This window comes from Gordonia alkaliphila (genome assembly GCF_039542465.1).
Taxonomy (GTDB): Bacteria; Actinomycetota; Actinomycetes; order Mycobacteriales; family Mycobacteriaceae; genus Gordonia; species Gordonia alkaliphila.
Map to the genome: position 1 here is coordinate 1 of NZ_BAABIE010000014.1, position 57,671 is coordinate 57,671.

Sequence of the window (57,671 nt, forward strand, 5' to 3'; positions counted from 1 at the left end):
GGTCGAGGACCTCGCAGAAAATGTGGGTCCGGTCATCGGCGCCGACGGCCGCACCGGTGATCGTCACGCCCAACTCGACGGTTCGGCAGATCGTGTCGGCAACATCGGAAGTAAGCTCAGCCATGGGTCCTGTGGTGTGCGTCGGGGTTGTTGAGGAACTTCCATGATCACACCCAGGGCCCACCTACATCTTGTGGTCGCCCGCGCTCGTCCCGAACCTCACCTACGCACTCTTAGATCCGAAGAGCCGGTTCGCCTGCTACCGGATCCCGAAGCCAACACTGCGACATCGCCAGTGAAACAGCTTCTTGCGTCGGAGCGCGCGCTGATTCGTTCGCTGCAGCACTCGGGACTGCCGACCCGCAACAAGGCCGAGATGACGTACTGGACGGGTCATCGCGCAGTCGACGACATCTTCCCACCTGTAGACGCGACAGCAGAAGATTGGCTCAACGACCCCGTCGGCATAAACCAGCGCGGGAAGAAGATCCCGCGCATGCACACCGCAGATCTATCCGCTGGCAACGAGGCGATGTCCAAGCTCGCAGAACGCGCGGGCGAGCGACTTCAGCAGATGCTGGCGATCCAACGCGCCTATCTGGATCGGTGTCTCCCACTGCCGTCGCAAACCGAATATGAGTGGTGGGTGGTCAGCTCCCCGCTCACGACGCCTTCTCATGGAACGCTGACGAACCTGTCCGTGGGATGGACCGAATGCCTGCGAATCAACACCACCTTCTCCGGGTTCATCCAGGTGAACGGTGTCGAACTCTTCGGAGAAGACTTCGGTTCTTCCGGGGACTTCGATGACGCAGACGCGATTCGGTTCATGCGACAGCACCCCGGCGCCTACGTTGACAACGCGCCGTACTCCGACGGTGGCGCCTTCAACCTGAACATCTATGCCCCGTCGCTGGAGGTTCTGGCCGACTTGCTCGACGACACAGCGGTGACACGAGCTGCAGCGACGGCCGCTCTCAACTACATGCGGGTGCGGAAGGTCGGGGCGATCAAGAACTCACACAATCCAGTTCTTGCCGCCCTCCTCCTGGATTCCGGAACCGCTACGCAGTAGCCCGCCGCCCGGCCGACCCGCTGAGCGGCCGAGGAGGCACAGCTTGGTCGACAGAGCGTCGTGTTGTGGTTGCCTGAGCACCACAACTCGACACTCTGTGGGCGGCTGGGTCAGAACCGGGCTGGCAGGACGCCTGCGGACGGCTGATCCCCGTCCTATCGTGGGAATATGACCTCCCACGACGGCACGCAGCCCGACATCAAGCCCCGCAGCCGGGACGTGACCGACGGATTGGAGAAGACCGCGGCGCGCGGCATGCTGCGCGCGGTCGGGATGGGCGACGACGACTGGGTGAAACCGCAGATCGGGATCGGATCGTCGTGGAACGAGATCACACCCTGCAACCTGTCGCTCGATCGCCTGGCCAAGGCCGCGAAGGAAGGCGTCCACGAGGCCGGCGGGTTCCCGCTGGAGTTCGGCACCATCTCCGTCTCCGACGGCATCTCGATGGGCCACGAGGGCATGCACTTCTCGCTGGTCTCCCGCGAGGTGATCGCCGACAGCGTGGAAACGGTGATGAGCGCCGAACGACTCGACGGCTCGGTCCTCCTCGCCGGCTGCGACAAGTCCCTGCCCGGCATGCTCATGGCCGCGGCCCGCCTGAATCTGGCGTCGGTGTTCCTCTATGCAGGGTCGACGCTGCCGGGGTACGCAACGCTGTCCGACGGCGAAGAACGCCAGGTCACCATCATCGACGCGTTCGAGGCGGTCGGCGCGTGCGCGCGCGGACTGATGAGCCGCGAGGACGTCGACACCATCGAACGCTCCATCTGCCCGGGCGAGGGCGCATGCGGCGGCATGTACACCGCCAACACCATGGCCAGTGCCGCCGAAGCGATCGGCATGTCCCTGCCGGGCAGTGCGGCGCCGCCGGCGCCGGATCGTCGTCGCGACCGCTTCGCCCGCGAGTCCGGGGCGGCCGTCGTCGAACTCCTGCGCCGCGGCATCACGGCCCGCGACATCATGACCAAGGAGGCGTTCGAAAACGCGATCGCCGTGGTCATGGCCTTCGGCGGCTCCACCAACGCGGTCCTGCACCTGCTGGCGATCGCCCACGAGGCCGAGGTGGACCTGTCCCTCGCCGACTTCGCCCGCGTCGGCGCCCGCGTCCCGCACCTCGCCGACCTCAAGCCGTTCGGCGCGCACGTGATGACCGACGTCGACCGCATCGGCGGCGTCCCGGTGGTGATGAAGGCCCTGCTCGACGCGGGCCTGCTGCACGGCGACTGCCTCACCGTGACCGGTCGGACGGTGGCCGAGAACCTCGCGCACATCAGCCCGCCGGATCCGGACGGCAAGGTGCTGCGCGCCCTGGACCAGCCGATTCACCCGACTGGCGGCATCACGATCCTGCACGGCACGCTCGCGCCGGAGGGCGCGGTGGTCAAGTCGGCAGGCTTCGACACCGACGTCTTCGAGGGCGTGGCCCGCGTCTTCGACCGCGAACGCGCCGCCATGGACGCCCTCGAGGACGGCACCATCACCGCCGGCGACGTGGTGGTGATCCGTTACGAAGGTCCCAAGGGCGGCCCGGGCATGCGGGAGATGCTCGCCATCACCGGCGCCATCAAGGGCGCGGGCCTGGGCAAGGACGTCCTGCTGCTGACCGACGGCCGGTTCTCCGGCGGCACCACCGGCCTGTGCGTGGGCCACGTGGCGCCGGAAGCGGTCGACGCCGGACCCATCTCGGTGGTCCGCGACGGCGACCGCATCCGTCTCGACGTGGCCTCCGGCACCCTGGACCTGCTCGTCGACCCCGACGAACTGGCCGCCCGCGCGAAGGACTTCACCCCGCTCCCGCCGCGCTACACCCGCGGCGTCCTGGCCAAGTACGCCAAGCTCGTCACCTCGGCCTCCCGCGGCGCGATCTGCGAGTAACCCCGGCCCGCGCGGAGCGGCCCGACGCCGAACATTAGGGTCGGCATCATGACCGACGACAGGATCAGCGTCACCGGGTTCGCCCGCGGCGGCACCGACACGCTCTTTCGTTTCCAGGGCGACGACGTGGACGCGCAGCGCAGCACCTTCACCTGCCTCGGCGGCCCCTGGCTACGCGACGAGGACGCCGGCGTGGTGCGCGCCGGCCTCGCCCCCGCGCTCGACGAGGCCACTGGCTCGATCGTCGGCACCGGCGCCGAGCACGGTCGGTGGCCGGTGAGCCTGAGCCTCCGCCTGGACTTCCTCGGCGACCCGCCCGTCGACGGCACACCCGTCACGGTGACCGGCGCCCTCGTCACCACCGACGCGCAGGGCGCCATCACCCGCGGCGAGGCCCATACCGCCGACGGCACGGTGATCGCCCTGGTCACGCACCGCTCGCACCTGGTGAACGTCGACCACGGCACGCTGCCGCAGCAGGCGGTCCCCGACGTCCCGTCCGCCGACATCACGGTCCGGACCGCCCTCGGTTTCACGGAGAACAAGCCCGGGCAGCTGACCATGGCTCTCAACCCATACGCCACCAACGGCATGGGCAACGTCCACGGCGGCGTCCTCACCGTCGGCTCCGAACTGGCCGCGCATTCGCTCTTCCAGTCGGGCTGGCGCACCCGCAGCATCGACATCTCCTTCGTCCGCCCGCGCGTCGGCACCACCCCGACCACCTTCACCGCCGAGCTGGCCTACCTGGGCCGCTCCCTCGGCGTCGCGCACGTGGCCGCCCACGGCCCCGACGGCAAGGTGTGTTCCATGGCGACGGTCACCGCACAACCGGCCTGACCCCTTAAGGATTGCCTCAAGATCGGCCGTCGGAGAGCGACAACCTCCCGGCCGTCACGCACTATGGAGACATGAACTCCGTGCCCGGCGTCAGCGCGCCTGCCGACGGGCTCCCCGCCGATCGCCCGCGCGCGGGGCTGCACGCCCTGGTGGTGGAGGACGAACCGGACCTCGCCGCCATCGTCGGCGACTACCTGCGCCGCGCCGGCTTCGACGTGACCGTCCTGCACGACGGCACGCAGGCGGTCGCGTCGGCCCAGCAGCACGCGCCCGACGTCGTCGTTCTGGATCTGGGGCTGCCCGGGCTGGATGGCATCGAAGTGTGCCGACAGCTGCGCACCTTCTCCGACGCCTACATCGTGATGCTCACCGCGCGCGCCGCCGAGGTCGACATGCTCATCGGTCTCTCGGTGGGCGCCGACGACTACATCCTCAAACCGTTCAGCCCGCGCGTGCTGATCGCGCGGATCGACGCCATGCTCCGCCGCCCACGCCAGGCCGACGCCGAACCGGAACCGGACGCGCCGCCGCGCCGCGTCCGTGAACTCGGCCCGGTGATCGTCGACCTCGACGCCCGCCAGGTGTGGGTCGGCGGCAACCACGTCCACCTCACGCGCACCGAGTTCGACATCCTCGCCGCGCTGATCCGCCGCCCCGGCGTCGTGGTGACCCGCGAGCACCTGATGAACACAGTCTGGGACTCGGACTGGGTCGGCGACACGCACGTGGTCGACGTCCACATCGGGAGCCTGCGCCGCAAACTCGACGACCGCGGCGACGACCGGCTCATCGAAACCGTCCGCGGCGTCGGCTATCGGATCGACACCCCGACCCCGTCGAGCGCGCGCTGATGGCGGGTTCGACGGTGCACTCCCGGTTCGACAGCCGCGTCGGCCTCGGCGCGCGCATCCTGATCGCGATGGCGGTGGTGATCGCCGCGAGCGCGCTGACCATCGTCGTGGTCTCGATGTTGGTGGCGCCCACGCTCTTTCACGATCACCTCGGCCAGGCGGGTCTGCCGAACGACTCCGAGCAGGCCATGCATGTCGAGGAGGCGTTCAACTCGGCCATCGCGGTGACCATCGTCGCGGTGGTCACCACCTCGGCGGTGCTCGCGCTGTCCGCGGCCTGGATCATCACCCGCCGCATCGACCGGTCCATCACCGCCGTGGCCACCGCGGCCGCGCGCATCGGCGACGGCCGGACCGGTGAACGACTCCCGGCAGGCGGCCTCGGCCCCGAGTTCGGCAAGCTCACCGACACCTTCAACAGCGTCCTCGGCCGCCTCGAAACGGTCGACGAAACCCGCCGCCAACTGCTCTCCGACCTGGCCCACGAGATCCGGACCCCGCTGGCCTCGGTCGACGCCAACATCGAGGCCATCGAGGACGGCGTACGACAGCCCGACGCCACCACCTACGCGGCGATCCGCTCGGCCACCGCCCGCCTGGCCCGGCTCGCCGACGACCTCGACGCCGTCTCCGCCGCAGTGGAGGTCGCGGTGCATATCGACCCCGATCCGATCGCCGCCGCAGCCCTGATCGACGAGGCCGCCGCCCGCGTCCGCGACCGCTTCACCGCCGCCGACGTGCACCTCGCGGTCCGCTGCAGCACCCCGACGCCCCTCTCCGTCGACGCCGCGCGCATCGGGCAGGCCCTGGACAATCTGCTGGTCAACGCACTGCGGCACACCCCGGCCGGCGGCACCGTGGTGCTGGCCGGCGACGTGGTCGACGACACGCTGGAGCTCCGCGTGACCGACGACGGCGAGGGCATCGCGGCCGATCATCTGCCGCACATCTTCGACCGCTTCTACCGCGGCGATCCGGCTCGCTCCCGCGCGTCCGGCGGCACCGGTATCGGCCTCACCATCGTGCGCGGCATCGCGCAGGCCCACGGCGGCCACGTCCGCGCAGCCAGCGACGGCACCGGCCTCGGCAGCACCTTCGTCCTCACCCTCCCTCTGACCTGACCGCACACCACCGACGAGAGGAACCCTCCCGCCATGTCCCCCATCCCGCGCTCACCGAAACGTCTGCTGGCGACCCTCGTCGCCGCGGTCGCCCTGACCGTGGCGCTCGTCGGCTGCGGCAGCTCCGACACCGACACCGCCGCGCCGTCGTCCGCACCGAGTACCGAGACCTTCCTGGCCGAACACGGACTCGCCGGTCTGGACGCACAGGAGATCATCGACAAGCTCGACGCGACCCCGGTCACGGAGCGCCCCACCGACCTGATGGCGTCGGTCCGGCCCACCGCACTCGTGCTGTCCGACGGAGGGCAGGAAGTGACGCTTCCGCTGCCCGCCGACACCTTCTACGTCTCCTTCGCCCCGTACGTGACGCAGACGCACGAGTGCCACTTCCACAGCCTCACCACCTGCCTCGGCGAGCTCCGCAGCACCCCCATCACCGTGAAGGCGATCGACGACCGCACGGGCACCGTGCTCGTCGACCGGCAGCAGCAGACCTTCGACAACGGCTTCGCCGGCCTGTGGCTGCCCAAGAACATCGACGCCACGCTCACCGTCTCCGGCGAGGGCCGCACCGCCAGCCAGGCGATCAGCACCCGCGGACTCGACGACGCCACCTGCCTCACCACACTGCACCTGGTGTCGGCGTGAGCGCTCAGCGCTGGAAGCGGTAGCCCATGCCCGGCTCGGTGATGAGGTGGCGGGGCGCGGCCGGGTCGTCCTCGAGCTTGCGGCGCAGGCTCGCGAGATACACGCGCAGATAGTTGGTCTGCTGCACATAGCCCGGGCCCCACACCGCGGACAGGATCTCCCGCTGCCCCACCAGCCGCCCCTCGTTCCGGACCAGCAGTTCGAGGATGCCCCACTCGGTGGGCGTCAACCGGACCGGCGCTCCGGCGCGGATCACCTGCTTGCCCGCGAGGTCGATGCTCAGCGCCCCCGCTTCCACCACCGGGGTCTCCGCCGCGGTGACCGTCGTGCCCCGGCGGATCGCGGCGCGCAGCCGGGCCACGAACTCCTCCATCCCGAACGGCTTGGTCACGTAGTCATCGGCGCCGGCGTCGAGCGCCTGCACCTTGTCCGAGGAGTCGGTGCGCGCCGACAGCACGATCACCGGCACCTCGGTCCAGCCGCGCAGCCCGGCCAGCACTTCGAAGCCGTCGATGTCCGGGAGACCCAGATCCAGCACCACGACGTCGGGCATCGTGCGCGCCACCTGCGTCAACGCGGCCGCGCCGGTGTCGGCCGTGGTCACCTCGAAACCGCGGGCGCGCAGGTTGATGCGCAGCGCGCGCAGCAGCTGCGGTTCGTCGTCGACCACGAGCACCCGGCCCCGGTCCACGTGCGGTTCGGTCATGTCCCCTCCCCTCCCGTCGGTGCAATACTCGGCGGCTCCACCGGCAGGTCGATCACCATGGTGGTCCCGCCGCCGGGCGTCTGCCGCGCTTCCACCGTGCCGCCGAGCGCCGACACGAAACCGCTGGCCACCGCGAGCCCGAGACCCACCCCGGTGGCGCCGCCGCGCTGATCGCCGTACTGGTGGAACGGCGCGAAGATCCGGGTGCGCTCCTCCGCCGGAATGCCGGGCCCGCGATCGATCACCTGCAGCAGGCAGCGCGCCTCCCCGTCGGCGCGGACCGCGGGCGTCGTCACCACGTCGACCGGACCGGTGCCGTGCCGGTACGCGTTGTCGACGAGGTTGGCCAGCGCCCGCTCCAGCAGGCCCGCGTCGGTGCACGCCCACGACGACGCGAACTCGACGGCACCGACCCGCTCGGGCCGGCCGACGACTGCCAGCACCCGGTGCACCACCTCGGGCAGATACGTACGACGCAGCACCGGCCGGACCACCCCGGCAGCCAGCCGCGACGAGTCGAGCAGGTTCCCCACCAGCGCGGTCAACTGGTCGATGGACTCCTCGGTGGTGGCCAACAGCTCGGCAGTGTCCTCGGCGTCGAAGAACAGGTCCGGGCTGCGCAGGCTGCTCACCGCGGCTTTCGCCGACGCCAGCGGGGTCCGCAGATCGTGGCTCACCGCGGCCAGCAGCGCCTGCCGCAACTCGTCGGTGCGCGCCAGCTCGTCGGCTTCAGCGGCCTCGGCGGCGAGGCGGTCGCGCTCGAGTGCCGCGGCCACCTGACTGGCCACCGCCGACAGCACGCGCCGGTCCGGCACCGCCACCTTTGGCCCGCGCAACAGCAGCGCGTACCCGCCGCCGGACGACTCGCACACCGTCGTCGCCTCCCCCAGCGCCGCGGGCGGATCGTCGCCCACCGCTGCCCGCAGTTCCGGGGCGGCCCCGCCCAGCCGCACCACCGACACCGCGTCCTGCTGATAGGTCTCGCGGACGCGCGCCAACAGGTCGGGTGCGCCGGCGCCGTCGAGCACCGCGCTGGAAAACATCGAGAGCAGTTCCGCGTCCCGGCCCGCCAGCCGCGCTTCCCGACGCCGCACCGCGGCCGAGTCGACCAGGACCGCGACCGCGATCGCCGCCACCGCCATGCCGACGATGGTCACCACGCTGTCCGGGTCGGTGATGGCCAGGGTGTACCGCGGCGTGGTGTAGAAGAAGTTGAGCAGCAGCCCGGACGCCACCGCCGACAGCACGGCCGGTCCCACACCGCCGAGCAGCGCGACCGCAAGAATGCCGACGAGGAACATCGACGACTCGCCGGCCACCGAGAGAAACCGGTCCACCGGGGCGATCAGGGCGGTGACCAGCGCGGGAATCGCCAGCGCCAACACCCAGGTGAGCGGCCGATGCAGGCGGGTCGCCCGAATGTCGAGCGCCCGACGCGTGGACGCCTCCGGATGGTTGACCATGTGCACGTCGATCCGGCCGCTGTCGCCGACCACCGCCGCGCCGACGCCTTCGTCGAGCACCCGTCGCCACCGCGGCCGCCGCGATGTGCCCAGCACCAGCTGGGTCGCGTTCACCGCCCGCGCGAATTCCAGCAGCGTGGCGGGCACGTCGTCGCCGACCACGGTGCTCAGCGACGCACCGCAGTCCGCGGCCAGCTGCCCCAAACCCGCCAGATCCGCGGACGTGTCGGCGAGACCGTCCCCGCGGGCCACCCGCACCACCAGCAACTCGGCGCTCGACCGCGACGCGATCCGCCGCGCACGCCGGATCAGCGCGCCCGACTCGGGCCCGCCGGTCACCGCCACCACGACCCGCTCGCGCGCCTCCCAGGTCTCGGTGATCGCGTTAGCCGCGCGATAGTCGGCGAGCTTCTCGTCCACCCGATCGGCCAGCCACAACAGCGCCAACTCCCGCAGCGCGGTGAGGTTGCCCTGCCGGAAGAAGTTGGCGAGCGCCCCCTCGGCGCGGTCGGTGCCGTACACGCGGCCCTCGGCGAGTCGACGACGCAGCGCACTCGGCTCGATGTCGACCAGTTCGATCTGATCGGCGCGACGCACCACGTCGTCGGGCACCGTCTCCTGCTGCGGCACCCCGGTGATCTGGGCGACCACGTCGTTCAGACTCTCCAGGTGCTGGATGTTGACCGTCGACAGGACGTCGATCCCGGCCGCGCACAGCTCCTCGATGTCCTGCCAACGTTTCCCGTGGCGCATGCCGGGGGCGTTGGTGTGCGCCAGTTCGTCGACGAGCACCACCTGCGGGCGGCGCGCCAGCACGGCGTCGAGGTCCATCTCCTCGAGCACCACGTCGCGGTGCGGATAGGCCCGGCGGTGGACGATCTCGAGGCCCTCGGTCATCGCTTCGGTGGCCGAGCGCCCGTGCGATTCGACGATGCCGATCACCACGTCCACGCCGTCGGCCAGCAGGTTCTGCGCGTGATCGAGCATCTCGAAGGTCTTGCCCACCCCCGGGGCACAGCCGAGGAACACCTCGAACTGTCCGCGCGCCGGCGCCGGCGCCTCCATCCCGTCGATCCTATCGGCCACGCGGCTCCGACTGAGCGGAGCACGCGGGGGCCCGGTGCCCCAGGTCGAGGTTCACCTGCAGCACGTTTACGCGCGGGACACCGAGGACGCCGAGCTGGCGCCCCGCGGTGTTGCGGTCGACGATCGCGCGCACCTGCTCGACGGTCATGCCGTTGGTGCGGGCCAACCGCGGGATCTGCAGGGCCGCATAGGCCGGCGAGATGTTCGGATCCAGGCCCGAACCCGAACCGGTGACCGCATCGGCAGGCACGGCCGCGGGGTCGACGCCTTCGCGTGCCGCGATCGTCGCACGTCGTTCGTTCACCAGATCGCGCAGCTGTGGACTGTTGGGTCCCAGGTTCGACGCCCCGGACACCGCCGGATCACCGGAGGGACGGCCGTGCAGGAACGGATCCGGTTGCCCGGCAGCAGGTTCCAGGTCGACGCCGATCAGCGCCGAGCCCACCGGGCAGCCGGCGGCGTCGTAGACCACCGCGCCGTCGGCCGATTCGGCGACCGTGCGCGACATCCCCCACACGAGCACCGGATAACCGATGCCGAGGACCGCGGTGAACGCGAGCAGGATCGTCGCACCCACCAATAGTTGGCGGCCGAAACCGCGCAGCAGAGTCTTCATGGACTCACCCCATTCCGGGTAGGAGACGGACGACGAGGTCGATCAGCGCGATCCCCACGAACGGGGCGATCACCCCGCCGACACCGAAGATCAGGAGATTGCGCCCCAACAGTCGGGACGCGGATCCGGCCCGGTACTTGACGCCGCGCAGGGACAGCGGGATCAGCGCGACGATGATCAGCGCGTTGAAGATCACCGCGGAGAGGATCGCCGACTGCGCCGAGTGCAGGTGCATCACGTTGAGCGTCTCGAGTTGCGGGTAGGTCGCCGCGAACATGGCGGGCAGGATCGCGAAGTACTTCGCCACGTCGTTGGCCAGCGAGAACGTGGTCAGCGCGCCGCGGGTGATGAGCAGCTGTTTGCCGATCGCCACCACCTCGATGAGCTTGGTGGGGTCGGAGTCGAGGTCCACCATGTTCCCGGCCTCCTTGGCCGCCGAGGTCCCGGTGTTCATGGCGACGCCGACGTCGGCCTGCGCCAGGGCCGGCGCGTCGTTGGTGCCGTCGCCGGTCATCGCCACCAGCCGACCCCGTGCCTGCTCGGCGCGGATGAGCTCCAACTTGTCCTCGGGGGTGGCCTGCGCGACGAAGTCGTCGACGCCCGCGGTGGCGGCGATCGAGCGTGCGGTGCGCGGGTTGTCGCCGGTGATCATCACCGTGCGGATTCCCATGGCGCGCAGCTCGGCGAACCGCTCCCGCATGCCGGGCTTCACCACGTCCGACAGCTCGATCACACCGAGCACGCTGGGCGGCTGCCCCTCGCGCGCCAGGCCCACCACCAGCGGCGTGCCGCCGGCGTCGGCGATCTGCGTGACCGTCGTCGTCACGGCCGGGTCGACGACGCCGCCCAGCCCGGCCACCCAGCGCTCCACCGCGTCGGCCGCGCCCTTACGCAGCTGCCGGGAATCGTCGCCGGTCAGGTCCATCCCGCTCATGCGGGTGGTCGCGGTGAACGGCACGATCGCGTACCGCGGATCCGCCCCCGAGCGCGCCGCGGTCACCTCGTCGTCGTCGAGGGCGACCACCTCGAAGCGGTCGACGCACAGGTCCAGAATGCTGCGCCCCTCCGGGGTGTCATCGGCCAGGCTGCACCGATAGGCGACGTCGGCCAGCTCGGCGAGCGACACCTGCGGCGCCGGATGCAGATCGGTGGCCCGGCGATTGCCGAACGTGATGGTGCCGGTCTTGTCCATCAGGAGGGTGTCGATGTCGCCGGCGGCCTCCACCGCACGACCGCTCATCGCCAGCACATTGCGCTGCACCAGCCGGTCCATGCCGGCGATCCCGATAGCCGACAGCAGCGCGCCGATGGTGGTAGGGATCAGGCAGACGAGCAACGCGATGAGCTTGATGGGATCGGCCACCGAGTCGGCGGCGGCGAGCATCGCGCCGGTGGCGACCACCGCGAGCAGGAACATCAGGGTGAGCGCGGTCAGCAGGATCTGCAGGGCCACCTCGTTCGGCGTCTTCTTCCGTTCCGAGCCCTCCACCAGCGCGATCATCCGGTCCACGAAGGTCTGTCCGGGCGCCGTCGTGATCTGCACGACGATCCGGTCCGACAGCACCACGGTGCCGCCGGTGACCGCCGACCGGTCGCCGCCGGACTCGCGGACCACCGGCGCGGATTCACCGGTGATGGCCGATTCGTCGACGGTGGCGATGCCTTCGATCACGTCGCCGTCGCCGGCGATCACTTCCCCGGCCTCCACCACGATGCGGTCGCCGACGGTGAGCTGCGCGCCGCTGATCTCCTCGATGGTCCCGTCGTCGGACAGCCGGCGGGCGACGGTGTCCCGTTTGACCTTGCGCAGGCTGTCGGCCTGCGCCCGGCCGCGACCTTCGGCGACGGCCTCGGCCAGTCCGGCGAAGAGAACGGTGAACCAGAGCCACGCCACCACCAGCCAGGCGAAGCCGGACGGCTGCCAGATCGCCAGCAGGGTCGACAGCACTGCGCCGAGATAGACGACGAGCATCACCGGGTTGCGGGCCTGCGCGCGCGGGGTGAGTTTCCGGGCCGCCTGCGGGAGCGCGGCGATGAGCATCTTCGGGTCGAAGTCGCCACGGGTCGCGAGTTCGGGCGCTTCCGACGCGGTGGTGTCGGACGAGGTCTCCATGGGTGTGGTTCTTTCGGAAGTGCTGGTCATAGAAGGGCCTCCGCGATGGGTCCCAGCGCGAGCGCGGGGAGGAAGGTGAGTCCGGCGATCAGCAGGGTGGTGCCCAACAGCAGCGCGCCGAACAGGGGTCCGGAGGTGGGCAGCACGCCGGCGTCCGACGGGGCCGGCGCCTGCAGGAGCTGCGGCGCCCGAGAGTCCAGTGGCTCGTCGGCCACCGACGACACCAAGGCCTCGGCCTCGACCTCGGCCACCGGATCGTCGTCGCGCGGTTTCTGGCGTGCGAACATCCCGGCCAGGGCCAGCACCAGCACGATCGGCAGAAACCTACCGAAGTACATGACGAGGCCGAGGGACACCTGGAACCAGTCGCTGGTCACGATCAGGCCACCGAAGGCGCTGCCGTTGTTGTTGGCGGTCGACGCGTAGGCATAGAGCACCTCGGTGAAGCCGTGCACCGCGACGGGGCTGCCCGGCGGTCCGTCCTCGGTGAAGTGCCCGGTGCTCGCTCCGGTGGCGAGGGTCAGCGAGGTGCCGGCCAGGACCAGCGTCGGCATCACTAGTACGGACAGAACGGCGACGGTGATCTCCCGCCGACCGACCTTCTTACCCAGGATCTCCGGGGTGCGCCCCACCAGGAGGCCGCCGAGGAAGACGGTGATCGTCGCCAGAATCAGGATTCCGTAGAGGCCCGAGCCGACGCCGCCCGGTGCGACCTCGCCGAGGAGCATGTTCCACAGCACCGCGCCGCCGGCGCCCGGGGACAGGCTGTCGTGCGCGGCGTTGACCGCACCGGTGGAGGTGCCGGTGGTGCTGACCGCGAACAACGAGGTGCCCGGTACCCCGAAGCGGAGTTCGGTGCCCTCCGTGTTCGCACCCGCGGCCACCGCGGCGATGCCGCTGGTCCGGGTCTGCAGGAACCAGACGGCTGCCAGCAGTCCGGCCCACAGGGTCGCCATCACGGCGAGCAAGGTGAGGCCCTGGCGGCGGTCGCCGACCATCGTGCCGTAGGCACGGGTGAGGCAGACCGGGATCAGCAGGATCGCGAAGACCTGCACCACGTTGGTCAGCGGGGTCGGGTTGGAGAAGGGGTGCGCCGAGTTGGCGCCGAAGGTGCCGCCGCCGTTGGTGCCGAGGACCTTGATGGCCTCCTGGCTGGCGAACGGGCCCAGCGGGCTCGCCTGCGACCGGCCGTCGAGCAGCGTGTAACCGACGCCGGTATGCCACGACTGCACCGCACCCTGCAGCAGGAGGATCCCGGCGATCAGGATCGCCACCGGCAGCAGCACGCGCAGCGTGCCGCGCACCAGGTCCACCCAGAAGTTGCCGAGCAGGCCGTTGCCGTTCCGCGCGATCAAGCCGCGGATCAGCGCGACGGCCACCGCCAGTCCGACCGCGGCGGACAGGAAGTTCTGCACCGCGAAGCCCAGCATCTGAGTCAGGGTGCTGACCGTGGTCTCCGGCGAGAACGACTGCCAGTTGGTGTTGGTGACGAACGAGATCGCCGTGTTGAAGGCCATCGCCGGCGTCACGCCGGGCTTGCTGTCGTTCCAGGGGAGCACACCCTGCAGTCGTTGCAGGGCGTAGAGCAGCACGATCGCGGCGAAGGAGAAGCCCAGGACGCTGGTCGCGTAGGCGCGCCACGTCTGCCCGGCGTCGGGGTCGATGCGCGCGAGGCGATACAGACCGCGTTCGGGGGCGAGGTGGCGGCGGGAGCGGAAGACCGCGGCGAGGTAGTCGCCGAAGGGTACGTAGACGAGCGCGAGCACCGCGAGCAGCGCGCCCAGTTGAAGGAGTCCGGCGGTGGTCTCTGTCATGTCAGAACCGATCCGGCGCGATGAGCGCGATCAACAGGTATCCGGCGGTCGCCGCGGCGATCACTACGAGAAGCACGGTCACCGTGCCTGCGAGCGTCATCGCCGCGACCATCCGTCGAGTCCGCGGACGGCCATCAGGCCGCAGCCTGTCGCCGCGATCGCGAGCACGATCATCACAATGTCGGCCATGCCGGCACACCTCCCAGGGGTGGGTCGCGGCCGCACCCTGCGGCCGCGAATCCCACGCTCGTCCTCCGAGAGCGGGGCGCGCCAGAGTCCTTAACGGAATCCATACGCGGACGGGTCAGCTTTTGACGCGGTCCTGTCGTGGCCGCGGTCGGGCCGGGCGGGAGGTGCTTCGACGAGCTCAGCCGGTCGGGAAGTGGCTTCGACGAGCTGCAGCCAGCGTGACTCAGCTGTCGACGATGAGGCCGCGGTGGAGGGCCACCATGCGGTCGGCCCAGTCGTCGGTGATCGTGCCGGTGCGGCCGTACTCGGCCAGGAGCGCGCCGATGATCGAGTCGACCACGGTCCCGGCCTCACCGTGCAAGTGCAGCGAGCCGTCGGCCACCCCGGCCTCCAACTCCTCGGCCAGCGCCCGCCAGTGCTCCTGCAACACCGCGCGGAGGGTGGCGGTGAAGGCGGGGTCGGCGTTGTCGAGCACGGCGCCGGATCCGCCGAAGCCGATCCCGTCCAGCACCATGGCCGCGGCATGCTCCACCACCCAGCGCAGTCGACCCTCCCCGGAGATGTCGTGCTCATCGGGGCCCGGCGGATCAGCCAGTTCGCGCAATGCGTCGGTCAGCAGTTCGTGGCGATCGGCGAAGCGCCGATAGATCGTCGTCCGGGCCACCCCGGCCTCGGTGGCCACGCGTTCCACGGTGACCGCGGACGGCCCCTTGGTGCGCAACAACTCGCGCGCGGCGTCGGCGATCTTCGACGCACTGCTGGGACGCACGGTCGCCATGGGACCTCCTGCAGGTGCGGCGGAATAGAACTCAGGGATTCGACGCTACACCCACCGTATCGCTACGCTACATGTAGCGTTTCAATCCTCTGGAGGTTCTTTCTCATGGCTTCGACCACGCCGGTCACTCGTCAGCGCGCCGACAAGGTGATGCCCCTGTTCATCGGTTACGTCCTGATGTTGGCGCAGTTCATCCTGCTCGCCCTCTTCATCGCCGGACCCGTGTTCGGCTGGTTCAGCGGTGGCGAACTCGCCGCGATGATCGCCGCGTGGGCCGTGCTGCTGGTGCTCTCCCTGTGGGCGATGGCCCACCAGGCGACGGTCAACCGCTACAACGAGGCCCAGGGCTCGCACCCGAGCCCGCACCTGCTGGTGCCGACCGAAACCCCGGCCCGGATCAGCGCCTACCACGAGCTGTACCGCCCGAGCGCCGCGGCAGCGGCCGTCACCGCCGAGAACGACAGCCCGCTGCAGGCCGAGCGCGCCGCCGCCTGACCGGTCTCCGACCTCATCGGTAAAACAACGGCGTCCTGAGCGTCACCAATGCATATATGCCATCGGTGACCGCCAGGACGCCGTTGTTTTACCGTTCGAACTGGTGAGCGCGGCCGAGGCCGTGGCCGACCTGGCCTCCGAGGGCGACGTCTCCATCGACGCGGCCACCGTCGACCTCCGGCGCAAAGGCGGCAGTTCCCCACGTCCGCGGCAGTCCGCCCCAAAGGCGGCTGCCCCGGCTGCCTCCTCTGGTGCCGACTGTCGCCTTTGTGGTCGGCTGCCGCCTTTGTGCCGACGGGGTCAGGGTGCCCGTGAGGTGCGGGTAGCCCTTGTGTCGGTTGAGGATCGACACCGGAGCGGTCGCGTCCGCCGCTACTGGAGCGACGTCAGCAGGCCCCGCATCGTCTCGATCTCTGCGTTCTGCGTAGTGATCACCTGCTGCGCGAGCGCCTTCGCGTCCGGGTTCACGCCGTCCTTCAGCTCATCGTTCGCCATGTCGACGGCGCCCTCGTGGTGCTCGATCATCCCTTCGAGGAACAGCCGCGAGGCCTCGACACCGGTCGCGTCCTTCAGTGCCTGCATCTGATCGGCGCTCAGCATGCCGTCCATCTCGCTCATGTCGTGATCCCCGCTCATGTCGTGGGTACCCATGTCGTGGTCGCCGGCGGAGTCATCGGACACCCCCCACTCCTTGAGCCAGCCCTGCATGGTCTCGATCTCCGGGCCCTGCGCGGCCTTGATCTGGCGAGCCAGTTCGGTCACGCGCGGGTCGATGTCGGTCTTGGCCAGCATGATGTCCGACATCTCGACGGCCTGCTCGTGGTGCGGAATCATCATCTCGGCGAACATCTTGTCCGCATCGTTGACCTGTGAGTTCTGCGCCGAGCCGGTGGTGGCGGCCGACGACGCCGCGCCGCCGTGATGCTGACCGTCGGCGGTGGAGTCGTCGGACGAGCAGCCGGCCAGCAGCAGCACTGCGGCGACAACGGCGGTGGAGGCGGCGGCAACGGAATAGCGGCGAATGTTCATGAGTCCTGTTCCTCGACTTTCGACAACTTTGGTGCGGATCGATTTCCGCGTACTCCTCCACCCTGCCCGCCCGAGGCGCACATTGCCCGCGCAGTTCCTCTGGATTACCTCAAGATCCCGCCGATCACCGCGAAACCTCCCGGTTCGGGCGGCGATGATCGGCCGCCGACGGCACAGGTTAGCCTCGAAGAATGGACACCTTCGACGACGTCGCGCGTCGCCTCGCTGCCTACGGCGCCATCACCCGGATGACCGGATCCGACCACATCGTGGTGTTCGACGACACCGGCCTCGCCCTGGACGACGGCGACGAGTACCTGCACCTTCCGCTCGATGGCACGACTCTCGACGAGGTGCCCCCGGCGTGGCGCAGCGACGATGCCGCCGATCGCCGCGCGACCCGCTGGATCGAGGACTACCTCGAAGACACCTTCCAGACCCTCGTCATCCGCCGGCACTACATCGACGACCTGGTGCGCGACCCGTTCTCCCCGGTATTCCTCGACCATCTCGCCGACCGTTTCCCGAACGTCGACCTTCCGGAGATCCAGGCCTACCTGGCCGAGATCCGGCAGTGGCTGGCCGGGCGGCCCCGTGCGACCGCGACCGCACCCACCGCCGAGACGTTCACCATCGAGGTGGGCGCGCTCGCCCTCACCGGCGACCGGTGGCCTGCGTCGACCGGCGACGGCACGCACGCGCCGATCCTGATGCTGCACGGCGGCGGCCAGACGCGGCATTCGTGGAACCGCGCCGCCGCGGGCCTCGCCGCGCTCGGGCACGACGTCTACACCATGGACCTGCGCGGACACGGCGACAGCGCGTGGCCCGAGGACGCCGACTACGCCGTGGGTGCGTTCACCGAAGACCTCCTCGGGACACTCGACGCGCTGGAGATCAAGCCGGTGATCGTGGGCGCCTCCCTCGGCGGCATCACCGGCCTGAACACCGTCGGCCGCCACCTCGACGTCGCCGCCGGTCTGGTGCTGGTCGACATCGTCGTCGACGTCGAGCCCGCGGGCATCGACCGCATCAAGGAGTTCATGGGCGCCCATATCGACGGGTTCGACACCCTCGACGACGTGGCCGACGCCATCGCCGCCTACAACCCCAGCCGCAAGCGCACCCGCAACCTCGGCGGCCTCACCAAGAACGTCCGCCAGCGCGCCGACGGCCGCTGGTACTGGCACTGGGATCCGCGGTTCCTGCAGGGCGGCGACGAAACCCGCATCACCGACGTCGAGGTGCTGAGCGAGGCCTCACGGGCGGTCACCGTCCCCACCCTGTTGGTGCGCGGCGGGCAGTCGGACGTGGTCTCGCAGGAGGGTATCGACTCGATGCGCACGCTGATCCCGCACGCCGAAGTGGCCGACGTCAGCGAGGCCGGACACATGGTCGCCGGCGACGACAACCAGGTGTTCGCCTCCGCGATCGTCGAGTTCCTAGGCCGACACGGCTTGTAGCCCCCACCCGCCCAGCCGCCCCCGAGTCGGTACGGTCGATGCCATGGCGAAAATCGTGATCATCGGCGGGCACGGCAAAGTAGCACTTCTCCTGGCACCACTCCTCGCGGAACGGGGCGACGAGGTCACCTCCATCATCCGCACCGCGGAACAGGCGGTCGACGTCGCCGCGGCGGGCGCGAGCCCGCTGCTGCTCGACATCGAAACCGCCTCCGCACCGGAACTGGCCGCCGTGCTGCGCGGCGCCGACGCGGTGGTCTTCAGCGCCGGGGCCGGCGGCGGCGATCCGACCCGGACGTACGCCGTCGACCGCGACGCGGCGATCCGGTCGATGCAGGCCGCCCAGGATGCCGGCGTGCGCCGCTACGTGATGGTGTCCTACCTCGGTGCAGGCCCCGACCACGGTGTGCCGGAAGGTGATTCGTTCTTCCCCTACGCCGAGGCGAAGGCCGCCGCGGACACCGCGCTGCGCGCCTCCGACCTCGACTGGACCATCCTGATGCCCGGTCGGCTCACACTCGATGAGCCCACCGGCGCCGTCGACCTCGGGGCTACCCGCGCGGCCGACAATCCGGGCACCTCCCGCGCGAACGTGGCGGCGATGGCCGCCGCCGTGCTCGCCGATCCGACCACCATCGGCAAGGATCTGCCGTTCACCGACGGCGACGTGCCGGTCGCGAAAGCACTGGCCGCCGCCTCGTGACCGAGCCGGGCCCCGAGGTCGACGCGGTGGTCGCCCTCGGAGCCCGGAGAGACGCGGGTCAGGCCAGCAGTTTGGCCTTGGCAGCGGCGAATTCGTCGTCGGTCAGCAGGCCCTGGGTGCGCAGGTCGGCGAGCTTCATCAGCTCGGCGGTCAGGTCCACGCCTCCGGCCGGCGCAGCGGGCGGCGGAGCCTGCTGCTGGGCCTGCTGCATCTGCTGCTGCTGCATCTGCTGCTGCTGAGCCTGCTGCGCCTCCCAGGCCTGTTGCTGGAGCAGCTGTTGCTGCTGCGTCTCCTGCTGCTGCTGGGCCCGCCGGTTGGCGGCGCGGTTGCCCATCGCGTTGGCGGTTCCGGTCACCACAGCGGTGCGCGCGGCGAGGCCGATGAGTCCTGGTCGTCCGTTTCGCAACATCTGAATTCTCCTGTTCTTCTCAGTTGTCGAGGTTGGCGATCTCGTTGACCACCGCGGACGGAATCCGTTCTGCGGCAATCACTTCGCTGCCTTCCGCGGCCAGCGCCGCGCCCAGGTCCCGCGCCCATACCAGTTCGAGTGCGACGATGGCGGCGCTCTCGCCGACCTCGAGCGACTCGGCCAGCAGGGCGATGTCCTCGTCGCCGGTGAGGCCCGGCAGCGCCAAGTCCATGATCTCGATGCCGACCGCGTCGAGCGACAGTTCGGTGGCCTCGATCTCGTCCTCACCGGCTCGGGTCACCAGCACCAGATCAAGGATGCGGACGGTGCCGGCCCTGACCTGTGCCGCGAGCGCGGCGAGCACCTGCGGTGATATTCCCGTATCGGGCATCGAGACCATCATCAACTCGACGGGGCCGAGCAGAGACGAGTTGTCGGTCATGATTCTCCTGAAGTCGATGGGTTGTTCCCATCCACAGTATGCCTCGACCGTCGGATCAGCGACGTAACCGGCGCCCGGCGTCGAACCGCTCTTCTCGCTGCCCCAGATGCCACGCGTGCCAGCGCCGCCAACGCCGCATCGACGACGCCTGCACCCACCGGTCGACGCCCGGCGACAGCCGGCGCGCCACCTCGGTCGCGACGATCAGGGGTGCGCGCAGGATGAGCACCGCGAGCCCGGGCAGACCGCTCGGCAGCCGATAGTGCCGCCGATTCCACGGGAGCATGAACAGCCGCGTGTACCCGGCCTGCAGGTGCAGGTGATACTTGGCGCGCAGCCGGGTCAGGCCCCGCATGCCGGCGGGCGGCTCGAACGACGGCACGAAGCCCTCCACCAGCTCGGGTCCGAGCGGCCCGGAGTCGTGTTTGCGGGTGGCATCGAAGTAGTACAGCAGCCGCACGCCGTCGAGCACCGACTCCGGATACATCTCGTCGACGCGGCAGCCCACCAGGTGGCCGAGGTAGCGGTTGAAGTGCAGCACCGCGCGGATCTCGGCCGGACTGGTCACGAAACCCAGGGCGTACAGGCCGAGCGCCGGGCCCACGCTGCCACCGAGCAGCGTCAGCATCATTTCGCTCTGGCTGATCGGCAGACCGTGTGCCGCGCTGTCCCACTCCGGATGCTCGGCCACGCGGGCCCGCACCGACACGTGCATCACGCGCACCTTCAGCGAGACCTCGCGCGCCCGCGAGCCGGGTGTCAGCACCGCCCCGGGCTGGCACACCTCCAACCACCAGCGACTGGTCTCCAGGTACCGGTGCAGCGCGCTGGCCCCGGCGTAGCCGCCCGACAGGGACAGCGGAATCGCCAGGGAGCCTTCGGTATACGTGTCCATGGTGCCCGCGTTGCCGACCGCCCCGAGGCTGTAGCCCCAGCGCCGCCAGACCGCGGCGCCCTGCTCGATCAGCACGGGGTCCACCCAGTCCGGGACGGTCTCGAACTCGGTGAACAGGGCACGCATCGACTCCGGGGCGTCATCGATCCCGTCGATCCCGACGGCCAGCGCCTCGTCGAGCAACTCCCGGGCGCGCTCGGCGCCCATCTCGCCGTGATAGGTCTCGGCGACGAATCGCTCGGCCACCGGATCGCCCGCGGTGTGCCCGGCGAGGAACTGCGCGGCCACCGCGGGCCGCGGCAGCAGTTCGAAGCCGGTGAATCGCTTGACCCGGTCCCGCACCCGCTGGTGGGCCTCATTGACGACGAGTTCCATGGCTCTCCTTGTATCACCTACCGTTAGATACAAATCTACAATCTTGTCTCACGGCACGGTAGGTGCGCGCCATCGGTTAGGGTCAGGGCGATATGTAGGCCGCCGTATCTGGAGGAAGTCATGCAGCTCAGCGTCGTCTGGACCATCAACGCCAAATCGGTCGCGATCGGCCGCGCCATCGAGAGCTTGAGCGCACTGCACAACGAAGGTTTTCGGCGCGTGTGGTCCACCCAGATGCCCTACGAGCCGGACGCCCTGACGGCGATCGCGGTGGCCGGCCGCGAGGTCCCCGGCATCGAGTTCGGCACCAGCGTGCTGCCGATGCAGAACCAACATCCGATGTCCCTGGCGCAGCGCGCGCTGACCACCAATTCGATCATCGGCGGCCGCCTCAACCTCGGCCTCGGCCTCAGCCACCAGGTGGTCACCGAGGGCATGTGGGGCATCCCCTACAACAAGCCGGTGCAGCGCACCAACGAGGTGCTCGACGGCCTGCTTCCCCTCCTCGCCGGCGAAAAGGCCAATGCGCCAGGCGATTTCGTCACCACCCGCGGCGCCCTCAGCTTTGTGGACGCGCCCGTTCCGCCGGTCTACCTGGCCGCGCTCGGCCCCAAGATGCTCGGCGTCGCCGGTCGTCGCACGGCGGGCACGGTCACCTGGATGACCGGTCCGACGACCCTGCGCGACCACATCGTGCCGACCCTGCACGCCGCGGCCACCGACGCCGGTCGGCCGGCCGGTGCCGTGCGCACCGTCGCCATACTGCCGGTGAGCGTCACCGACGACGCGGTCGGCGCCCGCGCAGCCGCCGCCGAGCAGTTCGCGATCTACAACACCCTGCCGTCGTACCGGGCGATGCTCGACCGCGAGGGCTACGAAGCGTCCACGGATGCGGCGATCATCGGCGACGAGGCCGCCGTGACCGCCCGCATCCAGCAGGTCGCCGACGCCGGGGTCGACGAGTTCGTCGCCATCCTCTTCGATCGCGATCCCGAGGCCCGCGCCCGCACCCGGGCGCTCCTGCGGCGGCTCGACGACCTGGCGCCCTCCGGCGTCTGAGTCCGGATCAGGCGGTGTCGACGCGGCGCTGCGGGTCCGACGACCACTGCGAGTAGGAACCCGGGTACAGCGCGGCGCCGTCGATCCCGGCGACCTCCAGCGCCGCGATCTCGTGCGCCGCGTTGACGCCGGAACCGCAGTAGACGACGACCGGCCGGGAATCGGCACCGAGCGCGGCGAAACGCGCCCGCAGTTCGTCGGCGGAACGGAAAGTGCCTGTGGCAGTGAGGTTTTCGGTGGTCGGCGCGCTCACCGCACCCGGGATGTGGCCGGGCCGCGGATCCACCGGCTCCACCTCGCCGCGGTAGCGCTCAGCCGCGCGGGCATCCAGCAGCAGCGCCTGCGTCCCGGCGACCTCGTCGATGTCGGCGACGGGCAGGCGCCCGCCGGTCAGTGTCACATTGCCGACGCGCGGCACGGCATCGCCGGAGGACAATCGCATCCCGGCGTCGCGCCAGGCACCCAGTCCGCCGTCGAGCAGCTGGACCTGCGCGATGCCGGCCCAGCGCAGTAGCCACCACGCACGCGCGGCGACGGTGCCGCCGGCGTCGTCGTAGACCACCACGGGCACGCCGAAGTCGATGCCCCACCGGCGGGCGGCGGCCTGCAGCGTGTCGAGGTGGGGCAGCGGGTGACGGCCCTGTTCCGCGCTCGGCGGCGCCGCCAGCTCGGTATTCAGGTCGACGTAGACCGCACCCGGCAGGTGCCCCGCCTTGTAGCGGGCGAACCCGTCGTCGGACCCCAACTGCCACCGCACGTCGAGCACCACCGGCGGCCGCGGCCCCAGCATGGCCTCGGCCAGGTCGTTTACCCCGATCAACACGTCCGACATCGCTTCCCTCTCCTCGCCGTCGGCGCTCCCACCGACGCTCCCACCCTACGAGCCCCCTCCCCACCCCCGCGTGGCTGGGAGAGGCGGGCGCGGGGGTCAGGCGCGCTCGAGGAGGAAGAAGTACGGGTGCGGCGAGTTCCGCGTGTCCATCGCGCCGAGGAGGGTGTCCGGCGCGAGGAGGCGGAAGTGGTCGATGATCGGCAGGTCGTCATAGACCATGGCCGCGCTGACCTGTCCCCGGTACGACACCTCGCGCAGGCGGGCGCGGTACTTGCGGGTGCGCAGCAGGCGGAACGCCGCGCGGCCACCCGGCGGCAGCACCTTGGGCACCGTGTCGCCGAAGCGGTTCAGCGTGCCGAGCGGCAGCAGCTTGGGGTTCACCGCGTACAGCGATCCCGGCGCGCCGAACAGCAACGGGTGCACCTCCTCGGCCGACGCGAAACGCTTGCCGTACCAGCCGGACACGTCGAGCAGCCCGTCCATCGCGTGACCGGTGGGGACCTCGCTGCCGTGCCACGTGCCGAGGATCTGCTCGACGGTCACCGGCGGCAGAGAGTCGAACAGGTCCTCGGCGGCGACGGCGTCGACGCCGGCCTGCAGGGTCAGCACATCGGTCATCACGCCACCGTAGCCGGATCGGTCGTCGACGCAGTGTCCTCACCCGAAACGCCGTGCGGCACAGGGCATCCACCCGGGAAGGTACCGAGCTGTTCGGTCACCACTTCGCCCGCCCGATAGGTCTTCATGCGGCTGCTGTGCTCGAAGTCCTTGGCGCGCAACCGCGGCGGCATGAGACGCACGAACGCCGCGCGAGCGGCCATGGCGCCCAACGAGACTCGGCGCACGATGGGCGACGGCGCCTCGTACCGTAAGGCCGCCCGCAGCGGCTCGTCCATCAGCGCCCGAGAGAACTGGTTCACGATCGGGCGCAGCGCCGTGGGATAGAAGGTGCTCAGCAGGTCGAGCGTCAGGTCGGCCACCGCGCGCCCGCCCTCGTCGTAGGCGAAGTGCTCGGCCTCGTAGGAATCGAGCAGGTCGGCGAACTCCTCGTAGGTCTCCGGCATGTCCTGGATGTTCATGTGCCGACCGAGCTTGCGGTAGAAGTGCACCGTCGCGACCACTTCGTCGTAGGTCATCGTGCGCCAGCCGTAGTCGTCGATCCACCGCTTGGGCACCACCACGAAGGTGGCGAGCACGTACCGCATGTCGTCGTTGGAGATGTCGTACGCCCGGTGCATCTGGTTGATCCGCCGGAGCGCGGTCTTACCCTCGGCCGAATCGAAACCGCAGACCAGTGGACGCTCCAGCAGGATCGCGGTGTCGTCGTACCGCTTCTGCGTGTCGGCGAAACCGCCGGACTCATGCAGCAGCCGTCCGACGCTCGGCACCGCGTAGGTGCGGAAGAGCGCGAAGCTGAGCGCCTGGTTGAAGTCCCACGGGAAGTCGTACTGCGAGAGGTTGCGGTAGATCTGCTCGTAGTCGGTGCGCGGGTCCAGTCCGCGATTGCGATCCCAGCGAAGCATGGTGATGACCTTTCGTTGCGTGCGATCACCATAAGTCACCTTATGTCCACTGGCAAGGGGTCATCGCCGAACATGGCAGAATCGATGGACATGAGCCGTGAACAGCGCGAACAGGCAGCCGAGGAGACCTCACCGTTGCGCGACCGCTTCCTGGCGGCGGGCATGCAGGTCCTGGCGCGCGACGGCTACGGCGGCTTCAAGCAGGCGGCGGTATGCGCCGAGACCGGCCTCACCACCGGCGCTTTCTACCACTCGTTCCGCAACTGGAAGGCCTTCGAAACCGCGCTCATCGCGCACTGGCGCAGCGAGGCGACGGACCGGCTCGTGGCCTGGCTCGACGTCCAACCGTCCCCGCACGAGCGGGTCGAAGCACTCATCGCCGTCGCACTCGGCCTACCCCACCGCTCCGAGGCCGCCCTGCGCGTATGGGCGGCGAGCGATGACGACGTACGTGCCGCCCTGCTCGCCGTCGACGAGAAACGACGCCAGGCCGTCGCCCGCTATACCTGCGAACTCGGCGTTCCCGCCGAGCACGCCGAGCGACTGGCCGCCACGTCGATGCTGCTGCTGATCGGCCACGAGGGGGCAGGCACCGATCTGGCCGACCTCGAATGGAGCATGCGCCACCTGCTGATGACCGATCCCTACGTTCAGGAGGCGCTGGCCGCATCGATGGCGGCCGCCGCTCAGACGTCGGAGTAGTCGGCCACCTGTCCGCGCGAGGGCGCCTTGTACATCGACCACAGCATCCGCGGCAGTTCGGGCAGCGGCAGACGCGCCGGCCAGTCCCGCGGCCGCAGCAGCGCCTCGGTGCCGCCGTCGACGGTGATCACCGAGCCGACCATGAAGTCCGCGGCCGGCGACAGCATCACGGCGATCCATTCGTCGATCTGCTCGGGCGTGCCGTACTCGCGCGCGGGCACCGGGAACGACCGCACCTGCTTGCCGGTGCCGCTGGCGAGCTGGCCCCGCAACAGCGGCGTCAGCACCGGCCCGGGGGCCAGCAGATTCAGCCGGATACCGGCACCCGCCCACGCCGCCGACACCGCTTCACGGCGGCACCAGTAGCTCACCGCCAGCTTGGATGCGGCGTACGCAGCCGGCGCCGACAGCGGACCACGACGACGGAGTGTCCGCGCCGCCCCCTCGGTGTCGCCGCGCAGCAACTGCCGGATCGCACGACGGGGCACCAACGGCGTGGACGTGGTCGAGTTGGAGCCGATCACCACCACCTTGGCCTTCTCCGACTTCGCCAGCGCGGGGCGCAGACCGGTCAGCAACTCGGTGACACCGAGCACGTTCACCTCGACGATCGTCCGCTCGGCACCCGGCTTGGGTCCGAGACCGGCGGCCAGCACCGCGCCGTCGAGCACCCCGTCGCAGCTGCCCAACACCTCGTCGATCGCCCTTTGCCGACCCTCCGGGGTGGACAGATCGGCCACCACCTCGGCGTCGGCGCGGTCCACGCCGATCACTCGATGCCCCTCGGCCCGCAGCCGTTGCGCGGTCTGCGCACCCATGCCCGACGCCGAGCCGGTGACCAAAAAGATTCCCATGATTTGCTTCCCATCGAGCCGGTGAACGGTCAGTCAGCACGTGATCTTCTGGCGCGATCTTTAGACATCAGTGCGCTCTCACGGAAAACTGACCCTATGCGACGAACGATAGCGGCAGTCACGGTCGGCCTGGCGCTACTACTGGTCGGCGGCGGTCCGGGTCTCGCGCTCGCCGCCCCCGACGACGCCGGCGCGCCGACCAACAGCGGCGCCGGCCTGAGCATCGGACTCGACTACCTCGGCGCCGGAGCGACGGTGACCCTGCCCGGCCAGGATTACGCGTACCCGCTGACCGTCTCGGTGCCGCCCGGCACCGCGCCGACCGTGCTGCGCGGCACCGTCGCGCTGCCGCCGTGGGTCACCGGCGGCACCGTCGACGTCCGGCAGGGCGAGCGCCTGATCTCCCGCACCGCGGTGCCGACCACGCCGAACGCGGCGATCGCGCTGCCGCTGACCGGACTTCGCGTGGACGAGAGGACCAACTCGGCGAATCTGACTCTGCAGAGCTACCTGCGCACTGACGGCTTCTGCCAGTTCGATCCCGCCCAGGCCTTCCGACTCACCGATGCCCGTATCGAGTTCGCCGGACGACCCGCCGGCGTCCGCACAGTCGGCGACTTCCTGCCGCCGGTACTCACCAAGCTGACCCTGTATGTGCCGAGCGATCCGCGCGAGGCCGAGGGCGCCGCGGCGGTGGACGTGGCCGCCGCCGTCGTCGCCCGGTACCAGAACGTGCCCGTGCAGATCGTCACCCGCTCCCTGCCGCGCACCGCCCTGCGCCCGCCGGTCGCGACGAGTCCGTTCGAACGGCAGATCGTGATCGCCGAGGACCTCACGGCGGGCCTGGCGGTGGTCGACGACCGCTACCTGACGCTGGGCGGACCGGACCTGAGCCGGACCGCGGCCTTCCTCACCTCGGACCTGTCGTCGTTGGCCATGGCCGCCGCCGCGGTCCCCGGTCCCGGCGTGGCCGCCCCGCAGCTGCCGCGCGCCGTCACCACGTTGGCCGACCTCGATGTCACCGACCAGCAGGTCACCACCACGGGCTGGCCGTCGCTGTCGATCGGCATCGACCAGACCCGCATCGGACGGCCCGTCAAGGACGTCCGTATCCAGTTGCGCGGCACCTACACCCCGCCGCCGTCCGGCAGCGGGGGCCGCGTGGTGGTCCGCGCCGGCGACACCGTCGTGGACTCGTGGCCGACCGAGTCGCACGGCGGCTTCGACACCTGGGTGACGCTGCCCGACGCCGTCAACCGCTTCACCGACGTCACCGTCACCGTCGAGCGCGGCGACAGCGGAACCCTCTGCGGCGACGCCCACCGGACCAGCCTGTCGCTGTCCGCGGACGGCCTCGTCGAATCCACGCCCGCCGACCCGCCCGTTCCGCCCGGTTTCGGCTCGCTCCCGCAAACGCTGCTGCCGCGGACCCAGCTGGCCTGGACCACCGGGGACCTCGCCGACATCGGCCGCGCCGTGCAGATCGTGACCGGCCTGCAGCGGATGTCGGCGACGCCGCTGGGCATCGACACGGTGGCGGTTTCGGCGCTCAATCCGAAGCTGCCCGCGGTACTGATCGCCGCCGACGGCGAGGGCCTCGGCGACCTACCGCTACCGGTCAAGCGCACCGGGCAGGGCGAGATCACGGTGAACTATGTGGGCGGCGGCCCCGCGGTGACGAACATCCCGCAGGTCCCGTTCGGTTCGCTCCAGGTGGTCCGCCAGAACGACCGCACCGTCCTGGTGGCCACCTCGACGGGTGCACCTGAGCTCCTCGACACCGCCTTGACGTGGCTCGACGACGACCAGAACCGATGGTCGGCGCTCGACGGCACCGCCCTGCTGCAGACCGCCGACCAGCAGCCGGTGCTGGCGGTTCCGCCGACCATCGCCCACGAGGCGGACCGCGGACTGTCCACCGGGGCATGGATCGGGATCGGCGCAGCGGTCGCGGTGGCCGCCCTGGTCAGCAGCGCCCTGATCCTGCGGCGCCGGGGCCGACGACCGGCACCCGGTGACGCCGACGCCGGGCCGTGACCGCACCGGCGCCGCACGCACCGGCTCCATCGGATGAGGCGTCCGTAGCGCGGACGCCGCTGCGGGAGCGCCCGCTCGTCGTCCTCGCGTGGCGGTGGTCGGCGCTGCTGATCCTGACCGTCGCGGCCTTCTGGGACACCCTCGGATCGGTCGGGATGGAACTCGGCGAGGGCACTCTGCTCACCTACCTCCCGGCGGCCGCGGGGCTGTGCGTGCTCGCCGCCATCGGCGTGAGCGTCCGGCACGAGAACGAACCGCCGATCTACGACCGGGACACCGACCACATCGTCGGCATCGTGACGCTGATCCTCGCGACCGCGCTGCTGGGCCTGTTGAATCGCCGCTACCTGCCCGCCTACCTGATGACCCGCACGGACCTGCTGGCACTGGTGGTCTTCCTGTTCGCCGGCTGCGTGCTGCTGTTCGGATTGCGCCCCGCCCTCCGCTACCGGTGGGTGTGGGTGCTGAGCCTGTCCCTGTTCCCGCTGCCGTACCGGGTGCTGGTGATCTCGCTCGGCAACAGTCGCCTGGACGCCGGCGTCGTGATGTTGGTGCTGGGCGTCGCAGCCACCGCAGTGGCCGTCGGCACCACCCGTCGGCGCGCTGTCATCGGCGCCGTCGCCGCGGCGTTCTCGGGCGCCGTGGTGCTCGCCGTCCTGCTCCTGGTGGCGCCGGAGGCCGGTCTCGCGGTGTACCACTGGGTGCCCGCGTTCGGCTGCGGCGCCGCGATCGCGATCTTCGCGTACGTGCAGCGCCGGTTCCCCGATCGGACGCTCAAACCGCTGCCGCACCGGGACGTACGACCGCCCACCGCCGCCGACAACCGCACCGGCACCCTGATCCTGATCGTGTTCACCGTGGTCTTGAACCTGATCGGCGCGCCGACGGTGACGCCGAACGACGGTGTGTACATCGCGGGCATGCGCAGCGAACCACCGCTGCTGGTGCCGTCCGGCTGGCGGCAGATCGAGGCCACCGGCCCGTTTCCGGCCACCGTGAACGGCTGGCAGGCGACGGGGATGCGCCAGATCCTGGAGCAGAACGTCGGCGATCCGGCGTTCGACGTGCACGCCCGGCCACGGCGCGTGGTGGTCGACGCCGTCGAGTCCGCCGTGCCGCTCACCTTCGACATCTATCCGGCCTCCGTGCGCTATGCGGTCTCCGGTGTCCGCACCTCGATCGGCCGGCCCGTCGAGCTGCCGCATGGGATCCTCGGCACCCTGTCCACCGTGGTCGACGACCAGCGTCTACTCACCTACAACGCGCTGTCGTGGCGGTGGAACAACGGCCGAAGGACGCAAGAGGTCACCCTGATCTCGGTGGACAACCACGAGCCGACGGCACAGTTCCTGCAGCTGCGCCGACCGGAGGAGACACTGGATCTCGTCAACGACATCTTGACCCGCGTCTTCCGCGGCAACGCCGTCACCCAGGATCTCGACCCCCGGTTCAAGGATTACGACCTCCTCGTGAAATTGGCCGGCGACCTGATCGACACCCAGATCGCCGCCGCCGAGAGATCGCGATGATCAGCCACCCCGCCGGTTCCCCGGCCACCCGCCCCGTCGCCGAACTGATGGCGAACGACGATTACTGTCAGGCCGCGCTCGTCGAAGCCGTCGACGGGCTGCGCACACGTTTTCCGGATGCTTCGGCCGCCGTCGCCTTCACTCGGCCGCAGAAGACCATCGGATTCGCGGTGGCCGCGGTGGCCGCGGTGGCTGCCGTGCTCTGGCCTCTGCCGACCGCCGCGACCGTCGTCTCGCTGATGACCGTCGTCTACATCCTGGCGATGACCGACCGCCTGCTCCTGTTTCGACGCGGCCTGGTCAACGGCGCCATCGCCGTGACCGACGAACGCGCCCGCGCCATCGACGACGACGCGCTGCCCACCTACACGGTGCTGGTGCCCGCCTACGGCGAACCCGAGGTGATCGGCGACCTGATCGCCCACATGCGGGCGCTGGAGTATCCGCAGGAGAAGATCCAGGTGCTCCTGCTGTTGGAGGCCGACGACACGCCCACCATCGAGGCGGCGCGAAGCATGGGCGAGGATCCGATCGTCACCATGGTGCTGGTGCCGCCGGCCGAGCCGCGCACCAAACCCAAGGCCTGCAACTACGGCATGGCCTTCGCGACCGGTGAGATCATCACCATCTACGACGCCGAGGACGAACCCGATCCGCTGCAACTGCGCCGCGTGGCCGCCGCCTTCGAGGATGCCGACGACGACGTGGTGTGCGTGCAGGGCAAACTCTCCTTCCACAACGCCACCGACAACCTGCTCACCCGCTGGTTCACCGCCGACTACGGCATCTGGTTCGGCACGCTGCTCCCCGGCATCATGGCCAGTCGTTCGCCCATCCCGCTGGGCGGCACGTCGAACCATTTCCGACGCACCCTGCTCGACGAGATCGGCGCGTGGGATCCGCACAACGTGACCGAGGACGCCGACCTCGGCATCCGGATCGCGGCGCGCGGCTATCGCACCGAGGTGATCGACTCGGTGACGATCGAAGAAGCCAATGTCGACGGCATCAACTGGATTCGCCAGCGTTCGCGCTGGTACAAGGGCTACATGCAGACGTGGTTGGTCCACATGCGCCATCCCCTCCAGTTGTGGCGGACGCTCGGCGCGGTGCAGGTCTACCGGTTCACCATGTTGTTGGCCGGCACCCCGCTGATCGCCTGCGTCAACATGGCGTTCTGGCTCATTCTGGTGATCTGGATCAGCGGTGAACCGACCGCGATCGCCGCCCTGTTCCCCGGGCCCGTCTACTACCTGGCGCTGATCTCCCTGGTGATCGGCAACAGCGCGATGATCTACATGAACATCGTCGCCATCCGGGAGGAACGTCGTCCCGAGCTGTTCTGGTCGGCGCTGATCGTCCCGTTCTACTGGGTCCTCATGTCGATCGCCGCGATCAAGGGCATGTGGCAGCTGATCACCAGCCCGTCGTACTGGGAGAAGACCGTCCACGGCCTCACGAGCAGCAGCACGAAGAACGACGAGGCCGCCGACCCCGACGGCGCCGCGAGCGCAGCGCCGTGACCGCCCCGGACCGGGCGCGACAGCGGGACATGCAGCGCCGTCGCACCAGGTTGCGCCCGAACGGGTGGCTGGTCTTCGCGCTGTGCTGGTTGGCGTACCTGACGGTGGGCTACTACCTCGCTGTGGACCAGCAGTTTTTCTTCGGCGACGCGCTCTCCCGTGTGCAGGCCGCGCAGAGCGTCCTGTTCAGCCGCGATCCGCACCTGTCGGCGATCGGCTTCATCTTCACGCCGCTGACGGCGCTGGTCCAACTGCCGTTGATCGCCGTGTCGCCAGTGTTCCCGATACTCACCGTTGATGCACTGTCGGCCGTCATCATGTCGTCGGCGTTCATGGCCGGGTCCGTGGCGATGCTCTACGGGATCGGCCGTGATCGCGGGGTGCCACCCGTATTGCTGGCGATCGTCGTCGCCGCCTACGCGGTGAACCCGATGATCGTGCTCTACGCCGCGAACGGCATGAGCGAAGCGCCGTCGTTGTTCTTCCTGCTGTGGACGGCGCGCCGGATGATCCGCTGGGTGGACACCGACGACGTCCACGACCTCGTCACCGCCGGCATCGCACTCGCCCTGGGCTTCCTCACCCGCTACGACCTGGGCGCGGCCGCGGTGATCACCGCAGTCTTCGTCGCCACCGTGACATATCGACGCCCGGATCGGACCCGACGTCGGGACCGCGCGCTGATCGACGCCGGACTGGTGCTCCTGCCCGCGGCCGCAGCCTTCGTGGTCTGGTCACTCACCAGTTGGATCATCAACGGCGAACTGCTCGCCCAGTTCACCTCCGAGTACGGCAACGCGGCGATCATCGCCGAATCGGGCGGCAGCGGCTCGTCCTCCCTCGGGTCGGCGCTCGGCTTCTCGTTCACCGAGATGTTCCTGCTGGCCCCGCTCCTTCCCGTGCTGTTGGCCGTCGTCGCAGTGTGGCGGTGGCGACGACGCCGCCTCCGCCCCCTGGTGGCAGCCATCGTCGCCGGTGGCGCGGTCCTCGCCTTCCAGACCTCGACCTACGCGCTCGGCTCCACCTTCGGCTTCCTGCGCTTCTATCTCGCGGTGGTGCCGCTGATGGCCACCGTCGCGTTGCTCGCCGTGCCCGAACGCCGCACCGTGCCGCACCGTCGTCTCGGACACGACGCCCAAGTGCCGCCCCTCTTACCGCCCGGTCGCCACCGGCTGCGGTCGGCGGCTGCGGCGGCACTCGCCGCGGTCACCATGGTGGCGGCGATCGGCGTCACCGCGGTCGGGATCACCTCGCCCCGGTACGCGCCGCAGGAGTTCGCGCTCGCCACCATCGTCCACCCGCAGCCCGACTCGGTGGACCCGGTGCACCTCGACGCCCGCACAGTGGCCCGGTCGTTCTCCACCGAACGCCAACTCGCCGAGTACCTCGACGCCCTCGACCTCCCCGACGGCGCGGTGCTCACCGATACCGTCTACGGGTTCGCGGTGGTGGCCAGGTCGGCCCGACCCAGCCAGTTCGTCATCCCGTCCGACCAGGACTTCGCGGAGATCCTCAACGATCCCGCACGGTACCGCGTCCAATATCTGCTCAGTGTGCCCAACACCGGGCGCGGACGCTCGGACGCGCTCAACCTCCGCTACCCGACGCTGTACGAGAACGGCGCCGACGTGGGCGTCCTCACGCTGGAGGCGCCCAATCAGGGAGCGGACCTCCCGGACTGGCGGATCTATCGCGTCCTACCCCGCCAGGTCGAGCTCCCGTGAGACGCGCAGCTGCCGGCGACCTGTTCGTCGTCGTCGTCGTCGCGGTGATCGCGCTCGCCGTCGGCGTCGTCGTTCGCGGCGACGATCGGCCGACGACCACCGAACCGGTCGCCGCGGTCACCGTCGACAGCACTCGACTGTTGCTCGACGGTGAGCCCTGGTGGCCGGTCGGCTACAACGCCTACCAGCTCACCACCGACTGGTCGCTCAATGTCGGCTGCGGCGCGCAAGTGAACCTGGACGAGTACTTCGGCGCTCTCCCAGCACGTTCGCTGACCCGATTCGCGCTCCTCGCGCCGTCGACGGTCCGCTCCGACGACGGCACCATCGACTACGCCGCCGCCGACGCGGTGTTCGCGGCGGCCGCCCGTCACGACCAGTTGGTGCTGCCCGTCCTGGCGTCCGGCGACGGCGCCTGCGACGGTGAGACCGTCAAAGACATCGACTTCTATCGGGGGCAGTGGCGTACCCGGCAGGCCAGCGCGCACGGCAGCTACGCCGACTGGGTGCGCACGGCGGTGCAGCGCTGGCACGACGCTCCCGCTCTGGTCGGCTGGACGGCGGTCGGCGAGCCCGAGCCCGTGACCTGCCTCGACGCCGCATGCACCGCACCGAGCGGCCGGACCTGTGCACCAGACGCAGCCGAGGTGCTGCGCACCTTCTACGACGACGTCGGTGCGCTGATCGACGAGATCGATCCCGACCACCTCATATTCGCCGGCCTGCTGGGCGGTGACCAGTGCGGCAGCGCGGGCCCGGCCTACGCGAACCTCGGCGCGTCCCCGGGGATCGACGTCCTCGAGTATCACCTGTACCCCACCGATGCCCTGGTCCCCGTCGACGCACGACTGCCCGCTCGCATCGAGATCGCGAAGGACGTGCACAAGCCGCTGCTGGTCGCCGAGGTGGGTATCGAGGCCGGATCGTGCCGTCCCCTGGCCCAACGCGCAGATCTGCTTCGCGCGCAGATCGACACGGCCCGCGATCTCGGCGGCGCGGGCGCTCTCGTGTGGTCGTACGTGCCCGACCCGCGCCCCTCCGAATGCACCTACGACATCGGTCCGGGCGACCCGCTGTGGCCCCGTCTGAACTGACAGCTCAGCCCTCGGTGGCGGCCGGCGGAATCCGGTAGACGCGCTGCGCGTTCTCGGCGAACAGGTGGGCAAGCAGGTAGTCGCCACGCGGACCCAGGACGTCGAGCAGCGCGCCGACGGTCACGCCGATCGTCGCGTTGTGACTGTCCAGCGGCGCATTGGAGCCGAAGATCACCCGCTCGGGACCGAAGCGGTCCACCACGTGCAGCACCAGCGGCCCGATCATGTCGGCCAGGATGCGTTGCCCGCCGATGTTCCCCGCCTTCTCGTCGCCGTAACCGAGGAGTTGCGAGGCGATACCGCTGATCTTCACCAGCACGTTCGGCCGAGCCGCGAGCATGGCCATCCGCTCGCGCCACAGGCTCAGGATGTCCGCCCGCGCGGCGGCCGTCGCGCCCGTCGAACTACCGATGGGCCCGAAGACGCCGACCGGCAGACCCATGTGCTCGACGACGATCGTGGTCTCCGGGAATTCCGCGGCCAGCTCGGCCAGTTGCGCCAATTCGTGTGAGTAACACAGGGATTCGAAGATCAGCCCGCGCTCGGCGAGCCGGGCGAAGGCCTTCCGGAAGATCGGCGAGTCGAGAGCATCCGGTTCGGTAGACCAGTCGCGCACCAGCGGGTCCGGATGCCGTCCCCAGCGCAGTCGCACGCCGCGGATCAAGCTTTCCTCGTCGTCGAGCACCGTGCGCACACCCAGTCCGGCGACGCGTTCGTCGCCGGGGACGATCAGTCCGCCCAGTGCGGGCGACGGGGCGCCGTAAGACAGCTCCCGCAGGGTGCGCATGTCTTCAGCGATCGCTTCGGGCGCCTCATTGATCGACACCCGCCGCCGCCACTGCGCGTCCACCGGCAGCACCGCAGCGACCGGAACTCCGGCCACCGAGGCCAGTCCCGCCGTGTCGCGCACATACTCGCGCATCTGATAGCGCGCAGACAGCAGACCCGGGCCCGCGACTCCGCTGAGACTCTGCTCATCGGCGATCCGGGTGGCCAAGCGCACGAGCGGATCGGGCAGCGCGCGCAGAATCGGCGTCGGCACCCGGCCGATGCGCGGCAGACCCCACGGCGGTCTACGCGGATCGAAGAAGTTCACATGAGCGTCCACGATCCCCGGTACACGTCCAGCCAAGGTCGCCACCCTTTTCAGCGTGCCACATTCGCGTGCGCGGCGCGCGCCGACGGCACGACGAGACCGACCGGACTACTCTGTGTAGTCGACTGTGTGACGTCGATGCGAGCGACGCCGAGGGGCGATGCCGACGGTGCCCGGGAAGGAGCGAAGGACGTGAGCGGAGCAACTCCACCGGTGCTGCACCGGCTGCGGGACCTGATTGACGCGGACCGAGACGGCTTCGCGCAGAAGGTCTTTGCGCGATTCTTCGGCAACTCGCCGGAGTTGCGCGACCTGTTCCCCGCGCACATGAGTCACGTCCGCGAGGCCTTCGTCGACGTTCTCGACCACGTGCTCGACGTACTTCCCGGCGACTCCGGGCACGAGGAGCTCATCGAACTGCTCGCGCAGCTGGGGCGGGACCACCGCAAGTATGGGGTCACCGACGCCCACTACAACCAGATGGCGCAGGCGCTGGTCACCGAGTCCGCGCGGCTGCTCGGCACCGAGTGGAACACCGAATCCGCCGAGACCGTGGCCCAGGGCATGCTCCTGACCACCGGCGTGATGCGCGGCGCCGCGCAGACGGTGGAGGGCCCGGCCACCTGGCGGGCACGCGTGGTGCAGAAGTTCACCATCAACCGCGAGCGCGCCGTGATCCGCCTGGTGGCCGTCGATCCGATGCCGCCGTTCCACTCCGGCCAGTACCTGGAGACGCAGATCCCGCAGTGGCCGCACGTGTGGCGCAACCTGTCGCCCGCGATCCCGCCGAACGACGCCGGCGAGCTCGAGTTCCACGTGCGCGCCGTACCGGGCGGCGCGTTCAGCGCCGCCGTCGTGGCCGAGACCGCACCCGGCGACGTGTGGACCTTTGCGCAGTCGCACGGACGGCTGCGCATCGACGGCGACCGGCCCGTGCTGATGGTGGCCGGCGGTACCGGACTGGCCCCGCTGCGCGCCCTGCTCCTGGAGATGGCGCGCCGGGCCGACACCCCGCCCACGCATCTCTTCTACGGCGCACGCTTCCCCGGCGAGCTGTACGACCTCGCCATGCTGCGCGAACTCGCCACCACCAACCCGTGGCTCACCCTCACCGGCGTGGTCGAGGAAACGACGGATCCCTGGTGGATCACCGGCGCCGTGGACCCCGGGCAGTGGGGCGTGTCGATCGCCCGCGGCAAGGTCGGCGACGTCGCCGCGCGGTACGCCGACTGGTCCGACCGCCAGGTGCTCATCGCCGGGCCGCCGGACATGGTGATCTCCACCAAGCTGCGGCTACGGTTGGCGGGGGTGCCCAGCGAGCGGATGCAGCACGACCCCGTCGCTCAGCACTGACGCGACGGGGCCGTACCGGGTCGTCGGTGCCGACGGACCGCTTCTACAACGGCTACTCGACGCGACGACGACGCGGCTGCCACAGCACCACCGAACTGGACCGCTCCACGTGTACCAACTCGCGCTGGCGACTGTTGCCGCCGGTGCCGCGCGACAGTTCCTCCACTGCCCGGTGCAGGGCGGCGACCTCGTCGCTGAGTTCGATGATCCGTTTGATGCCCGCCAGGTTCACACCCTCGTCCTGCGACAACCGCTGGATCTCCCGCAAGCGCTCGACGTCGCGCTGCGAGTAGCGACGGCCGCCGCCCCGGGTCCGTTTCGGGGTCACCAGGCCGAGCCGGTCGTAGGTGCGCAGAGTCTGCGCATGCATGCCGGACAGTTCGGCGGCCACCGAGATCAGGAAGGTGGCCGAGTCCGGAACCGACTGGTTCTCACGCACCGGCCACTGCGGCGTCGAGCCGGCGCGTTCGCTCTTGCTCTCGCGCATACCCGATCACCGCCCCCAGCCCGCCCGAGGATCGAAGCCCGCGGCCTGCTCGGCTGCGGCGTAGGCCTTCATCGCCTCCACCGCGGAGTCGTCGAGCTTCGGCGGTACCGCGACCTTCACGGTCACCAGCAGGTCGCCCACGCCGCCGGCCCGCTTCGGCACGCCGCGGCCCTTGAGCCGCAACGTCCGACCGTCGGCGGTGTTCGGCGGGATCTTCACCCCGACCGAACCGTCGAGCGTCGGCACCGACACCGTGGTGCCCAGCACCAGTTCCGAGATGCTCACCGGCAGTTGCAGTTTCAGGTCGTGCCCACTGCGGGTGAACAGCCGGTCCGGCGTGATGTGCACCGTCACGTACAGGTCGCCCGACGGCGCACCGCGCCGTCCCGCCTCGCCCTGGCCGGTCAGCCGGATGCGCTGGCCGTCCTCGACGCCGACCGGGATCTTCACGTTGATGGTCCGCGGTCGGACCTGGATGCCGCTGCCGGAGCAGTCGGCGCACGGCTCGTCGATCTTCGTACCGGTGCCCTGGCACTCGGGATCGGGCTCGGCGAAGCCGAAGTGTCCCTGGTCCCGCTGCAGGAAGCCGGTGCCGTTGCACGAGGTGCAGGTGCGCGGGCTGGTGCCCGGCTTGGCGCCGCTGCCGTGACACGTGGTGCACGGCGACGGGCTGGTCACCCGCAGGCTGATCGTGTTGCCCTTGACCGCATCGCGGAAGGCGAGGGTGGTCTCGGTCTCCAGATCGTTGCCGCGGCGCGGTCGCTGCGGCTGCTGCTGGCGCGTTCGGGAACGCGATCGGCCGCCGCCGCCGAAGATGTCGCCGAAGTCGAAGCCGCCCATGCCTGCGCCGCCGCCCGCACCGCCGAACAGGTCACCGAGGTCGAAGCCCCCGGCCCCGCCGGTGGTGGTGTAGCCGCCACCGCCGAAGCCGCCGGCCCCGTCGCCGCGGAATCGTCCGCTGGCCATGAGCGCGCGCGCTTCGTCGTACTCCTTGCGCTTCTCCACGTCCGACAGGACGCTGTTGGCTTCGGAGACCTTCTTGAAACGTTCTTCGGCTGCGCTGTCACCGGGATTCCGGTCCGGGTGCAGCTGCGCCGCCAACTTCCGGTAGGCCTTCTTGATGTCACTGGCCGAAGCGTCCGAAGCGACGCCCAGATCGGAGTAGAAGTCACGGTCGAGCCATTCTCGTTGCACCGCCACTCTTCGTCACCTCCTTGGTTCTCCCTAGTTCTTCTAGTTTCTTCGAATGTAGTGCTGCGCGTCCGGCTGTGGGCCGGACGGAAAGTCTGTGTCTGTGCGGCGACCACCGCGGGACCGGCGCGATCGCTCGCTGCCGGTCCCGCGTGGCGCGCTAGGCGTCGCCCGCAGTGGGGGCGTCGCTGGGGGCGGCGTCGGTGACGGTCACCATCGCGTGGCGAATCACCTTGTCGCCCAATCGATATCCGGCGCGGTACACCAGGCCGAGGACCAGATCCGAGCCGGTGGCATCGTTCTGGATCGCCTCGTGCAGCTCCGGATCGAAGGCGTCGCCCGGTTCCCCGAACTTCACCAGTTGCTCGCCCGCCAGGACCTCGCCGAGCTTGTCGGCGAAGGCCTTCAGCGGCCCGTCGACGAGATCGCCGTGCTCACGTGCACGATCGAGATCATCGAGGATGGGCAGCAGCTTGTCGACCAGCTTCTGTCGCCCGCTCGAAGCCGCCTGCGCGAACTCCTCGGCACTGCGCCGACGGAAGTTCACGAACTGGGCCCGCTCGCGCTGCAGCGCCTCGGTCAACTCGGCCACCTGCGGATCGTCCACCGCCTCCGCGGCGGGAGCCTGCTCGGCTTCCGCCGCGGCTGCGGCCTCGTCAGTCGCGGCGTCCACGGCCGGTTCGTTCTCGCCCGCGCCGCCCGGCTGCGTCACTTCTGCTCGTCCGCAGGGTCTTCCACGACCTCGGCGTCGACGACGTCGTCGTCGTTGCCGCCCGTGGCGCCTGCTGCGGCGTCGCTGCCGGCTTCGGACTCAGCGTTGGCGTAGATCGCCTGACCCATCGCCTGCGAACGCTCCGAGAGCTTCTCGATCGCGCTGCGGATGGCTGCCGAGTCGGTGCCCTTGAGGGCTTCCTTGGCTTCGTCGACCGCCGCCTTGACGTCGGTGACGACCTCCGCCGGAACCTTGTCCTCGTTGTCCTTCAGCACCTTCTCGGTCTGATTCACCAGCGACTCGGCCTGGTTGCGGGTCTCGGCCTCCTCGCGACGCTGACGGTCTTCCTCAGCGTGCAGCTCGGCGTCCTTGACCATGCGGTCGATCTCGTCCTTGGACAGACCGGAGCCGTCCTGGATCCGGATGCTGTTCTCCTTGCCGGTGCCCTTGTCCTTCGCGGTGACGTGCACGATGCCGTTGGCGTCGATGTCGAAGGTCACCTCGATCTGCGGGACACCCTGCGGGGCAGGTGCGATGCCGCCCAGCTCGAAGCTGCCGAGCAGCTTGTTGTGGGCCGCGATGTCGCGCTCACCCTGGTACACCTGGATCTGCACCGACGGCTGGCTGTCTTCGGCCGTGGTGTAGGTCTCCGAGCGCTTGGTCGGGATGGTGGTGTTGCGCTCGATCAGCTTGTGCATCACGCCGCCCTTGGTCTCGATACCGAGGGACAGCGGGGTCACGTCGAGCAGCAGCACGTCCTTGACCTCGCCGCGCAGCACGCCGGCCTGCAGGGCAGCGCCCACCGCGACGACCTCGTCCGGGTTCACACCCTTGTTCGGCTCGCGACCGTTGGTCAGATCCTTCACCAGCTCCGAGACGGCGGGCATACGGGTGGAGCCGCCGACCAGGACCACCTGGTGGATGTCGTCGATCTTGATGCTGGCGTCGGCGATGACCGCCTCGAACGGCTTGCGGCAGCGATCCAGCAGGTCCTGGGTGATCTTCTGGAACTCGCTACGCGAGAGGGTCTCGTCCAGGAACAGCGGGTTCTTGTCCGCGTCGACGGTGATGTACGGCAGGTTGATCGTGGTGCTCTGCGAGGCAGACAGCTCGATCTTGGCCTTCTCCGCAGCCTCACGCAGACGCTGCATCGCCATCTTGTCCTTGGTCAGGTCCATGCCAGAGCTGGCCTTGAACTTCTCGACGAGCCATTCCACGACACGCTCATCCCAGTCGTCGCCGCCCAGCTCATTGTCGCCGGAGGTCGCACGGACCTCTACGACGCCGTCGCCGATCTCCAGGAGGGAGACGTCGAAGGTGCCTCCACCGAGGTCGAAGACCAGGATGGTCTGCTCGTTGCCGCCCTTGTCCAGGCCGTACGCGAGAGCCGCAGCGGTGGGCTCGTTGACGATACGGAGCACCTCGAGGCCGGCGATCTGGCCGGCTTCCTTGGTGGCCTGACGCTGCGCGTCGTTGAAGTAGGCCGGCACGGTGATGACGGCTTCGGTGACGTCCTCGCCCAGGTAGGCCTCGGCGTCGCGCTTGAGCTTCATCAGCGTACGAGCGCTGATCTCCTGCGGGGTGTACTTCTTATCGTCGATCTCCACCGACCAGTTGGCGTCGCCCATGTGGCGCTTCACCGAGCGGACGGTGCGGTCGACGTTGGTGACGGCCTGGTTCTTGGCGGGCTGGCCCACCAGGACCTCGCCGTTGCGCGCGAAAGCGACGACGGACGGCGTGGTGCGCGAACCTTCCGCGTTGGTGACGACGACGGCTTCGCCACCTTCCAGCACCGCGAGTGCGGAGTTGGTGGTGCCGAGGTCGATTCCGACAGCACGTGACATGTGTGTTCCTCCTCGTTCCGGCTCAGCGAGCCGCTTGTCTTTTCCGGCCTGACGGCCTGTGGTCTGCAAATCCAATCTGCGAAACCTCAGTGCCTCACACTCAACTGATAGTCGCGGGATCCGAACCCGTCAACCTTAGTTGAGTCTGCAACACTCAGGTTTCTCGATCGGTTCAACCTCCCACCGGCCACCGTTGTTCCCAGAGTTGAGCCTTTCCGACTGAGGTTTATCGTGATCCTGGTCACCCGACCACGGGCTGCGTGGGCCATCTGCGTCGATGGGATGATGAGGAAGGCAAGACGTGACGCGTACCGGCCGCGACCGCGCGGCCGACAACGAAGGAGCAGCCATGTACCTGGCCACCATCCGCCTGGGCGACACCACGCGTGCAGTCAAACGCATCGAGCGCGACGGCCAGACGCAACTGATCGATCTCGGCTACCCCGACGTGCGGGCAGTGCTCGAGGATCCCGAAGGTCTGACGAGGGCCGCGGCCGTCGTCGACGGCACCGTGTACGCGGCCGGCGCCGCCGACTTCGCACCGCCGGTGGTGGACCCGGACAAGGTGGTCTGCGTGGCCCACAACTACGGCGAGCACTTCAACCTCCTCAGCCTGAGCGTGCCCGAGCATCCGCGCCTGTCCACCAAGTTCTCCAGCGCCCTCATCGGGCCGAACGACCCGATCGTCGTGCCGTCCGATTCGCACGCCCTCGACCCCGCCGTGGAACTGACCATCATCATCGGCAAGTCCGTCCGCCACGCCGACGACGACGAGGCGGCCGCCGCCATCGCCGGATTCACCGTGCTCAACGACGTCGCCGACCGCAGCCTGGCGTTCGAGACCGACGAGTGGGCGCTCGGCGACGCGTGGGACCGCTCCACCCCGATGGGCCCCTACGTGGTGACTCCGGACGAACTGTCCGGCGGCATCCGCCCGACGCTGACGCTGTCCACCCGTGTCGACGACACCGAGGTACAGACCGGCGACACCGCCGACCTGCACTTCGATCCGGTGCACGTGGTGCGCCGCGTCTCCCGCTTCATGCAGCTCTCCCCCGGCGACGTCATCGCGACCGGCAGCCCGGTGACGCCCGTGCACCGGCACGGGGCCGACGCCCACTTGAAGCCCGGCCAGGTGGTGGTCGCCGCCATCGACGGCATCGGCGAGTGCCGCAACACCGTCGTCGCACAATGACCGGCCACGTCAGCTACGAGGTGCGCGGGCAGGTCGCGCACGTCCGACTGAACCGGCCGGAGAAGCTCAACGCCCTCACCCTGGACATGATCGACGAGTTGGCTCGCCTCGCCGACCGCGCGGCCAAGGACCGGTCGCTGCGCGCCGTGGTGATCGCCGGCGAAGGATCGTCGTTCAGTTCCGGGCTCGATTTCGCCTCCACGGCCGACCAGCGCGGCCGGATCATGCGGGCGCTGGTCCCCAAGCGCCGCTCGGCCGCCAACAACTTCCAGGCGGCGGGCTGGGCCTGGCGCTCGGTTCCGGTCCCGGTGATCGCGGTGGTCAGCGGCCATTGCTACGGCGGCGGCCTGCAGATCGCACTCGGCGCGGACTTCCGGTTCGCCACGCCCGACGCCGACTTCTCGATCATGGAATCCCGCTGGGGCCTGATCCCGGACATGTCGCTGTCGGCGAGCATCGCTCAGCTCACCTCGATCGACGTCGCCAAGCGTCTCACCATGACCGGCGAGAGGTTCGACGCCGCGCAGGCACTGGAGTGGGGCCTGGTCAGCGGGGTGTCCGACGATCCGTTCGCAGCCGCCGACGAGCTGATCGCGGCGATCTCGCAGCGGTCGCCGGACGCGGTGGCCGCGTCCAAAGCCCTGTTCGAGCAGACCTGGTACAACGGCTCGCGCCTGTCGTTCCCGGTGGAGCAGGCCCTGCAGGTCCGCCTGCTGACCGGCCGCAACCACACCGCCGCCCGCAAGGCCGGCATGGCCAAGACCGCCCCCGTTTTCACCGACCGCCAGTTCTGAGTTCTCGACGTGAGCATCCGGAAAGCCTTCGACACCGACACGACGTCGGCCTGGGACCGCGTGTTCCCGGCCACCGCTTGGCGGAGCCGGGACGACGACGATCCCGTCGGCGCACTCTGGCGCGGCGCGCAGATCTTCCGGATGCTGGGTTTCCTGTACGCGCTCAGCTTCAACATCACGATCAACGACGAGCTGTCCCGCCCGGCCGTGGCGTGGGTGCTCTTCATGCTCCTCACCGGCGTCAACTTCCTGCTGGCCGCCGGTTATCTCCTGGGCCCCGGGCGACGCTGGTGGTGTATCGGCGCGGAGTTCGCCGTGTTCATCGCCGCGATGCTCTCCACCTTCCTCGTCGCCGACGACGCCTGGATCGCGAACAACCAGACGTGGCCGACCACCCTGTGGGCCGCGAGCGCACTACTGTCGGCGGCGGTGCTCGGCGGCACGTGGGCGGGCGCGCTCGGCGGCCTGCTGATCGGCGTGACCAATTTCGTGGTCAAGGGCGAAGTGTTCATCAACATGGGCAACCCGACGTTCCTGCTGATGGTGGTGGCCGGCATGGCGCTGGGCCTGGCCGCGTCCCGCGCTCGCATCACCCACGCCCAACTCGCCGTCGCGGTCCGGGTGGCCACCCAGGCGCAGGAGCGCGATCGTTTGGCCCGGCACGTGCACGACGGCGTGCTGCAGACCCTCGCCCTGATCTCGCGACGCGGGCAGGAGATCGGCGGTGCCACCGCGGAGCTCGCCGAACTCGCGGCCACGCAGGAGTTGCGCCTCCGTCGACTCATCGCCGAAAGCCCCGTCGACGGCCCCGTCCCGCCGACCGGCACCCTCGACCTGGGACCCGCGCTGCGCGCCCTGGTCGACGAAACCGTCTCGGTGAGCACCCCCGCCGATCCGGTGGTGGTGCACGCCGACACCGGCGCGGAGCTGCTGGCCGCGGTCCGCAACATCCTGAACAACACCGCCCTGCACGCGGGTGCCGAGGCGCGCAGCTTCCTGCTGCTCGAAGACCTCGACGACGAAGTGGTGGTGAGCGTTCGGGACGACGGCTGCGGTATCGCGCCCGGCCGACTCGAGGAGGCCGCCGCGCAGGGCCGGATGGGCATCAGCCGATCCATCATCGGGCGGGTGGAATCGCTCGGCGGCTCGGTTTCGCTGAAATCCGCCCCCGGCGCGGGCACAGAATGGGAACTGACCGCACCGACCGGGTGCACGAGTTCCGCCGCACGGAAGGACACCACCTCATGACCGATACCGCTCCGATCCGAGTGATGGTGGTCGACGATCACCCGATGTGGCGCGACGGCGTCAGCCGCGACCTCACCGACGAGGGCTTCGACGTCGTCGCCAGCGCCGACTGCGTGGCACGCGCCGTGGAGGTCGCGCGGGCGGTGACCCCCGACGTGATCCTCATGGACATGCATCTGCCCGACGGCACCGGCACCCAGGCCACCGCCGGCGTGCTCGCGGTGTCCCCGAAGTCGCGCATCCTGGTCCTGTCTGCGTCGGAGGAACGCGACGACGTCCTCGACGCGGTGAAGGCCGGGGCCACCGGCTACCTGGTCAAGAGTGCCCGCCGCCCCGAACTGGTCGCCGCCGTGGAGGCCACCGCCGCCGGACAGACCGTCTTCACGCCGGGCCTGGCCGGACTGGTGCTCGGCGAATACCGACGGCTGGCCAAGGAGCCGACGCCGGAGGCGCCCGCCCTCACCGAACGGGAGACCGAGGTCCTGCGCTGGGTGGCCAAGGGCCTCAGCTCCAAGCAGATCGCCGAACGACTGCACCTGAGTCCGCGCACCGTCGAGAACCACGTCGGCGCCGCCCTCCGCAAACTCCAGCTCGGCAACCGTGTCGAACTGGCCCGCTACGCCCTGGAAAACGGCCTTTCCTGACCTCCCGTAGCACCATCTGCGCAGATCAGGGCGCTTCCACCTAGGTAAACTAGGTAGTTCTGCGCATGCCCCGGCGGCGGTCGCGAATCAGACTTATCGGTATGAGCGCAGCCAACGACCCGATGGCCGCCGTCGCATCGATCAACGACGAGCTGGCAGACATCGCCACCCGTCTCACTCGGGTCACCGCTCGGGTCGCCGCCTTGACCGACGGTCTCGCCGCCTCCGCGCTCACCGATTCTCCCCAGGCTTCTGCCGATGCCGCCGTGCCGGCCGCTGTCGACTCCGCCCGGCGCCAGGCTCCGGAACCCGCTGCCGTTCTCGCTCCCCCGGTACGCCCGGTGCCGCCGAAGAACCGCGCCATGGCCCCCTCTCCTGTCACCGCCCCGCCTGTCACCGCCCCGCCGGTCGGCGTGCCCCAACTGCAGTACGCCACCGCGCACACCGGCTTCGCCGCTCCGCAGTATCAGCCCGCCCCGTTCCCCGCGCCGCTGCCGGCTCCGCCGCGCACTCCGGCCGCGCCGAACCGTCTCACCGCGGCCGGTGCCGGGGGCCAGCTCGGCAAGATCCTGGCCTTCGCCGGTGTCGCCATCACCTTGATCGGCGTGGTGCTGCTCCTCGTCCTCGCCGCCCAGGCCGGTCTGCTCGCGCCGCAGGTGCGGGTGACCGGCGGAGCGGTCCTGGCCGCGGCGCTGGTCGGCGCAGGCATCGTCGTCGGCCGGTCCCCGGCCAAGCGGTCGGCGGCTGCCGCCCTCGCCGCCACCGGCATCGCCACCGCGCTGTTCTGCGTGCTGGCGGCGACGAACATCTACCACTGGCTGCCGGCCCTCGCCGCACTCGTGTTGACCGGCATGATCGCCGCGGGCGGCTTCGTCTTGGCCCGCCAGTGGGACAGCCAGCCGCTCGGCCTCGCCGTCGGCGTCGGTCTGGTGCTGTTGGCCCCGTTCCTGGCCGACGGCGACGACGCGGTGCTGCTGGCGTTCCTGCTGGTCTACGCGGCGGCCACCCTGGCCGTCCAGATCGGTCGCGACTGGCCCGCACTGTTCGCGGTCAACACCGCGGCGACGGCCGTTCCGCTGGTGCTGCTGCTCAGCCGCGGCGGCGACGCGTCGGCCACCGCCTTCCTGATCGGCGCCGCCGCAGCGTTCGTCCTCGCGATCGCCTCGGCGATCGTCTTGCTCCGCAGTTCGGGCGCACCGGTCGCACTCGCGCTGACCAGTTCGGTGCCGCTGCTGCCGATGCTCGGCGCCGACGCCGTTCTCGCCACCACCCCCGCCGCCCTGCTGTGGGCCGGCGTCGCGGCGGTCCTGATCACCCTCACCGTGGCCGGTTCCCTGGTGCCCGGCAGCACGCTCGGCACCCGCACCGTCTGGCTGGCCGGCGCGGCTGTCGCCGGTGTCGCCATCGTGGCGATCCTCGGCGGCGCCGACGCTCTGCAACTCGGCTTCCTCGGGGTAGCACTGGCCCTCGGACTGGGATCCCGCTTCGACGCGGAGCTCACCGCGTCGTACCGGATCATCGGCACCGTAGCGTTGGGCGCCGGACTCCTGTCGATCGCACCCCAGGCGGCGATGGCCCTGAGCGACGCCGACTGGCTGGGCGCTGCGCACCGCACCCAGGTGTTCACGGCCGCCGTGCTGGCGCTGGCCGCACTGGCCGCACTCGGTTGGTCGTGGGTCCGCGGGGCGCGCGGTTCGGAATCGACCGTGATCGCCTGCGTCGGCGGCCTGATCGCGCTCGCCCTGATCAACGTCCTCTGCGTCGCCGCGGCCGCCGTCGTCACCGACGGCAGCGACGCCGGGTTCCGCAGCGGCCACCTCGCCGCGACGGTCATCTTCGCCGCCGCCGGAGCGGCCGCACTGATATGGGCGCGCCGCCTGCGCGGCACCAACCGCGCCCTCGCACTGACCGCCGGGCTGCTGGTGCTGGCGACCGCGGTCGCGAAGCTGTTCCTGTTCGACCTGTCGGCGCTCGACGGCATCTTCCGCGTCGCCGCCTTCATCCTCGTCGGCCTGGTTCTCCTCGGACTCGGCGTGGCCTACGCCCAGACCCTGGACGACGATCCGTCGTCGATCCGCCCGTCCTCCTTCGAGGATCCCCCGACCGGGCCCATCCCGGTCGCCCCCATTCCGGTTTCGGTGACACCGCAAAAACACCGCTGAGGGGTCGTTGATGGCCGGCCCTCCCATTCGGGAGGACCGGCCATCACGTGTTTCTACGCCCTATTCGGGGCGTGGCCTACCAGTCCTCTTCGTCGAAGACGACCATGCCGCGGATATTGTTGCCCTCCAGCATGTCGTCGTAGGCCCGGTTGATGTCCTCTAGCTTGTAGGTCTGGGTCACCAGGTCGGCCAGGTTCAGCTGGCCCGCGCGGTACTCGTTGAGGAGCTTGGGCACCTGGGTGCGCGGTCCGGCGCCGCCGAAGATCGCGCCCTGCACGCGCTTCTGCAGCAGCGTCAGCTCGAACAGGTTCAGCTTCACGTCCATGGCCGCGTAGTCGCCCATGCCGACCACGACGACCTGTCCGCCTTTGCCTGCCATCGCCATCGCGGGCGCGATGTACTCGCCCTTCATCTCGCCGACGGTGAGCACCACCGTGTTGGCCATCGTGCCCCAGGTGAGTTCACCGACCACCGGGAGCGCCGCCTCCATGGACTCGAAGACGTGGGTGGCGCCCAGCTTCTCGGCCATGTCGCGCTTGAACTTCACCGGGTCCACCGCGATCACGTGGCGCGCACCCGCGGCCTTGGCGCCCTGCACCGAGTTGATACCGACACCGCCGATCCCCACCACCACCACGGTGTCGCCGACCTTGGAGCCGCCGATCTCGGTGGCCGAGCCCCAGCCGGTGGCCACGCCGCAGCCCAGCAGGGCGGCCTCGCGCAGGGGAATGTCGTCTTCGATCTTCACCAGCGACGCCTGGTTCACGGTGATGTACGGCGAGAAAGTGCCGAGCAGACACATCTGGGTGAGTCCGGTGCCGTCGGCGGTACTGACGCGGTGGGTCTTGTCGGCGATCGACAGACCTGTGAGCAATCCGGCACCTTCGTCGCAGATGTTCTGCTGACCACGCGAGCACGGACCGCAGACGCCGCACGCCGGGATGAACGCGGTCACCACGTGATCGCCCTCCGCGAACCGGGTCACGCCCGGGCCCACCTTGACCACGATGCCAGCGCCCTCATGTCCACCGACCACCGGGAACGGCGCCGGACTCTGGCCAGTGCGCAGGTGGTGGTCGGAGTGGCACAACCCGGAGGCCACGAGCTTGACCTGCACTTCGCCGGCCACCGGATCGCCGAGTTCCACCTCCTCGATCTGCCACTCTTCGTTCACTCCGTGCAGAACTGCGGCCTTGGTCTTCATTCGCACTTCCTCATCGTCGATACCGGGATCATTCGGGCGGACTCCGCCGCCCTCCTCGATGGTGGCCCGGAGTGTTCGAACGCGAGCCCGATTCACAGAATCGGCTGTGCCCGAGATGCCCGACCACGGCGCGGGGATGCGGGAATAGGGCCCGGATGTGTCTACATTGGGGAGCCGTGGCAGCGAAACACAGGAGAGCACTGGCGACGGAACCGCCGACGCCGAACGAAGACGCGGCCACCGGCAACACTTCCGGCTATCGCCTCGATCTCGACGGCCTCCGGGGCGTCGCGATCTTCCTCGTCGCCGTCTTCCACGTCTGGTTCGGCCGAGTCTCCGGCGGCGTCGACGTCTTCCTGACCCTCTCCGGTTACTTCTTCATCGCTTCGCTGCTCAAGCACGTCACCAACTCGACGTCGCCGTCGGTCAGCTGGAATCGGGCCGTCAATCCGTGGCGGCGCCTCAAGCGACTCCTGCTGCGCCTGATCCCCGCACTGTTCCTGCTGCTGGCCTTCGCCGCGGCGATGATCTGGTGGATCATGCCCACCACCCGCTGGGGACCGCTGGGCGAGGAGATCGTCGCCTCGGCGCTGTACTACCAGAACTACCTGCTGGCTTTCTCCTCGCAGGACTACGGCGCCGCCGACTCCGCGGTGAGCCCGCTGCAGCATCTGTGGTCGATGTCCATGCAGGGCCAGTTCTTCGTCCTCACCCTGCTGGTCGCGCTCGCCCTCGGCGGCCTCCTCAAGCTCGGCGCCAAGCGCTGGGAGGTCCTGGGCCGTCGGAACACGGTGGCCTGGATCGTCGGCTTGGCCCTGCTCGGCGTGGCCGTCGTCTCGTTCGCCTGGGCCAACTACCGCCACGGCATCAACCAGCCGTTCAACTACTACGACACCGTCGCCCGACTCTGGGAGCCGCTCGTCGGCGGCCTGCTGGCCATCTGGATGCCGCGCCTGCCGATGCCGCAGTGGCTGCGCACCCTGCTGACCGTCGTCGGCGTCGCCCTGATCGCGACGTCGGGCATCTGGATCGCCGGCGTGGAGCAGTACCCGGGCGTCATGGCGTGGGTGCCCGTGGGCGCAACGCTGCTGCTGATCTGGGTCGGCTCGTCGCGCACCGCTCGTCATCCCGTCCCCGGCGCCGACCTGTCGCTCGGCGGCAAGGTCCTGGCCCACCCGTGGATCGTGTGGCTCGGTTCCATCGCCTACTCGCTGTACCTGTGGCACTGGCCCATCCTGATCTTCTACCTGACCTGGCGCTTCAAGGACCGGGTGTCGTTCCTCGAAGGCGCAGGCATCCTGCTCCTGTCGGTGCTGATCGCCTGGCTGTGCACCAAGTACATCGAGACGCCGCTGCGCTCCGGACGCGGCAAGGGCTTCAGCGTCCGCTACCGCCGGATCCTCGCGGTGATCGTGGTGGCGCTGACCGTCTTCGGCGGCACCAGCGCCGTCTACTGGCAGGCACGCGCCGCGTCGATGAAGGTCGACACCAGCAACCTGGACCCCCGCCTGTACCCGGGCGCCCGGACGTTCATGGACGACGCCCCGGTGCCGGCGATCCCGCCGGTGCCGTCGCCCGAAGCCGCCAAGGAAGACTGGCCGCTGAGCCACGGCCCGCACTTCAGCAACTTCGGCGACCTCTCCGTGAAGGTCGGCGTGTACGGCGATCCGACCGCCACCCGGACCATCGCCGTGGTCGGCGGCTCGCATTCCGAGCACTGGATGACCGCGCTCGACGAGCTGGGCAAGCGGCACGGCTTCCGCGTCACCACGTACATGAAGGCCGGTTGCGCATTGAGCACCGAGGCCGTCGTCGAATACCAGGGCCGCAAGCTCACCGAATGCCAGGACTGGGTTCAGAAGGTCATGGACCAGCTCGCCGTCGACAAGCCGGAGATCGTGTTCACGACGAGTACCCGGCCCGTCCCCGGCGCCGCCCCCGGCGACTACGTGCCGCAGGGCTACCTGGACATCTTCGAGGAGTTCCGCGAGCGCGGGCAGAAGGTGATCGCCGTGCGCGATACGCCGTGGGGCATGGATCCGCCGATGGACCCGCCGGACTGCATCGCCGAGGGCCGCAGCCCCAACGTGTGCGGTGTGTCGCGCGACCGGATGCTGTCGCCGGTGAGCCCCACCGAGGAGATCGCCGCGGAGTTCCCGAACATGACGTTCATCGACTACTCCAACGCGGTGTGCAATGACACCTACTGCCCGGCCGTGGTCGGCAACATCCTGGTGTGGCACGACCGCCACCACCTGACCACCGCGTTCGTCCGCAGCCTGATCCCCTACCTGGAGCGGGACATCCAGCAGGCCACCGGCTGGTGGTGACCAGCGCCACAGCTCAACGGCGCAACACAGCTACCTGCCAGGTTCGCCTGTTAGCGTGACCGGCGAGCCTGCGGGCTCAGCTTGCTTATGACGACTACTGACGCCTTCACCCAGACCGCGCCGTCGCCCTCGGGGCCCACGGCCGGTGCGGTGACGGCATCGTCGTCGGACACCTCGACGCAGAAGGCGGCCACCACCAAACGGCCGTATCTGTTCCAGGTCGATCTGATTCGCGCGACGACGTTCGCGCTGGTGATCTTCGTCCACACGCTGACGCAGACCACCGACGAGCTGAACAACATCGGCACCAACAGCACGTCGCTGCTGTTCCATGCGACGCGTAACGTCTTCTTCGCGCTCACCGGTTTCGTACTGATGTACCAGTACCAGGGGCGCGAGGACTTCCGCGCCGTCTCGTTCTGGCGTCGGCGGATGAAGCTGGTGATCCTGCCGTACATCCTGTGGTCGGCGGTTTACTGGGTGATCATCGGCATGTGGGCCTGGGGTCGGCTCGACGAGGTGCCGCACAGTCTGGACGAGTTCTGGCAGCAGCTGCGCTGGGGCACCGCGGGCTTCCACCTGTACTTCCTGGTCGTGATGCTGCAGGTGTACCTGCTGTTCCCGCTGATCCGGTGGCTGGTGCAGAAGACCCGCGGCCACCACGGCGCACTGCTGGCGACCAGTTTCGCGCTGCAGATCGCCGTGTTCGCGATCATCACCTACTGGACTCCGCCGGAGAGCTGGTCGAGCTGGTGGTGGCACCACTACGCCACGTTCGTGCCGTACCAGTTCTTCATCATCGCCGGCGCCGTCGCCGCCGCCCACCGCGTGCGGTTCGACGAGTGGATCACCGGCAAGGGCGGCTGGCTCGGCCTCGCGCTCGCCGGCACCGGCGCCTTCGCGGTCGGTCTGTACCTCTACGAGGCCTTCGTGAAGGGCACCGTCCACAGCAACGACAGCGCCTTCGCCGTCACCCTGCTGCCGTGGCTGGTCGTGGCCGCGCTCTCGATCTACGCGCTCGGCCGCCACTGGTCGGCGAACATCCGCCCGCGCGCACCGCGTTTCGCGAAGGCGGTGGCCTACGCGTCCAACCGCAGCTTCCCGGTGTTCCTGGTGCACGTGCTGGTGCTGTTCTTCCTGCTGCGACCGAAGACCGACGGCCAGCCCACGCTGGTGCACGCCCTCGGTCAGCCGTGGGGCACGATCGTCACCTACCTGCTGACCATCGGCATCTCGCTCGCCGCGGTGGAGGCGCTGCGGCGCGTGCCGGGTTCGATCTACCTGACCGGCCGCCCCCGCCTGCCCTTCCGCTGGCAGATCTGACCGACGCCAAAGGCGTTGAACATGGCGCGCGGGCGCGACAGTAGGGCTTCCCGGAAGTAATTACGCACCAACGACAGTCCGGTGCAGCCGTCGCACGGCGCGATCACCCCGGTCACGTCGATCCCCTCGGCCCGGCACAGTCCGACCGCTCGGCCGACATGGAAACCCTGGGTCACGATCAGTGCCCGCCGAACCCCGAACTCCTCCGCCGAACGACGACACGTGGCCGCCGTATTCATGCCGATCGGATCGTCCACGATTGCCACGGCCGGCACCCCGGCGGCCTCCAGGTAGGCACGCATGGTGCGGACTTCCCGGCCCGCGTCGTCACTGTCGTTGCCGGAGTTGACGATTCGATCCACCCGGCCGGCGCGGTAGAGCTCGGCGGCGACGTCGAGCCGATTGCGCAGGTAGGTTCCGGGCTCACCGTCGGCCGCCTTGGCGCCCAGCACGATCAGCGTGGTCGGGGCGTTCGCCGGCAGCTGGTGGGGTTCGACGACCCGCCCTCGCGCCGCAACCAACGACCACGTCGACGCCACCAGCACCACGAACGAGAGTGCCGTCGCACCCCACCACACCAGCATCGTCGGTCGAATCCTCACCCGCCCAACGGTAGTCGCGAGATGCGTTCGACCCGCTCGCGGTGTCGCGAGCGGGTCGAGCTGTCACTGCCTGCGGTCGGCAGTCGACTAGCCGATCGACAGGAGATCTCCCGTACCACCGGGGGAGCCCGCGCCGCTGTCGCCGCCGAGGAGGTCAACGGCCGCGGGAGCGTTCGCACCCGAGTCACCGCCATCGTCAATGACCACAGGCTCCGGAGTCGACTCGACAGTCGAGGCCGTGGCCGGGGCACCGTCGACCTGTGCCGAGAGGGTCTCGGGAGCGGTGGCCGAAGCATTCGTCGTGGCGCTCGTGTCGTTCTGACCGAAGAGTCCGCCGAGGAAGTCCGGCAGATCCGACTCGACCTTCGGCGATCCGCCGTCGAACGAGATACGCACGAGATCGCTCTGGAACTGCGGAACGAACTTGCCGGCCATCAGGTCGATCAGCTCCGGAGGCAGCGGGAGCACACCGCCGAGCCCGGCCATCAGGTCAGCAAAGTTGTCTCCGAAGGGCGACATCAGGCCGACGTCGAAGGGATTCTTGATCGCGTACCAGGTCGGCTCCCCCTCGCCGGCACTATTCTGCTGGAAGATGAACAGGACGCTGGTGCACGACCCCTGACTCTTGCCGTCCTCGTCCGCGATGCTGGCCGTGCCGTAGAGCGCCGTGCAAACCACGTCCCTGTCGCCAAAAATAGTCGTCGTGGCCGTCGCGATACCGCCCAGTGCGGTCGCGTCAGCGCTGCCACCGCCGATAATGGGCATGGCGTTCGCGATCGCGATACCCAGCGGCAACGCCTGGGCAGTCGCGGTACCTGCGACCCCCAGCGCCAAGGCTCCGCCGAAGAGGGCATCAGCATTGGCCGTACCGTCCAAGGCCGCAATCGCGATCGCACCCGATGCGAAGTAGTCCGAGGACGCCGTCGCATTGCCGCCGAGGATCGCCAGCGCCGTGTTGTAGCCAGTGCCCGAAATGGTCGCAAAGGCCGGAACCAGCGTCACCGCGCCGAGCGGATCCTGAACCGGCACTGCAATTGCGCCGTTCAACGACGAGAGACCCAGCGGAAAATCAGGGAGGACCACCCCGAGGATCGCATCACCGATGGTGGCGATCACCGACGTCTGCGCGTCAGTGCAATCCGCCTTCGACTCCGGACCGAGCAGCGGGTCGCTGCTCTCCGACTTTCCCGGGTCACAGGAGACCACTCCCGGCAGGCCGATATCGATCACGGCGTTCGCCGGCGGCGCGGTGATGCCTCCCATGAGGAGCGCAGCAGAGGCGCTGGTGGCGGCCAGGGTCATCGCTGCGCGACGGCGACGGATTCGGCGGGCTGGTGAGGAAGCCATATGAGACTCGATCCTGTGCGTAGATGTACCTGTAATGAATGACCCCAGACACTGTGACACTAGGCATAGGCGAGTCCGATTTTTCGGAAAACTAACTATTTCTACTCAGTGGTCTCAATCCGCCCACCAGCGACCCCTTGCCGGGTAGGGTCGCCGGTCCCGCGATGCGGTTCGGCCCGCTCACCCAGGTGGCGAGCGGGCCGAACTCTGCCTCGACTTCGAGAGTGACGGACCTAGAGCGCGGGCTCGAGTTCGATCGACGGGGCCTCGACTGCGGCGTCGGATCCACCGAGGTCCAGGCCACCGGCCGAACTCGGATCGCTCGGCGCCAGCGTCACTGCGGGCGCCTGGTCGACGACAGGCCGCTCCGCCGCGAGCGGCGGTGCGACACGGTCGGCGACGACCGGCGACACGTCCTGCTCCAGCGCTGGTCCGCCGATGCCGTAGCCCGACACGCTCTGCACGTCCGCCTTACTGAGGCCCAGGTCGCTCAGGCCGAGCAGCGGTCCGCTCGCCCGGCTCTGCCCGAAGATGCCCTGGAAGAACTGCGGCAAGTCGGTGGCGAACACCGGCATTCCATCCTGGAACGACACCCGGACGATAGAGCCCTTGAGTTCGGGGACGAACTTGCCCGCCATCGCCTCCACGATCGGATCCGGCAGCGCACCGCCGGTGACCAGCTTGCCCACCTTCGCAAGCAGATCCGCGATGTTGTCGCCGAACGGCGACACCTGGTTCACGTCGAGCGGGTTCTTGATCGCGTACCAGACCGGGCCGTCATCCTCCTGGTACTGCTGGAAGATGAAGAGCACGCTGGTGCACGACTCGATGTTCTTGCCGTTCTTGGAGTCGGTCACGCTCGCCTGCGCGTACACCGCGGTGCACACCGCATCCTGCGACCCGTCGATGGCCGAGCTCGCGCTGGCGATGCCACCGAGCGCCGTCGCCTGCACATCCGCACCATTCCAAATATGCGATGAGTTGGCGATCGCAAAGCCCATCGGTAGCGCCTTCGCCGCCGCCGAATTCTTGGTGATCAGCGGGACCGAGATCGCCGTCGCCAGCGCGCCACCGAACAGCGCATCCGCATTCGCCACGCCGCCCATCGCGGCGATCGCGACCGCGCCGGCCAGGAAGTAGTCCGACGACGCCGTCGCTTCACCGCCGAGTACCACGATGGCGGTGTTGTAACCGGTGCCCTTGATCGTCGCGACGCCGGGAATCGGCCACGGAATGTCGATCGGGCCCCAGATGTCCTTCTCGCCGATCCCTGGCGTCGCGATTGCAGTGTTGAACGTCGACGGCTTGATCGGGAAGCCCGGCAGGAGCACACCGAAGATCGCGTCTCCCACCGTGGCGATCACCGACTTCTGGGCGTCTTTACAATCCGCGGTCCCGTAAAACTGAATCGGACCGATGAGCGGCGGCTTCCAATCGATCCCGTCCTTCTCGTACCCACCCGGCTCACACTGGGCGATCAACGGGAAGTCGCCCAGATTGAGCGCGTTCGCCTGGGCAGGCATCAGCCCGCCCGCGAGCAGGGTCGCGGAAGCGCCGACGGCGACGAGCCCGGCTGCCTTCTTGCGACGACGATTCTTACGGTTCAACGAAGTAGCCATGAGTCCTCACACGTCATCGGGCCCCCGCCCACGCCAGAGAGTAGCTGAGAGGATCCTTAACGGCGCACCCCGATCGCGTGACAACACGTCGAATGCACTCCGCGACTGCACTCCGCGACCGGCGCCGTCCACGACATGAGGCCGGGGTCCCGATCCGCCCGAAAAATGGTATCTGCCACACTGTTCATCGATTAGTGACCCGGCCCTACTTGCAAGTAGGACCGTATGAAGGGAGGCGCCGTGCAATACATGCCGGTGACGCAGTCGATGTTCCTCATCGCCGAAACTCGCGACCAGCCGATGCATGTCGGCGGCCTGCAACTCTTCCTTCCCCGCGACTGCCAGACCGCCGAGGAGCTGGCCGAGGAGATCCACGAGAAGTTCCTCGCAGCCACCGACATTCAGAGCACCTTCCTCAAGCGTCCGGCCAGCCCCGCCAACCTCGCCGGCTACACCGCCTGGCAGCAGGCGCACGATATCGACTTCGACTACCACGTGCGCCGGATCATCCTGCCGCGTCCGGGCGAGATCAAGAACCTGCTCCGCTACGTCTCGCTCAACCACGGCGCCCTGCTCGACCGGTCGCGCCCGATGTGGGAACTGCACATCATCGAGGGCCTGGCCGACGGCCGCGTCGCCCTCTACAGCAAGATCCACCACTCGTTGGCCGACGGCGTGACCGCACTGCGCATGCTCCAGCGCACCCTGACCACCGACCCGGACGACCGCGGCGGAACCGCCTTCTGGGACAACGACCTGCTGCGCCCTCGACGCAAGCGCCCGTCGGCCCCGAAGCCCAGCCTGCTGTCCCGCGTCACCGGCGCTGTGGGCTCGGCCGTGGAGATGGCCGACGAACTGATCGGCACGGTGCCCGCGGCCGCCAAGATCGCCGCCGCCGGCGTCTTCGACCACGACTTCGTCGCCCCCATGCAGATGGCGCCCGACACCATCTTGAACGTTCCGATCGGATCGGCACGACGGTTCGCCGCCCAGGACTGGCCCGTCGAGCGGCTGCGCGCAGCAGCCCGTCGCCACTGCATCACCTTCAACGACGTGGTGCTGGCGATGTGCTCGGGCGCCCTGCGCCGCTACCTGGACGATCAGGACGCGCTGCCCGACGACTCACTCCATGTGTGCCAGCCGGTGTCGCTGCACACCGAGGGCGACAGTGCGTCCAACGCGATCACCGCCATTCTGGCCCGGCTGGCCACCGACGTCGCCGACCCGGCAGAGCGGCTCCGCGAGATCGTCGCCTCCACCGCCAGCGCCAAGGGTGTGGTCCGCGAACTCAAGCCGCTGCAGTCCCTGGCACTGGGCGCCGCCAACGTCTGGCCGCTGGCCTTCGCCCCGGTCCCCGGCTTCGTGAACTACACCCCGCGCGGGTTCAACCTGATGATCTCCACCGTCCCGGGTCCCGAGGAGGACCTGTACTGGAACGGCGCCAAGCTCGACGGCTGCTACCCGGTCTCCATCCCGATGGAGGGCCTGGCCATGAACATCACCATGACCACCGTCGCAGGCAAGGCCAACTTCGGCATCATCGGCGCGCGCGCTCAGCTGCCGCGCCTGCAGCGGATCCTCGACCATCTCGAGATCTCGCTGGTCGAGCTCGAAGAGATGGAACCGCTGCAGCAGGGCGCCTGACGCCGACTGGCCCGCCTTATTACTCGCTGGTAACATCAGCGGGCACCACACGCGCCACCTGCCGAGTTAGGTAAACCTTTGCAGCGCTGGACCGGGTGCAACCTTTACGGTAAGCCAAAGGAATAGATGCCAGGTTTCCGCTGATGCATCCGCATCACGGGCTGGCCATGGTACGACCTCAAGAAAGGCCGGTACTCCAGTGACGACCACAACGGTTGTGATCGGGTCCATCGCCGTCGTCATCAGCTTGTTCTGCTGGGCGCTCTTCATCAGCGGAGCGACGCGGATCGTACGCGCCGTCGCGCAGGGCGAGAAGGTGGAGGGGAATCGCTTCGCGAGCCCCGTCGCCCGCCTCTGGAACATGCTGGTCGAGTTCGTCGCGCACACCAGGATGGCCAAGTTCCGCACCGTCGGCTGGGCCCACTGGCTGGTGATGTTCGGCTTCCTGATCGGCGCGATCTTCTGGTTCGAGGCGTACGGCCAGATCTTCGACCCGGCGTTCCATTGGCCGGTCATCGGCGCCTGGAACGTCTACATCTTCGCGGACGAGATCCTGGGTCTGGGCACCGTCATCGGCATCACCGCGCTGATCATCATCCGCCAGCTCAACCACCCGCGCCTCCCCAAGCGCCTGTCGCGCTTCTCCGGTTCGGACTTCCGCGCCGCCTACTTCGTCGAGATCGTCGTCCTCATCGAGGGCCTCGGCATGATCTTCGTGAAGACCTTCAAGATCGCGACCGGCCTGGAGAATCCGCCGATCTGGACGTCGTTCTTCACCCACTACTTCGCGCAGCTTTTCGAGGGTTCGTCCACGTACTGGGTCACTGCCGCGGCGGTGATCAAGCTGATGAGCGGCATGATCTGGCTCGCCGTGGTCGGCCTGAACGCCAACTGGGGCGTGGCCTGGCACCGCTTCGCCGCGTTCCCGAACATCCTCTTCAAGCGGGAGACCGACGGCGGCCCCGCCCTCGGCGCCCTGCAGCCGATGATGTCCAACGGCAAGGTCC

The 57,671-nt window shown here is 69.3% G+C and carries 50 protein-coding genes (1 of these 50 running past the window's edge); 26 read left to right on the plus strand and 24 right to left on the minus strand.

The window, feature by feature from the left end; translation table 11 throughout:
* Positions 1-295: 295 nt before the first annotated feature.
* The 6 genes from ABD989_RS14235 to ABD989_RS14260 all read left to right on the plus strand — a co-directional run bounded on the left by ABD989_RS14235 (position 296) and on the right by ABD989_RS14260 (position 6,416).
* Positions 296-1,075, plus strand: coding sequence for a hypothetical protein (locus tag ABD989_RS14235; protein WP_345313984.1), 780 nt, complete (start codon positions 296-298; stop codon positions 1,073-1,075).
* A gap of 168 nt (positions 1,076-1,243) precedes the next feature.
* Complete coding sequence (gene ilvD, locus ABD989_RS14240) at positions 1,244-2,953, plus strand: dihydroxy-acid dehydratase (protein WP_345313985.1); 1,710 nt, start codon at positions 1,244-1,246, stop codon at positions 2,951-2,953.
* Positions 2,954-3,001: 48 nt separating this feature from the next.
* Positions 3,002-3,793, plus strand: coding sequence for a PaaI family thioesterase (locus tag ABD989_RS14245; protein WP_345313986.1), 792 nt, complete (start codon positions 3,002-3,004; stop codon positions 3,791-3,793).
* Positions 3,794-3,864: 71 nt separating this feature from the next.
* Positions 3,865-4,644 (plus strand): response regulator transcription factor, encoded by a 780-nt coding sequence (locus tag ABD989_RS14250; protein ID WP_345313987.1) that lies wholly within the window; start codon positions 3,865-3,867, stop codon positions 4,642-4,644.
* Positions 4,644-5,765 carry a sensor histidine kinase gene (locus ABD989_RS14255; RefSeq protein WP_345313988.1) on the plus strand — a complete coding sequence of 374 codons (1,122 nt, stop codon included), beginning with the start codon at positions 4,644-4,646 and terminating at the stop codon, positions 5,763-5,765. The genes ABD989_RS14250 and ABD989_RS14255 overlap by 1 nt, the downstream gene beginning before the upstream one ends.
* A 63-nt stretch (positions 5,766-5,828) precedes the next feature.
* Positions 5,829-6,416 carry a CueP family metal-binding protein gene (locus ABD989_RS14260; protein WP_425556540.1) on the plus strand — a complete coding sequence of 196 codons (588 nt, stop codon included), beginning with the start codon at positions 5,829-5,831 and terminating at the stop codon, positions 6,414-6,416.
* Positions 6,417-6,420: 4 nt separating this feature from the next.
* Here the strand turns inward: ABD989_RS14260 and ABD989_RS14265 are convergent, their stop codons facing one another.
* The 7 genes from ABD989_RS14265 to ABD989_RS14295 all read right to left on the minus strand — a co-directional run bounded on the left by ABD989_RS14265 (position 6,421) and on the right by ABD989_RS14295 (position 15,181).
* Positions 6,421-7,122, minus strand: coding sequence for a response regulator (locus tag ABD989_RS14265; protein WP_246993680.1), 702 nt, complete (start codon positions 7,120-7,122; stop codon positions 6,421-6,423).
* Positions 7,119-9,650 carry a sensor histidine kinase gene (locus ABD989_RS14270; RefSeq protein ID WP_345313990.1) on the minus strand — a complete coding sequence of 844 codons (2,532 nt, stop codon included), beginning with the start codon at positions 9,648-9,650 and terminating at the stop codon, positions 7,119-7,121. The genes ABD989_RS14265 and ABD989_RS14270 overlap by 4 nt, the downstream gene beginning before the upstream one ends.
* 10 nt (positions 9,651-9,660) lie before the next feature.
* Positions 9,661-10,287: a potassium-transporting ATPase subunit C gene (locus ABD989_RS14275; protein ID WP_345313991.1), complete on the minus strand. Its 627-nt coding sequence runs from the start codon at positions 10,285-10,287 to the stop codon at positions 9,661-9,663.
* A 4-nt stretch (positions 10,288-10,291) separates the two neighbouring features.
* Positions 10,292-12,400 (minus strand): potassium-transporting ATPase subunit KdpB, encoded by a 2,109-nt coding sequence (gene kdpB, locus ABD989_RS14280; RefSeq protein ID WP_345313992.1) that lies wholly within the window; start codon positions 12,398-12,400, stop codon positions 10,292-10,294.
* Between the two features lie 26 nt (positions 12,401-12,426).
* Positions 12,427-14,214, minus strand: a complete 1,788-nt coding sequence (gene kdpA / locus ABD989_RS14285) for a potassium-transporting ATPase subunit KdpA (RefSeq protein WP_345313993.1) — start codon at positions 14,212-14,214, stop codon at positions 12,427-12,429.
* Between the two features lies 1 nt (position 14,215).
* Positions 14,216-14,314 carry a potassium-transporting ATPase subunit F gene (locus ABD989_RS14290; RefSeq protein ID WP_246993676.1) on the minus strand — a complete coding sequence of 33 codons (99 nt, stop codon included), beginning with the start codon at positions 14,312-14,314 and terminating at the stop codon, positions 14,216-14,218.
* Positions 14,315-14,626: 312 nt separating this feature from the next.
* Complete coding sequence (locus tag ABD989_RS14295) at positions 14,627-15,181, minus strand: TetR/AcrR family transcriptional regulator (protein ID WP_345313994.1); 555 nt, start codon at positions 15,179-15,181, stop codon at positions 14,627-14,629.
* 105 nt (positions 15,182-15,286) lie between these two features.
* On the opposite strand from ABD989_RS14295, the gene ABD989_RS14300 reads away from it, so the two are divergent.
* On the plus strand, positions 15,287-15,676 hold the full coding sequence (locus tag ABD989_RS14300; RefSeq protein WP_246993674.1) for a hypothetical protein: 390 nt from the start codon (positions 15,287-15,289) through the stop codon (positions 15,674-15,676).
* 372 nt (positions 15,677-16,048) lie between these two features.
* Here the strand turns inward: ABD989_RS14300 and ABD989_RS14305 are convergent, their stop codons facing one another.
* The gene (locus tag ABD989_RS14305) at positions 16,049-16,705 is read right to left on the minus strand and encodes a DUF305 domain-containing protein (RefSeq protein ID WP_345313995.1); all 657 of its coding nucleotides are present in this window, start codon (positions 16,703-16,705) and stop codon (positions 16,049-16,051) included.
* Positions 16,706-16,896: 191 nt separating this feature from the next.
* Here ABD989_RS14305 and ABD989_RS14310 point away from each other — a divergent pair, with 191 nt between their 5' ends.
* Both ABD989_RS14310 and ABD989_RS14315 read left to right on the plus strand, forming a co-directional pair.
* Entirely contained in the window at positions 16,897-18,168 is a 1,272-nt protein-coding gene (locus ABD989_RS14310; protein WP_345313996.1) for an alpha/beta fold hydrolase, read from the plus strand.
* Positions 18,169-18,211: 43 nt separating this feature from the next.
* Entirely contained in the window at positions 18,212-18,871 is a 660-nt protein-coding gene (locus tag ABD989_RS14315; protein ID WP_345313997.1) for an NAD(P)H-binding protein, read from the plus strand.
* A 58-nt stretch (positions 18,872-18,929) separates the two neighbouring features.
* On the opposite strand, the gene ABD989_RS14320 is transcribed toward ABD989_RS14315, so the two are convergent.
* The 3 genes from ABD989_RS14320 to ABD989_RS14330 are packed head-to-tail and all read right to left on the minus strand — an operon-like array spanning position 18,930 to position 20,992.
* Positions 18,930-19,280 carry an SHOCT domain-containing protein gene (locus tag ABD989_RS14320; RefSeq protein WP_246993672.1) on the minus strand — a complete coding sequence of 117 codons (351 nt, stop codon included), beginning with the start codon at positions 19,278-19,280 and terminating at the stop codon, positions 18,930-18,932.
* Positions 19,281-19,299: 19 nt separating this feature from the next.
* Complete coding sequence (locus ABD989_RS14325) at positions 19,300-19,722, minus strand: DUF6325 family protein (RefSeq protein ID WP_246993671.1); 423 nt, start codon at positions 19,720-19,722, stop codon at positions 19,300-19,302.
* Positions 19,723-19,777: 55 nt separating this feature from the next.
* On the minus strand, positions 19,778-20,992 hold the full coding sequence (locus ABD989_RS14330) for an oxygenase MpaB family protein (protein ID WP_345313998.1): 1,215 nt from the start codon (positions 20,990-20,992) through the stop codon (positions 19,778-19,780).
* A gap of 120 nt (positions 20,993-21,112) precedes the next feature.
* Here ABD989_RS14330 and ABD989_RS14335 point away from each other — a divergent pair, with 120 nt between their 5' ends.
* The gene (locus ABD989_RS14335; protein ID WP_345313999.1) at positions 21,113-22,051 is read left to right on the plus strand and encodes a TIGR03564 family F420-dependent LLM class oxidoreductase; all 939 of its coding nucleotides are present in this window, start codon (positions 21,113-21,115) and stop codon (positions 22,049-22,051) included.
* A gap of 7 nt (positions 22,052-22,058) precedes the next feature.
* Here ABD989_RS14335 and ABD989_RS14340 read toward each other — a convergent pair whose 3' ends face one another.
* The 3 genes from ABD989_RS14340 to ABD989_RS14350 form a co-directional block, all read right to left on the minus strand.
* Positions 22,059-22,883: a sulfurtransferase gene (locus ABD989_RS14340; RefSeq protein ID WP_345314000.1), complete on the minus strand. Its 825-nt coding sequence runs from the start codon at positions 22,881-22,883 to the stop codon at positions 22,059-22,061.
* A gap of 96 nt (positions 22,884-22,979) precedes the next feature.
* Positions 22,980-23,501, minus strand: a complete 522-nt coding sequence (locus ABD989_RS14345; protein ID WP_345314001.1) for a DUF4334 domain-containing protein — start codon at positions 23,499-23,501, stop codon at positions 22,980-22,982.
* Positions 23,501-24,406 (minus strand): oxygenase MpaB family protein, encoded by a 906-nt coding sequence (locus tag ABD989_RS14350; protein WP_345314002.1) that lies wholly within the window; start codon positions 24,404-24,406, stop codon positions 23,501-23,503. Before ABD989_RS14350 ends, ABD989_RS14345 begins: the two co-directional genes overlap by 1 nt.
* 90 nt (positions 24,407-24,496) lie before the next feature.
* Here ABD989_RS14350 and ABD989_RS14355 point away from each other — a divergent pair, with 90 nt between their 5' ends.
* Entirely contained in the window at positions 24,497-25,108 is a 612-nt protein-coding gene (locus ABD989_RS14355; RefSeq protein WP_345314003.1) for a TetR/AcrR family transcriptional regulator, read from the plus strand.
* Here the strand turns inward: ABD989_RS14355 and ABD989_RS14360 are convergent.
* Positions 25,093-25,962: an SDR family oxidoreductase gene (locus tag ABD989_RS14360; protein ID WP_345314004.1), complete on the minus strand. Its 870-nt coding sequence runs from the start codon at positions 25,960-25,962 to the stop codon at positions 25,093-25,095. The genes ABD989_RS14355 and ABD989_RS14360 overlap by 16 nt on opposite strands.
* A gap of 96 nt (positions 25,963-26,058) precedes the next feature.
* Between ABD989_RS14360 and ABD989_RS14365 the strand changes: the two genes are divergently transcribed.
* From ABD989_RS14365 to ABD989_RS14385, 5 genes are read left to right on the plus strand one after another with little or no spacing between them, the layout of a single operon-like run.
* Positions 26,059-27,999: a hypothetical protein gene (locus ABD989_RS14365; protein WP_246993664.1), complete on the plus strand. Its 1,941-nt coding sequence runs from the start codon at positions 26,059-26,061 to the stop codon at positions 27,997-27,999.
* Positions 27,996-29,528 (plus strand): hypothetical protein, encoded by a 1,533-nt coding sequence (locus tag ABD989_RS14370; RefSeq protein WP_345314005.1) that lies wholly within the window; start codon positions 27,996-27,998, stop codon positions 29,526-29,528. The genes ABD989_RS14365 and ABD989_RS14370 overlap by 4 nt, the downstream gene beginning before the upstream one ends.
* Positions 29,525-31,051, plus strand: coding sequence for a glycosyltransferase family 2 protein (locus ABD989_RS14375; RefSeq protein WP_345314006.1), 1,527 nt, complete (start codon positions 29,525-29,527; stop codon positions 31,049-31,051). The genes ABD989_RS14370 and ABD989_RS14375 overlap by 4 nt, the downstream gene beginning before the upstream one ends.
* Positions 31,052-31,080: 29 nt before the next feature.
* Entirely contained in the window at positions 31,081-32,775 is a 1,695-nt protein-coding gene (locus ABD989_RS14380) for an ArnT family glycosyltransferase (protein WP_345314050.1), read from the plus strand.
* Positions 32,772-33,869: a glycoside hydrolase 5 family protein gene (locus ABD989_RS14385; RefSeq protein ID WP_345314007.1), complete on the plus strand. Its 1,098-nt coding sequence runs from the start codon at positions 32,772-32,774 to the stop codon at positions 33,867-33,869. The genes ABD989_RS14380 and ABD989_RS14385 overlap by 4 nt, the downstream gene beginning before the upstream one ends.
* 4 nt (positions 33,870-33,873) lie before the next feature.
* Here the strand turns inward: ABD989_RS14385 and ABD989_RS14390 are convergent, their stop codons facing one another.
* A complete protein-coding gene (locus ABD989_RS14390) occupies positions 33,874-35,010 on the minus strand; it encodes an amidohydrolase family protein (protein WP_345314008.1) in 1,137 nt (378 codons plus the stop codon).
* Between the two features lie 147 nt (positions 35,011-35,157).
* Here ABD989_RS14390 and ABD989_RS14395 point away from each other — a divergent pair, with 147 nt between their 5' ends.
* Positions 35,158-36,318: an FAD-binding oxidoreductase gene (locus tag ABD989_RS14395; RefSeq protein ID WP_345314009.1), complete on the plus strand. Its 1,161-nt coding sequence runs from the start codon at positions 35,158-35,160 to the stop codon at positions 36,316-36,318.
* Positions 36,319-36,370: 52 nt separating this feature from the next.
* Here the strand turns inward: ABD989_RS14395 and ABD989_RS14400 are convergent, their stop codons facing one another.
* From ABD989_RS14400 to dnaK, 4 genes are all read right to left on the minus strand, one after another.
* Positions 36,371-36,805, minus strand: coding sequence for a heat shock protein transcriptional repressor HspR (locus tag ABD989_RS14400; protein WP_345314010.1), 435 nt, complete (start codon positions 36,803-36,805; stop codon positions 36,371-36,373).
* A 6-nt stretch (positions 36,806-36,811) separates the two neighbouring features.
* Positions 36,812-38,005 carry a molecular chaperone DnaJ gene (gene dnaJ, locus ABD989_RS14405; protein ID WP_345314011.1) on the minus strand — a complete coding sequence of 398 codons (1,194 nt, stop codon included), beginning with the start codon at positions 38,003-38,005 and terminating at the stop codon, positions 36,812-36,814.
* Between the two features lie 151 nt (positions 38,006-38,156).
* Positions 38,157-38,708 carry a nucleotide exchange factor GrpE gene (gene grpE / locus ABD989_RS14410; protein WP_345314012.1) on the minus strand — a complete coding sequence of 184 codons (552 nt, stop codon included), beginning with the start codon at positions 38,706-38,708 and terminating at the stop codon, positions 38,157-38,159.
* Positions 38,705-40,552, minus strand: a complete 1,848-nt coding sequence (gene dnaK, locus ABD989_RS14415) for a molecular chaperone DnaK (protein ID WP_345314013.1) — start codon at positions 40,550-40,552, stop codon at positions 38,705-38,707. The genes grpE and dnaK overlap by 4 nt, the downstream gene beginning before the upstream one ends.
* A gap of 301 nt (positions 40,553-40,853) precedes the next feature.
* Between dnaK and ABD989_RS14420 the strand changes: the two genes are divergently transcribed.
* From ABD989_RS14420 to ABD989_RS14440, 5 genes are all read left to right on the plus strand, one after another.
* Positions 40,854-41,747: a fumarylacetoacetate hydrolase family protein gene (locus ABD989_RS14420; protein WP_345314014.1), complete on the plus strand. Its 894-nt coding sequence runs from the start codon at positions 40,854-40,856 to the stop codon at positions 41,745-41,747.
* Entirely contained in the window at positions 41,744-42,541 is a 798-nt protein-coding gene (locus ABD989_RS14425; RefSeq protein WP_345314015.1) for a crotonase/enoyl-CoA hydratase family protein, read from the plus strand. The genes ABD989_RS14420 and ABD989_RS14425 overlap by 4 nt, the downstream gene beginning before the upstream one ends.
* Before the next feature lie 15 nt (positions 42,542-42,556).
* Positions 42,557-43,789, plus strand: a complete 1,233-nt coding sequence (gene macS, locus ABD989_RS14430; protein ID WP_425556541.1) for a MacS family sensor histidine kinase — start codon at positions 42,557-42,559, stop codon at positions 43,787-43,789.
* A complete protein-coding gene (locus ABD989_RS14435) occupies positions 43,786-44,433 on the plus strand; it encodes a response regulator (protein ID WP_246993652.1) in 648 nt (215 codons plus the stop codon). Before macS ends, ABD989_RS14435 begins: the two co-directional genes overlap by 4 nt.
* Before the next feature lie 101 nt (positions 44,434-44,534).
* Entirely contained in the window at positions 44,535-46,595 is a 2,061-nt protein-coding gene (locus ABD989_RS14440) for a DUF2339 domain-containing protein (RefSeq protein ID WP_345314017.1), read from the plus strand.
* Positions 46,596-46,671: 76 nt separating this feature from the next.
* On the opposite strand, the gene ABD989_RS14445 is transcribed toward ABD989_RS14440, so the two are convergent.
* The gene (locus tag ABD989_RS14445) at positions 46,672-47,799 is read right to left on the minus strand and encodes an NDMA-dependent alcohol dehydrogenase (protein ID WP_246993650.1); all 1,128 of its coding nucleotides are present in this window, start codon (positions 47,797-47,799) and stop codon (positions 46,672-46,674) included.
* Positions 47,800-47,954: 155 nt separating this feature from the next.
* On the opposite strand from ABD989_RS14445, the gene ABD989_RS14450 reads away from it, so the two are divergent.
* Both ABD989_RS14450 and ABD989_RS14455 read left to right on the plus strand, forming a co-directional pair.
* On the plus strand, positions 47,955-50,129 hold the full coding sequence (locus ABD989_RS14450; protein WP_425556539.1) for an acyltransferase family protein: 2,175 nt from the start codon (positions 47,955-47,957) through the stop codon (positions 50,127-50,129).
* 87 nt (positions 50,130-50,216) lie between these two features.
* On the plus strand, positions 50,217-51,452 hold the full coding sequence (locus ABD989_RS14455; RefSeq protein ID WP_345314019.1) for an acyltransferase: 1,236 nt from the start codon (positions 50,217-50,219) through the stop codon (positions 51,450-51,452).
* Here the strand turns inward: ABD989_RS14455 and ABD989_RS14460 are convergent.
* The 3 genes from ABD989_RS14460 to ABD989_RS14470 form a co-directional block, all read right to left on the minus strand.
* Positions 51,407-52,054, minus strand: a complete 648-nt coding sequence (locus ABD989_RS14460) for a SanA/YdcF family protein (protein WP_345314020.1) — start codon at positions 52,052-52,054, stop codon at positions 51,407-51,409. The genes ABD989_RS14455 and ABD989_RS14460 overlap by 46 nt on opposite strands.
* Before the next feature lie 87 nt (positions 52,055-52,141).
* The gene (locus ABD989_RS14465; protein WP_345314021.1) at positions 52,142-53,356 is read right to left on the minus strand and encodes a hypothetical protein; all 1,215 of its coding nucleotides are present in this window, start codon (positions 53,354-53,356) and stop codon (positions 52,142-52,144) included.
* 278 nt (positions 53,357-53,634) lie between these two features.
* On the minus strand, positions 53,635-55,020 hold the full coding sequence (locus tag ABD989_RS14470) for a hypothetical protein (protein ID WP_345314022.1): 1,386 nt from the start codon (positions 55,018-55,020) through the stop codon (positions 53,635-53,637).
* 240 nt (positions 55,021-55,260) lie between these two features.
* Here ABD989_RS14470 and ABD989_RS14475 point away from each other — a divergent pair, with 240 nt between their 5' ends.
* Together ABD989_RS14475 and ABD989_RS14480 are read left to right on the plus strand one after the other, a co-directional pair.
* Entirely contained in the window at positions 55,261-56,664 is a 1,404-nt protein-coding gene (locus ABD989_RS14475; RefSeq protein WP_345314023.1) for a WS/DGAT/MGAT family O-acyltransferase, read from the plus strand.
* A 199-nt stretch (positions 56,665-56,863) separates the two neighbouring features.
* A protein-coding gene (locus ABD989_RS14480; RefSeq protein ID WP_345314024.1) for a (Fe-S)-binding protein crosses the window boundary here: on the plus strand, positions 56,864-57,671 show its start. Its footprint extends 2,399 nt past the window's final position; 808 of the gene's 3,207 nt are visible here — the first part of the coding sequence; the start codon lies at positions 56,864-56,866; the stop codon falls past the right edge of the window.

What these genes read in the sequence shown, in the direction of transcription:
- ilvD (WP_345313985.1), top strand. Translation starts at nt 1,244, where the DNA reads ATGACCTCCCACGACGGCACGCAGCCCGACATCAAGCCCCGCAGCCGG.
- ABD989_RS14245 (WP_345313986.1), top strand. Translation starts at nt 3,002, where the DNA reads ATGACCGACGACAGGATCAGCGTCACCGGGTTCGCCCGCGGCGGCACC.
- ABD989_RS14250 (WP_345313987.1), top strand. Translation starts at nt 3,865, where the DNA reads ATGAACTCCGTGCCCGGCGTCAGCGCGCCTGCCGACGGGCTCCCCGCC.
- ABD989_RS14255 (WP_345313988.1), top strand. Translation starts at nt 4,644, where the DNA reads ATGGCGGGTTCGACGGTGCACTCCCGGTTCGACAGCCGCGTCGGCCTC.
- ABD989_RS14265 (WP_246993680.1), bottom strand. Translation starts at nt 7,122, where the DNA reads ATGACCGAACCGCACGTGGACCGGGGCCGGGTGCTCGTGGTCGACGAC.
- ABD989_RS14270 (WP_345313990.1), bottom strand. Translation starts at nt 9,650, where the DNA reads ATGGAGGCGCCGGCGCCGGCGCGCGGACAGTTCGAGGTGTTCCTCGGC.
- ABD989_RS14275 (WP_345313991.1), bottom strand. Translation starts at nt 10,287, where the DNA reads ATGAAGACTCTGCTGCGCGGTTTCGGCCGCCAACTATTGGTGGGTGCG.
- kdpB (WP_345313992.1), bottom strand. Translation starts at nt 12,400, where the DNA reads ATGGAGACCTCGTCCGACACCACCGCGTCGGAAGCGCCCGAACTCGCG.
- kdpA (WP_345313993.1), bottom strand. Translation starts at nt 14,214, where the DNA reads ATGACAGAGACCACCGCCGGACTCCTTCAACTGGGCGCGCTGCTCGCG.
- ABD989_RS14290 (WP_246993676.1), bottom strand. Translation starts at nt 14,314, where the DNA reads ATGACGCTCGCAGGCACGGTGACCGTGCTTCTCGTAGTGATCGCCGCG.
- ABD989_RS14295 (WP_345313994.1), bottom strand. Translation starts at nt 15,181, where the DNA reads ATGGCGACCGTGCGTCCCAGCAGTGCGTCGAAGATCGCCGACGCCGCG.
- ABD989_RS14300 (WP_246993674.1), top strand. Translation starts at nt 15,287, where the DNA reads ATGGCTTCGACCACGCCGGTCACTCGTCAGCGCGCCGACAAGGTGATG.
- ABD989_RS14305 (WP_345313995.1), bottom strand. Translation starts at nt 16,705, where the DNA reads ATGAACATTCGCCGCTATTCCGTTGCCGCCGCCTCCACCGCCGTTGTC.
- ABD989_RS14310 (WP_345313996.1), top strand. Translation starts at nt 16,897, where the DNA reads ATGGACACCTTCGACGACGTCGCGCGTCGCCTCGCTGCCTACGGCGCC.
- ABD989_RS14315 (WP_345313997.1), top strand. Translation starts at nt 18,212, where the DNA reads ATGGCGAAAATCGTGATCATCGGCGGGCACGGCAAAGTAGCACTTCTC.
- ABD989_RS14320 (WP_246993672.1), bottom strand. Translation starts at nt 19,280, where the DNA reads ATGTTGCGAAACGGACGACCAGGACTCATCGGCCTCGCCGCGCGCACC.
- ABD989_RS14325 (WP_246993671.1), bottom strand. Translation starts at nt 19,722, where the DNA reads ATGACCGACAACTCGTCTCTGCTCGGCCCCGTCGAGTTGATGATGGTC.
- ABD989_RS14330 (WP_345313998.1), bottom strand. Translation starts at nt 20,992, where the DNA reads ATGGAACTCGTCGTCAATGAGGCCCACCAGCGGGTGCGGGACCGGGTC.
- ABD989_RS14335 (WP_345313999.1), top strand. Translation starts at nt 21,113, where the DNA reads ATGCAGCTCAGCGTCGTCTGGACCATCAACGCCAAATCGGTCGCGATC.
- ABD989_RS14340 (WP_345314000.1), bottom strand. Translation starts at nt 22,883, where the DNA reads ATGTCGGACGTGTTGATCGGGGTAAACGACCTGGCCGAGGCCATGCTG.
- ABD989_RS14345 (WP_345314001.1), bottom strand. Translation starts at nt 23,501, where the DNA reads ATGACCGATGTGCTGACCCTGCAGGCCGGCGTCGACGCCGTCGCCGCC.
- ABD989_RS14350 (WP_345314002.1), bottom strand. Translation starts at nt 24,406, where the DNA reads ATGCTTCGCTGGGATCGCAATCGCGGACTGGACCCGCGCACCGACTAC.
- ABD989_RS14355 (WP_345314003.1), top strand. Translation starts at nt 24,497, where the DNA reads ATGAGCCGTGAACAGCGCGAACAGGCAGCCGAGGAGACCTCACCGTTG.
- ABD989_RS14360 (WP_345314004.1), bottom strand. Translation starts at nt 25,962, where the DNA reads ATGGGAATCTTTTTGGTCACCGGCTCGGCGTCGGGCATGGGTGCGCAG.
- ABD989_RS14365 (WP_246993664.1), top strand. Translation starts at nt 26,059, where the DNA reads ATGCGACGAACGATAGCGGCAGTCACGGTCGGCCTGGCGCTACTACTG.
- ABD989_RS14375 (WP_345314006.1), top strand. Translation starts at nt 29,525, where the DNA reads ATGATCAGCCACCCCGCCGGTTCCCCGGCCACCCGCCCCGTCGCCGAA.
- ABD989_RS14380 (WP_345314050.1), top strand. Translation starts at nt 31,081, where the DNA reads ATGCAGCGCCGTCGCACCAGGTTGCGCCCGAACGGGTGGCTGGTCTTC.
- ABD989_RS14400 (WP_345314010.1), bottom strand. Translation starts at nt 36,805, where the DNA reads ATGCGCGAGAGCAAGAGCGAACGCGCCGGCTCGACGCCGCAGTGGCCG.
- dnaK (WP_345314013.1), bottom strand. Translation starts at nt 40,552, where the DNA reads ATGTCACGTGCTGTCGGAATCGACCTCGGCACCACCAACTCCGCACTC.
- ABD989_RS14425 (WP_345314015.1), top strand. Translation starts at nt 41,744, where the DNA reads ATGACCGGCCACGTCAGCTACGAGGTGCGCGGGCAGGTCGCGCACGTC.
- ABD989_RS14435 (WP_246993652.1), top strand. Translation starts at nt 43,786, where the DNA reads ATGACCGATACCGCTCCGATCCGAGTGATGGTGGTCGACGATCACCCG.
- ABD989_RS14440 (WP_345314017.1), top strand. Translation starts at nt 44,535, where the DNA reads ATGAGCGCAGCCAACGACCCGATGGCCGCCGTCGCATCGATCAACGAC.
- ABD989_RS14445 (WP_246993650.1), bottom strand. Translation starts at nt 47,799, where the DNA reads ATGAAGACCAAGGCCGCAGTTCTGCACGGAGTGAACGAAGAGTGGCAG.
- ABD989_RS14450 (WP_425556539.1), top strand. Translation starts at nt 47,955, where the DNA reads ATGTGTCTACATTGGGGAGCCGTGGCAGCGAAACACAGGAGAGCACTG.
- ABD989_RS14455 (WP_345314019.1), top strand. Translation starts at nt 50,217, where the DNA reads ATGACGACTACTGACGCCTTCACCCAGACCGCGCCGTCGCCCTCGGGG.
- ABD989_RS14465 (WP_345314021.1), bottom strand. Translation starts at nt 53,356, where the DNA reads ATGACCCTGGCCGCCACCAGCGCCTCTGCTGCGCTCCTCATGGGAGGC.
- ABD989_RS14470 (WP_345314022.1), bottom strand. Translation starts at nt 55,020, where the DNA reads ATGGCTACTTCGTTGAACCGTAAGAATCGTCGTCGCAAGAAGGCAGCC.